The organism is Streptomyces carpinensis, assembly GCF_002154505.1.
Taxonomy (GTDB): domain Bacteria; phylum Actinomycetota; class Actinomycetes; order Streptomycetales; family Streptomycetaceae; genus Streptomyces; species Streptomyces carpinensis.
The window spans coordinates 1-49,476 of sequence record NZ_MUBM01000208.1; the positions used below are offsets into that span (position 1 = coordinate 1).

A 49,476-nucleotide genomic window follows, 5' to 3' on the forward strand; every position below is an offset into this window, starting at 1 on the left:
GGGTCGGCGAGCAGCACCGGGACCAGGGTGTGCAGTGCCCGGACTGCCCGGTCGACGGCGGCGCCGACCGGGGCGCTGAGTCCGGGCATGATGTCCTCGTCGCCGCGCGGGAGGACTTCGGGCTCGCAGGCGAGGACGAGGACGCGCGGGAGCGGTCCGTCGCCGAGGTGGGCCGCCAGGGCCAGCACCTTGGCGGGGTCCATGCCGTGGGCCTCGGGCGGAGCCGCGGCCGGGGTGGTGGCGACGGGCGGGTCGGGCTCGATCAGGGACAGGGTGCCGGGCCGGTGGCCGCGCGGGGCGGCGTCCACCAGGACGGCGGTGTCGTATCCGTCGAGGAGCTCGTAGGCCAGGTCCAGGCCGCGGATGCCGAAGTCCCGCACCCGTACGGGGGCCGGCAGCGGCCGGGACGCGAGCGCCTGCACGACGTGGGGGCCGAAGGCGTCGTCGGCGAGGAAGATGTTGCCGACGCCCGCGACGAGCATCCGGGGGCGGGGCCCGGGCGAGGCCGTCATCGCGGGTGCCCGACGACCGGCCGGCTGTCGGGCAGGGCCAGGGGGTCGGCGGGACCGCTCGGCACCTTGCGGACGAACGCCGAGCGCAGCGCGTGGTAGGGCGCCTGCGGGTCGAAGAAGATGTCGTGCATGCGGGCGAGTTCGGCGCTGCGGTGGTCCGCGAGCGGCCGAACCGTCTCGTCGCGTTCGCGGGCCGCCGCCTTGGCCTCGATGCGCCGGGCGACGTCGGGCGCGCCGGCGAGCTCGGCCGCCATGCGGGCGGTCTCGGCGGTGAACTCCCCCGCGGCGACGGGCAGCAGGCGGTCCACCAGGCCGAGGCCGTGCGCCGTGGCGGCGCTCATGGCCAGCGCCTCGGTGGTCAGCCGTTCGGCGGTGCGCGCACCGACGCGGCGCGGCAGGCTGTAGGTCCAGTACTCCGAGCCGTACAGTCCCATCCGGCGGTAGTGGGGGTTGAGCACGGCGCCGCCGCGGCACCACACCTCGTCCGCGGCGAGCGCGAGCATGACGCCGCCGGCGGCCGCGTTGCCGCCGAGCGCGGCGATCACCAGCCGGTCGGTGGTGTTCAGGACCGCCTCGACGAGGTCGTTCATGGCGCCCAGGTTGGTCCAGGACTCGGCGGCGGGGTCGGGGGCCGCCTCGATGACGTTGAGGTGGATGCCGTTGGAGAAGAAGTCGCGGGCGCCGCCGAGGACGAGGACGGGCGTGGGGCGGGCGAGCGCGTGGCGGTAGGCGGCGAGCAGCCTGCGGCACTGGTCGGTGCTCATGGCTCCGCCGGGGAAGGAGAAGGTCAGGAAGCCGACGTCGCCGCGTCGGCGGTAGCGGATGTCGGTCCAGGTGCGCCGTTCGGGGGGCAGTTCGAGCGGGACGGGCGCCTCCGGGAGCGAGCAGGGGTCGAGGACGGAGGTGGCCGGTCGTTTGAAGGGCGCCGGGTCGCCGGAGTTCTTGCGCGGCCTGAGTTCCGGGATCCACACGGCACCGTCCCGGGTGGCGCGGCACACCGCTCCCGCGCGGGTGGCGAGCGGTTCGCCGGGGCGTCCGCGCAGCCTGTCCTCGGGGTGGCCGCCGTGCAGGAACACCTCCCGGCCGTGGAGTTCGTCGAGCACGCCGGGCTGGGAGTCGGCCCCGCGCAGTTTGCGCAGCACGGTCGCGGTGCTGTCGTTGTCCCAGTCGATGCGGCGCTGTGCCTGGCGCATGACGTCCCGCCACATCACACGGACGGACGGGTCGTTCTGCGGCCGCGGCTTGAACGAGCCTTCCTGGTGGCGTCGCACGGCCTGCAGCACGGCGGCCACGGCGGCGTCGGCGACCTCGTTGCGGTACAGGTCGCTCTTGCCCACGGGGGCCGTCTCGAACGGCATCGCCGCCCAGATGTCACCGGCGTCCATGGCCGCCTCGGCCTGCAGGACCGTCACGCCCCAGCTCGCGGCCTGGTCGGCGATCGCCCAGTCCAGGGAGGACGGGCCGCGGTCCCCGGGGGGTCCCGGGTGCACGATGAGGCAGGTGTGCTCCCGCCACACGTCCTCGGGCAGCGCCGTCCGCAGCATCGGGGCGACGATCAGCTCCGGATGCGTTCGCGCGACGGCCGCGCGGACGGCGTCGGCGCCGTGCGAGGCGAGGACGGCGTCCACCCGGTGCCCGTGGTCCGAGAGTTCGGCGTACACGCGCTGGGCCAGGCTGTTGAACGCGCTCACGACGAGCAGAATGTCCATGACGCGGCATGGTGTCTGTTTCGCCGGGCTCCGGAAAGGACCGTTGCGGCGTTTCACCCACCCCGGTCAGGTCTCTTCCTCCATCCGGATCGAATTCCTCAGCTCCTCGAAGGCGGGGCTGTGGTCGTCCTTGTTCATCTCCAGCAGGGCCCGGGCGAGTGCGTCGAGCTTGCGCTGGATGGCGTGCTCGGCGCGCATCTCGGCGTTCTTCAGCAGGGCGAGCAGCAGCAGCGTCACGGCGGTCATCGCCTCACCGGCCAGCAGCAGCAACTCCAGGTCCAGGTGCGCCGCGTGAGCGGCGGCGAAGAAGCCGACGAGGAGCAGGCAGATCAGGAAGAAGACCGGCGAACTGGTGAAGTTGGAGGAGTACTCCGCGAATTGGTCGAACCGGCCACGCCGGGGGCCGCCGCGGTGCACGGGACTCTTGAACGTCATGAACGAGAGCCTTTCCCCACCGCGCCTTCACCGAGCCGGCCCTGACGGCCTTTCAGCCCGCCGCTCCCGGCACTCGGCGCGTCGCCTCGCTACTTTCCGTTCATATGATGTAACAGTCTGCACATGATGTGTCAGCATGATACCGACAGGGCCTCCGTCCGTCATGACGGGGCATCAGGACAACATCCTCGTCGTCGCGGACTGCGCGGGGCGCTGCTGATCGCGGCGACCGCCGCGGCGCTGGCCGGCGGACCCACGGCGACCGCGCTCCCGTCCCGGAGCCTCGGCCCGGACTGGGACTCCATCGCCCGCTGCGAGTCCAGCGGCAACTGGAGGGCGAACACCGGCAACGGGTACTACGGGGGCCTGCAGTTCGCGCAGTCCAGCTGGGTGGCGGCCGGCGGGAGGAGGTACGCGCCCCGGGCGGACCTGGCCACGCGCCGGGAGCAGATCGTCGTGGCCCGGCGGCTGGCCCGCCTGCAGGGGATGTCGGCCTGGGCCTGCGCCTGAGCCCGTCCCGTCGGCGCGTTCGTTCCTGGACTGCCCCGCCTTCCCGGGCCCCGGACTCCCGCCGCCGGTCAGCACAGCACGGCGAGCGCCCCGGGCAGCACCCGGGCGGTGACGGGCAGGACCGCGTCGACCTCGCCGTCGGCGCCGTAGGGCACCGCGCGGTCGGCCTCGATCCGGACCTCCCGCCCGCGCAGGATCCGCACCTCGGGCCGGGCGACGTGCGCGCCCGACTTCAACTCGTTCATCAGGGCGAAGAAGAGCCGACGGGGTGCGGCGCGGATCATCACCACGTCGAGCAGACCGTCGTCCACCCGGGCGCCGGGGGCGATCATCCGGCCGGAGCCGTAGTACGCCGAGTTGGCGGCCACCACGGTGTAGCCGCGGTGGCCGTGCTCCTCGCCGTCCACGGTGACCCGATAGGTCGCCGCGCGCCAGGTGGCGACCGCCCGCAGTCCCCCGGCGTAGTACGAGGCGGCTCCGCGCAGCAGCCGGGCGTGGTTGGCGTGCCGGTTGGCGAGCGCGTCGACACCCGCGTACACGCTGCCGAGGACGACGGTGCGGGGGTGGGCGGCCGACTCCACCTCGATGGTGTCGACATGGCGCGGGCAGTGGTGCAGCAGCACGCGGGCCAGTGCGGACGGGTCGGTGGGCAGCTCGAGCGCGCGGGCGAAGTCGTTGCCGCGGCCGGCCGGGACGAGACCGAGGAGCGTGCCGGTGCCGCTGAGGGCGCCGCCGATGCCGCCGGCGATGCCGTCGCCGCCCACGGCCAGGACGACCCGGCCCCGCTCGCCCGCCTGCCGGGCGAGCTCCTGGGCGTGGGTGAGGTTGCGGCTGTACTCGGTCTCCAGTTCGGCGCCCGCCTCCCGGAGCAGCCTGGCCACCCGCAGCAGCGCCGCGGCACCCGCGGATCCGCCCGCGGTGGGGTTGACGATGGCGGTGAACTGTCGCATCGGTGGGGCCTCCGGGGCGGGAAGAGGGCGATCGGGAGAGCGGACGGTCGCGGTGCGGCGGCGGTCGGCCGGTGTGAGCCGTCCCGGGCGGACCGCCCGGGACGGTTCGGCGGCGCGTCAGTCGAGGGGGAGCAGGACTCCCGGATTGAGCAGGCCGCCCGGGTCGAGCCGCCGTTTGACGGCTCGCAGGGCCTCGATGCCGAGCGGCCCGGCCTCCCGGACGTATCCGTCGCGGTGGTCGGTGCCCACGCCGTGGTGGTGGCTGATGGTGCCGCCGGCGGCGAGGATCGCCTCGCCCGCGGCGTGCTTGGCGGGCGCCCAGTGCGCCACCGGGTCCTCGCCCTGGGCGCTGACCACGGTGAAGTAGAGCGACGCGCCGTTCTCGTAGACGTGCGAGATGTGGCACATCACGAGCGGCGGGGTGCCGGACTCGGTGAGCGTCGTGGTGAGCGCGGCGCGGACGGCGGCGTACAGCTCGGGCACGCGGGACCAGAACGCGGCGGTCTCCAGGGTCTCGGCGAACGCGCCCACGTCCAGCAGCGCGTCGCGCAGGTACGGCGCCGAGTAGCGGCCGTGGGCCCAGCGTTCGCCCGGTTCCGCGCCGAGATGCGTGCCGCCGCACTCGCGCAGGACGGCACCGGCCCGCGCCCTGCGGTGGGCGACGTCCTCGGCGGTGCCCTCGTAACCGACGATCGCCTGGCACCCTGCGGGCTGCGGCTCTCCGGAGGCGCCGATGGCGTCGGGCTGGGCGAGGCCGATCAGGGTCTCCGTCTCGTCGGACAGGCGCAGCACGGCCGGTCGCGGCCCGTCCTGGGCGAGCCGCCGCAGAGCGGTGGCGCCCTCCTCGAAGGAGGCGAAGCGCCAGCCCTCGTAGAGACGGGTCTGCGGCAGCGGGCGCAGGCGCACGGTCACCGAGGTGATGACGCCGAAGGCGCCCTCGGAGCCGAGGACCAGCTGGCGCAGGTCGGGTCCGGCCGCCGAGCGCGGGGCGCGGCCGGCCTCGAGGGTGCCTTCGGGGGTGGCGAGGGTGAGGCCGAGCACCATCTCGTCGAAGCGGCCGTACCCGGCGGACGCCTGGCCGCTGGAGCGGGCCGCGGCGAAACCGCCGATGGTGGCCCACTCGTACGACTGCGGGAAGTGACCGAGGGTGAAGCCGTGCTCGGCCAGGAGCGCCTCGGCGTGCGGGGCGCGCAGTCCCGGTTGCAGGGTGGCGGTGCGGGAGACGGGATCGAGGGCGAGCAGGCCGTCCATGCGGCGCAGGTCCAGGGCGACGAAGGGGCGCCGACGGGACACCGACTGCTCGGGGGCGAGACCGCCCACGACGGAGGTGCCGCCGCCGAACGGGACGAGGGCCAGGCCGTGGGCGGCGCAGGCGCGCAGGACGGCGAGCACGTCGTCGTGCGTGGCGGGAAGCACCACCGCCGCCGGGGGGTCGGCGACGTCCCCGCACCGGATCCGCAGCAGGTCGGGGGTGGACTTGCCGCGGGTGTGGCGGATCCGGGACTCGGCGTCGGTGCGGACGTACGCCTCGTCGCCGACGGCGTCCCGCAGGGCCCGGTGCGCGGCGGCGGTCAGCGGTGACTCCGGGACGTCGATGTCCTCCAGCTCGACCGGACCGGTGCCGCGCGGCTTGACCCCGAGCAGGTCGCGCAGCAGCGCGGTCACCGTGTCGGGCAGCGGTGTGGCCTTGGCCGGGTCGCCCCAGCCGCTCCACAGCATGTCCATGGGGTTGTTCCTCACCGGTCGGATCGAAGGGGCGTTACACTGTTACACATGACGCCTATTCGTCACAATGGTTCAGGGAGTCCGAACGGCAAGGGCGACCCCGTGGCAGGGCCTGGCACGCCGGACGCGGCCGACTCGCCCGGCACGTACGGTTCACCGGCCTCGGGCGCCTCGGCCCATGACCCCGTGCTCGACGCCGTGCGCGACTGCGTGCTGGCCGTCGGCGTCCGCCGTACGACCCTGACGGACGTGGCCCGGCGGGCGGGCGTGTCCCGGATGACGCTGTACCGGCGCTGGCCCGACGTGCGCTCCCTGGTGGGCGATCTGATGACCCGTGAGTGGATCGACGTGGCCACCCGGGCGATGCCGGAGCGGCGGCCCGGGACGGAGACGCGCACGCTGATCGTCGACGGCCTGGTGTCCGGTGTGGCGGCGTTCCGCGCGCACCCGCTCTTCCGCAAGATCGTCGACGTCGACCCCGAACTGCTGCTCCCCTATGTACTGGACCGTCGCGGGGCCAGCCAGGAAGCACTGCTCGCGCTGCTCACCGACGCCCTGCGCGAGGGCCACGCCGACGGTTCGGTGCGCACCGGCCACCCCGCGCGGCAGGCCAGGTCCCTGCTGCTGGTCGTCCAGTCCTTCACGCTGTCGCTGCGCACGATGACCGACGAGGACGACCCCGATCTGACCGCCGAGGCGTTCCTCGCGGAACTGCGGACCATCCTGGAGAGGACCCTGACGCCATGAGCCCAGCCCACCCGTACGCCGGTCCGGGCGGCACGGCCCCCGGATCGTCGCTGACCGCCGCGCGCCGCGCACCGGAACTGACCCGGACCGTCGGCGGGCCGGCCGTGGACGTCCTGGTCGTCGGGCTGGGCGCGACCGGCGCGGGGGCCGCGCTGGACGCGGCGGCCCGCGGACTGACCGTGGCCGCGATCGACGCCCACGACCTGGCCTTCGGCACCTCCCGCTGGAGCTCCAAGCTCATCCACGGCGGACTGCGCTACCTGGCCTCCGCCCAGCTCGACGTCGCGCACGAGAGCGCGGTCGAACGCGGGGTGCTGATGGAGCGCACCGCACCTCACCTGGTCGGCGCCCAGCCGTTCGTGCTGCCCCTGACCCCGCTGGTCTCCCGCGGTCAGGCCGCCCTCGCCTGGGCGGGCTTGCGCGCGGGCGACGGGCTGCGCCTCGCGGCGCGCACCGCCCGCGCCACCCTGCCGGCGCCCCGCAGGCTGTCCGCCGTCGAGACCCGCCATCTCGCTCCGGCGCTGCGCCGGACGGGGCTGCGCGGTGGCCTGCTGTCCTGGGACGGCCGGCTCGCCGACGACGCCCGCCTGGTCACCGCCGTCGCCCGTACGGCGGCGGCGCGCGACGCGCGGATCCTGACCCGGGTGCGGGCCCTGGAACTCACCGCGCGCGGCGCCCGGGTCCGTGACGAACTCACCGGTGAGGAGGGCGAGATACGGGCCCGTGCCGTCATCAACGCGTCCGGTGTGTGGGCGGGCGGCCTGGTGGACGGCATCCGCATACGCCCCTCCCGCGGCACCCACCTGGTCCTGCGGGCCGACCGCCTCGGTCCGCTGCCCGCCGGGCTGCACATCCCGGTCCCCGGCGAGACCAACCGTTTCGTCCTCGTCCTGCCCCAGGGCGACGGCCGGGTGTACGTCGGGCTCACCGACGAACCCGTCGACGGCGAGATCCCCGACGTTCCCCAGGCCCCCGAGACCGACATCGGATTCCTGCTCGACGTCCTGGGCTCGGCACTGGACGTGCCGGTCCAGCGCGACGACGTGGTGGGCGCCTTCGCGGGACTGCGCCCGCTGCTGGACACGGGTGCCGGCTCCGGCGGGGCGCCCAGGACCGCCGACATCTCCCGCAGGCACGCGGTGCTCACCTCGCCGGAGGGCGTGATCACCGTGGTCGGCGGCAAGCTCACCACCTACCGGCGGATGGCCGAGGACGCCGTGGACGCCGCCGTCGCAGCGCACCGCCTGCCAGCGGGGCCCTCCCCGACGGCCTCACTCCCGCTCGTGGGCGCCGCCTCGCCGCAGGTCCTGTCCGCGCTCCGGGCGCCGCGCCGCCTGATCCGGCGCTACGGCACCGAGGCACCGGCCGTCCACGCCCTGGGCAACCACGACCCGCGGCTGCGTGAACCCGTACTCGAGGGCCATCCCGTCACCCGCGCCGAGCTGGCGTGGGCCGTACGGCACGAGGGCGCGCTCGACGAGGCCGACCTCCTCGACCGGCGCACCCGCATCGGCCTGGTCCCCGCCGACCGCGACGCAGCGCTGCCGGCGGCGCGGGAGGCGGTGGGAGAGGCACTCGGGTCCCGGTGAACCGGGGGGCGGTCCGGGGGATGCCGGCACGTGTCGCTCGTCGGCTTGTGGCGCGCTGCGCCGGGCCGTCGAGCGCCGGATCGGGCCGTGGTACGGCCCGGCGCCGGCCGTACCGGGGCAGGCCGGGCCCTTCCGGTGAGGGTCCCTCTCCGGCGAGGGCCCTTCTCAGGTGACGGTCAGGCCGCCAGGGATCGGCCCGGGTGCAGGCGGTCCAGGAGCTGGGTGCGGTGCAGGGCGGACACCGAGGCGAGGAGGTCGGGGTGGCGCAGCAGCGCGGCCGCCCGGCGGTCCTGCTCGTCCGGGGCGAGCAGCCGGCGGAACTCGATCGGTGCGCCGACCGCGTGGCCGCCTTCGGCGAGCGCGGCCACCGCACGGTCGGCGAGCTCGGGGTCGGTGAGCAGGCAGGCCGCCCAGCTCGCCACGACCTCGTCCACCCAGGTGCGCCAGGCGTACGCGTCAGGGTCGTCGCCCTCGGCGCCGGTGATCCAGTCCAGCCGGGCCGAGCCGCCGGGGCCCGACATCCCGACCAGGGCGGCGTCCATGGGTGTGGGGTAGCGCAGCCAGGCCGCGACCGTGACCGCCTGGCGCGCCTGCATCTCGCACAGGGCGGAGTCCAAGGCGCCGCCGGCCGCCGGGTACGCGCTGGTCAGCCATTGGGCCGTCGCCGCGATGAGAGGGGAGAGATCTTCGAGCACTGCCGGGCCGTTCGAGCTGTTCACGGACGAAGTCCACGGACAAAGAGACTGAGTCCACGGACAAAAGGGACTGCATGAAACGGTAGCCCTCGGACCCCGGGAAAAATATGGCCCAGACCTCCTCCGGGGCGTGGCTTCTGCCACACCGCACGCGCCGGTGACGGCGGTGCCGGCCGGAGGCGGCCCGGGCCCTGTGCTCGCTGTGGTGATGTGCCGGTGATCGATGTTCCTGGTGGTGTGCCGGTCAGTCCTCCGCGGGGAAGCGTTCCCAGACGCGGTGCGCGCCCAGGAGGCGGGCGATCTGCTCCAGTGTGGTGGGCCCGCTGTCGCCGACGATCACGCCGGGTGCGTCGACGGGCACACCGGCCGCCTCGAGCGATGCCTCGGCGCCCTTCCAGGCACCGATCGCCTTGCCGTGCCGGAAGGCCTCGGACAGCAGCAGGTTGACGCGCGGGTCGTGGGTCGCCTGCTCGGGCGAGGGCAGCGGGGACTTGGCGTCGCGCGCGCCGTAGGCGTCGGCGCCCACTCCCGGCGTTCCGGCCAGCAGGACGGCGTCGAACTCGACGGAGCGGGCGGTGGCGTAGGTGCGCTGGACGGCCAGCGCGTCGGCGCCGTTGCCGAGCTTGCCGCCGGACGGTGCGACGACGAGGGGGACCATGCCGCCGGCGAGCACCGCCTCACGTACGGCCCGTACGCCGTCCAGGTCGCCGTCCGGTCCGGCGATGATCCCGATGACCCTGCCGTCCGTCGGCCAGGTGTGCCCGACCTGGGAGAGCGCCGGGCTGGGCTCGACGTCGGCCAGTGGCACGGTGGGCTGCGGTGCGGGCAGCCCCAGTCCGGCGGCGACCTTCGCGCACAGCTCGGGATCGATGTTGGCGAGCACCTTCAGGCCCCGTTCCCTGATGGCCTGCTCGTAGCACTTGCCGAGTTCGAAGGTGTAGGCGCCGATGATGTGCTCGCGTTCCACCGGGCTCATGCTGAGCCAGAACCGGCGGGGCTGGCTGAAGTGGTCCTTGAAGGTCTCCGGCGCGTCCCGGACCTTCTTGGCCTCCGGGACGCGTACGGGCGCCTCGATGTAAGCGCCCGTGTCCGCGCCGGCCGTGAAGGGGCAGCCACCGTCGAGGGAGTTGGGACGGTAGGGGGCGACGCCCTGGTGCACGCCGGTCTGGTGGAAGCTGTCGCGCAGCATGTCGTTGACCGGTGCGTGCGTACGGTTGATCGGGATCTGCCCGAAGTTGGGGCCGCCCAGGCGGGTGATCTGGGTGTCCAGGTAGGAGAACAGGCGTCCGGCGAGCAGCGGGTCGTCGGTGATGTCGATGCCTGGGACGAGATGGCCGGGGTGGAAGGCCACCTGCTCGGTCTCGGCGAAGAAGTTCTCCGGGTTGCGGTTGAGGACGAGCCGCCCGATGGGCTGCACCGGGGCGAGTTCCTCGGGGACGATGTTCGTCGGGTCCAGCAGGTCGATGCCCTCGAAGGTCTGCTCGGGGGTGTCGGGGAAGGTCTGGATGCCCAGTTCCCACTCGGGGTAGGCGCCCGCCTCGATGGCGTCCGCGAGGTCCCGGCGGTGGAAGTCCGGATCGACGCCGTTGATGATCTGCGCCTCCTCCCACACCAGGGAGTGCACGCCCAGTTTGGGCTTCCAGTGCCACTTCACCAGCGTGGTGTTGCCCTCGGCGTTCACCAGGCGGAAGGTGTGGATGCCGAAGCCCTCCATCATCCGGAACGAACGCGCGATGCCCCGGTCGGACATGTTCCACAGGGTGTGGTGGGTGGCCTCGGTGTGCAGGGTGACGAAGTCCCAGAAGGTGTCGTGGGCGCTCTGCGCCTGCGGGATCTCCCGGTCCGGGTGCGGCTTGGCGGCGTGCACGACGTCGGGGAACTTGATGGCGTCCTGGATGAAGAAGACCGGGATGTTGTTCCCGACCAGGTCGAAGACGCCCTCGCCGGTGTAGAACTTGGTCGCGAACCCCCGGGTGTCGCGCACGGTGTCGGCGGAGCCGCGGGACCCCAGCACCGTGGAGAACCGTACGAAGACCGGGGTTTCGACGTCCTTGGCGAGGAACGCGGCCTTGGTCACCGAGGCGGCCGTGCCATAGCTCTTGAAGATGCCGTGCGCCGCCGCGCCGCGGGCGTGGACCACGCGCTCAGGGATGCGCTCGTGGTCGAAGTGCATGACCTTCTCGCGCAGGTGGTGGTCCTGCAGCAGCACCGGTCCGCGGGGGCCGGCCTTGAGCGAGTGGTCGGTGTCGTACAGCCGTGCGCCCTGGGCGGTGGTGAGGTAACTTCCGCCCTGTGCCATGACGGACTGGTCCGCACCCGTCGGCTGCCCCGTGGGCGAGACGGTGTCCGGGCCGGTCTGGTCCGGCTTGGACGGCAGCGGCCCGTGGGGCTCCGTGGGCTCCTCGACGGAGGGCGACCGGGAACCCGGCTTTCCCGGGATGCCCCCCTCCGGTCCCGCGCCGTCGCCCTGGAGTGCGTCGGCGACCTTGTGGGCTGCCTGCTTGATGGGGTTGGCCTCGCTCATCAGTACCGTTCCTCCGCTTCTGGCCGTACCGCAGGGCATGCGCCTCGGCCGTGTGCTGTCCGAACAGGGCGGTCGTCTCCGGTCACGGCGGTCTTCACCGCTGGACCCGAACCAGATGGATGACCCGAATAAAGGGACCAAACGCCCTAAACGGGCATCGGCCCTGTCAATCTCTCACGGTGGGGAGCTCGGCGCATGGGGCACGCAACGAGGGAGTGAACCCCGGCCCGCGTCACCATCCCGTGCCCTCCTCCCGAGCCCCGACACCTCGACGCCCACCCGCGTACCCAGGCGGGGGCACTCAAGCCCTGCGGAACGCGCCTCGGTTACAGTGACGCGCTCGTGGGGAGGGGAGAGACCCGCTCCCACAGGGAGGGGAGAGACCAGGTGAGCTTCGGGGCGGGAACGGCGTGGCGGGGTGCGGTCGCCGTGACAGTGCTGCTGAGCGGGGTACTGACGGGCTGCGCGCAGAAGTCGCAGGGCGACGGGTCCCGTGCCTCGCGTGCGGCGGCGACGGCCGACGCGAGCGCGGGCGCGGACGCGGCGGGAGACGCCGCCCGGCGCGGCGGCAGCGTCGGGGCGCCGGAGTCCGCGTGCCCGCTTCCCGTCGGCTTCGACGTCGCCGCCGACTGGAAGGCCAAGGCCGTCGAAGCGGCGGCGACCGGTGGCTCCGCGGCGGACAAGGACCTCGCGGACGCGTTCCTGCGGCAGGGACCGGTGACCGCCGCGTGCGAGATCGACGCCAAGCCCGCCGGGAACATCGGTTTCCTGCGGGTCTACACCGGCGAGCCGGGTTCGCAGGACGCGCGCTCGGTGCTGCGGGCCTTCGTCGCGGCCGAGGGTGACGTGAGCAAGGAGCGGTACCGCCCGTTCAAGGCGGGCGACCTCGACGGCGTCGAGGTCGAGTACCTGTACACGAGCAAGGTCATGGAGGGGTCGAAGAAGGAAAGCGCCCTCGCCGTCGTCACTCCGAAGGGACCCGTCGTGCTGCACCTGGGCGGGCTGGACACCGAGGAGCACGACCAGATGCTCCCCGCCTACGAACTCGCCAAGCGGACCCTGCGCCTCGCCTGACGGACGGCCGCCCCGCCCCGCCGGTCGCAGCGAACCGGTTACGCCGTGTCGGAACGGGCACGTCGGGTACCCGGCCGGGCACGAGAGGGCGTCCGGGACCGGGCGAGGCGGCCGACCTCCCGGTGTGGAGTCCGGTGGGCCGCCGGCGTCCGGTCCGGTGAATGGAGTGGGGCATGACTCGCAACGGAGGCGACGCGGCTCCCGCCCGAAGGGCAGGACCCCCGGACCTTCGTCTTGCGGCGGGCGAGGCCGAACTGCCCGCCCACCGAGGAGCGCAGTCGCAGGGACAGCATCTGCCGCGTGACCGCAACCAGGCGATTCTGGAGGCGGCCAAGCAGATCGGCGCGCTCCTCAAACGCAAGGGGCACGCGTTCGCGCTGGCGGGCAGCGTGGCCGCCTACGCCCACGGCGGCAGCGGGAACCTCCAGCACGACGCCGACTTCTGCGTACGGCGTGAGGACGCCGAGGCGGTCGCGGACACCCTGCGTGAGGGTGGTCTGCCGGTCTACACGCCGCCGGAGGACTGGCTGATCAAGTCCAAGTGTTTCGACCAGGACGTCGACATCATCTTCGAGCTGGCCCACGAGCCCGTTTCGCTGGAGATGCTCGCCCGGGCCGAGGAGCTGCCGGTGGATTCGGTGCGGATGCCGGTGCTGGCCCCGACCGACCTGCTGTGCGGCCTGGTCGCCGCCTTCTCCGAGCATCACTGCGACTTCGGCGCGGTCCTGCCCATCGCCCGCGCGCTGCGCGAGAAGGTCGACTGGGAGCGCGTCCGGCGTGCCTGCGGGGACGAGCCCATGCCCGCCGCCTTCTTCTTCCTTCTCGAACGCCTGAACGTCATCACCCCGCAGCGGGACGCGCAGAAGGAGCGGAGAGACCCGCAGAAGGAGCAGCCATGAACCACCACGGCGGAGAGCCGGCACCCGGCGTCCCGGCCGCCGGGTACAACCTGGAGTACCGCGTCGCCCATCTGAAGGACCGGATCGCCGGCGGGGCCCTGGGCGAGCTCGGGGTGCGGCTGGAGGTGCGCGGCGAGACGGTGCTGCTGACCGGTACGGTCCCCTCGGCGCACTCCCGCGACGAGATCTGCGACCTCGTCGCGGCGGAGCTGGCCGGACACCAGGTCCACTGCGACATCACCGTCGCCGACGCCTCCTCCCCCGACCACGCGGAGGACCTCGCATGATCCGCACAGCAGCCGTCGGAGACATCCACATGGCGCCCGAGACCCAGGGCACGCTCCGGCCGGCCTTCGAGACCCTGTCCGAGTGCGCCGACCTGCTGCTGCTGGCCGGAGACCTCACCCGGCACGGCACGCCGGAGGAGGCCCGGGTGGTGGCACGGGAGATCCAGGGCCTGGGGGTGCCGGTGGTGGCCGTCCTCGGCAACCACGACCGCCACGACGACCGGCCGGAGGAGGTCACCGCCATCCTGGAGGAGGCCGGCGCGCAGGTCCTGGAGGGGCGGGCGGTCGTCGTCGACTGCGGCGGGGCACGCGTCGGGGTGGCCGGCACCACGGGGTTCGGCGGCGGCTTCGTCGGCCGGTGTGCCGGGGAGTTCGGGGAGCCGCTGATGAAGGAGTTCGTCCGGTACTCCCGCCGCTGTGCCGATGGCCTGCGCATGTCGCTGGAGCAGCTGGGTGAGCAGGGCTGCGACGCACGGATCGCCCTGACCCACTACTCCCCCGTGCCCGACACCCTCGCCGGGGAGCCGCTGGAGATCTACCCCTTCCTCGGCAGCTATCTGCTGGCCGAGGCCATCGACACGGCGGGCGCGGACCTCGCCGTGCACGGCCATGCGCACGCCGGCACGGAGAACGGCATGACCAACGGCGGAGTGCGGGTGCGCAATGTCGCCCAGCCGGTCATCGGACGGGCCTTCCACGTCTACCACGTGCACGCACGGCAACCGGTGGGGGCCGGAACCGTCGGTGAACCGACGTAGTTCACAACACCGCCGCGGCGCGGCGACGCCCCCGGATCGTCCAGGGCAACAGCAGCGCTGTGACACCGAGTTCGACGGCCGTCAGCACTCCTGGGACCGCCTGGAGCGGGAGAGCATCGAGGAGCCCGAACCAGGCCACCGCCTCGGCCGTCGGGGCGGCACCCCAGACGGCGGTCTCGAAGCGCAGGGCGGCCGGCGCCCACGCCATGCCGGCCCCGGCCGCGCGGTGGAGACGGCGGGAGAGGCAGGCGAGGGCCGAGGTGTCCCTGGTACAGGTGGCCAGGAAGAGCAGACCGGCCAGGGCGCTGGTCGCCGGGTCACGGACGAGCAGCATCCGTTCGTCGTGCGCGAGGAGAGCGAGGAGCAGCATCAGGGCGTAGCTGCCGAGCATCAGCATGTTCAGACCGTCGAGCCGCCGGCTGCGGGCCTCGCCCAGGCGAGCCGGGCGCCCGCGGCCGCGGTGGCGGCCAGGAGGGAGGGCGTTCTCGCGACTCCGAGCGCCTGCGCGCCGTAGAAGACGCCGGACGGCAGGCCGAGGTCCAGCAGGAGGCCCACATGGCCGGTCCGGCGCGCCGACCGCACGCCGGCCGTCCTGTCTCGTGCCGTGCCCCTGTCCGAGGTGTCTCTCGCGCGGTGTGCGGTGCCGTGGTTCCGCTCGCTCCCGGCGCGGCAGGCTTGATGGCTGTGAGTCCGTTCGAGTCCATGGTGCGAGGCTATGGATCGGGCCGGGCCCAGTGATCAACCCGTGAGCGGAGACCCAGGTGGATTTCTCCCGCCCGGTTTCTCCACCCGGGGGTGGGCTCCCCGCAGCGGGTCCGGGACCCGACCTCGTAACCTGGGGCCGTGCACATCTGTTTCGTCTGCAGCGGGAACATCTGCCGATCGCCGTCCGCCGCACTGGTGTTCGCCGAGCATCTGCGCCGGGCGGGGCTGGACGATGCGGTGCGGGTCACCAGCGCCGGCATCGGGCCGTGGCATGCCGGGGAGGCCATCGACGAGCGGGCCGGCGACGTGCTGGCCCGGCACGGCTACCCGGTCGAGCACGTCGCCGCGCAGGTCGGTGCCGAGCACCTGGACGCCGATCTGTACCTGGCCATGGACCGCGGCCACGAGAAGGCGCTGCGCCGTCTCGTCGACGACCCCTCCCGGGTGCGGATGCTGCGCTCCTTCGACCCGGACGCGACCGGTGACCTCGACGTCCCCGACCCGTACTACGGGGGCCCGGAGGGCTTCGAGGAGGTGCTGGCCATGATCGAGGCCGCGGTGCCCGGCCTGCTGGCCTGGGTGCGCGAGCGCCTGCCCTCGTGACGTCCCTTCCGCCGGCCGGCGCCGACGCGAACGGTCCGGACGGCCCGTACGATCCGGGTGACCCCGTCCGACCGGAAGGGCCCGGCAGCGCGGACGATCCGGGTGCCGCGGCGGCCCGGCTGACCGGTCGTCCGGTGACTGCGCGGCGCCGGCTGTCCTCGGCACTGACGGAAGTCACGCTCGACGGCGGCCGGGTGGTGATGGTCAAGCGCGGCGACGGGCCGGGCGCGGTGCGCGCCGAGGCCGCGGGGCTGCGCTGGCTGGCCGCCGCCGGCGCCGTGGCGGTTCCCGCGGTGCACGGTCACGACGTGCAGTGGCTCGTGACGGACCGGGTCCTCGCAGGCTCGCCGAGCGCTCGGGCGGCGGTCCGGTTCGGCCGTGACCTCGCGGCGCTGCACTCCGCCGGGGCACCCGCGTTCGGGGCCCCTCCCCCAGGCGGCCCCGAGCAGGCGTACATCGGTCTCGCGCCCCTGCGGAACGCGCCCGGCGACGACTGGCCGCGCTGGTACGCCGAGCACCGGGTGCTTCCGTACCTGCGTCGCGCGGTCGACGACGGCACGCTGCGCCCGGCCGAGGCGACCGTGATCGAAGGTGTCCTGGACCGGCTGCCCGAGCTCGCCGGTCCCGCCGAGCCGCCCGCGCGGCTGCACGGCGACCTGTGGAACGGCAACGTGCTGTGGGGCGCCGACGGACAGGCATGGCTGATCGACCCGGCCGCGCACGGCGGGCACCGGGAGACCGACCTGGCGATGCTGCACCTGTTCGGCTGCCCGCATCTGGACCGGGTGCTGGACGGCTACCAGGAGGTGGCGCCGCTCGCCGACGGCTGGTCCGACCGCATCGGGCTGCACCAGCTCTTCCCGCTGCTGGTGCACACGGTGCTGTTCGGCCGCGGATACGCCCGCCAGGCGGTCGCGGCGGCCCGCGCCGCCGGCCGGTGATCCCTCACCCCTGGGCGCCCTCCACCAGCCGGGCGAGGTTGTCCAGGGCCATCCGGGTACCCAGTTCGTTGTCCTGGCGCGGGACGGCGTCGGGGATGCCCTCGTGCCGGATCACGACCTCCGTCCCGTCCTGCACCTCCGTGAGGGACGTGGTCATCGTCATCGTGCCGCCCAGCGCGTCGTCGTCGCTCTCGAACTCGATCACCTCGACCACGAGTTCGTCCGGCACCAGCCTCGCGAAACGGCCCCGGTAGGTGTCGGTGCGGGCGCCCGACTTCCCCGGGACCCCGGGGTCGTCGTAGGTGAGGGAGACGCGGAACCTGCCGCCCTCACGCGGATCGAACTCGTGGACCCGGCCGGTCATGCCGTCGGGGACCCGCCATCCCGCCACCGCGTCCGGGTCGACGAGCACCCGGTACACGGCGGCGGGCGGCGCCTTCACGCGCCGTGAGACCGTCGTGGCGTACATGGCAGCACCGTACTGCCTCCGGCGCCCGCCGCGGGGCTCACCGGGTGCGGCCGGCGAATGCGGTCTTCCGCCATGTCCTGGGGTTCGCGGCGACCGCCTTTGGTGTCGAGCCCATGCAGTCCGCGCCGGCGGCCGGCAGCCCATGACGTCCGGGCCGATGGTTGCGTCTGCGGCGTGTCGACTCGGCCATGAATGCCCTTTCTCGAACCGGCGACATCCGGGTGCCGTCTCACCGTCGCCCCGCACTGGGCGGCGGATGGTTCTCGCATGAATGGGATGCATGACATACCGTCACATGGACTGAATCACAGCGCAGTTGACTCGGCGATGTCCCGATTTCGTCACCGACTTGCCCTGGCGTCGCACCCGTCCCTCGCCCGGCCCCCACGCATGCTAAGAAATACGGCGTCACAGGCATGCGGGCGTACCACGGGGGTGCGCCGCAGCGCATGCCGTCGCGGCCCGTGAGGGCCACAGGGGGAAAGGGATCACCGCGTGAACCGCACTCGCACGACCGTCGCAGCCCTGGCCGCAGCCGGGGTGGTCACCGCGGCCCAGCTGGGCCTGGCCGGCGCCGCCTCCGCGGCGCCCACCGTCACGACGCAGGGCTCGGGCTGCCCGATCGACATCGTCTACCCGACCCGGTTCTACGTGGACCACAACGGCTGGGTGACCAACGGCGGCCTGTACTTCGGCATCAAGAGCAAGACCAGCAAGAGCTTCAAGAAGGTCACCTTCACGATCACCAACGTCAGGAACCTGCGGTTCGGCTCGGCGACGGCCAAGGGCGGCCGGATCAGCCACAAGACGACACAGACCGTGTCGGTCTACAACTCCACCTTCAAGGGCAAGGCCAGCCTCGGCTTCAAGGTCCGCACCCACCTGCTGAGCACCCGGAGCTACAAGCTGAAGTTCACCCTTCACGGCTCCGGCTGGAACTGCGCGGTCAACCAGGGCACGTGGGGCTCGCGCTGATGCCCTCGCGGTCCTGAACGTTCCGCTTCCGGTGCCCCGGCCCACTCGGCCGGGGCACCGGTGCGCACAGGCGGCGGGCGGCACGGACGGCCGTCCTGATCGACTCGGCACGGTACGACCGCGCACGCGGGGTAGGCTGCGAGTGCCGGAACCCTGCGCGCGACGTCACCCGTGCACCGGTGCGCCGCGGCGGGGAGAAGGGCGAGTGCGGATGGACTGGCGTGAGTTCGCCGAGGAGATGGCCCGGCTGGCCCGGCGCCTGCTGGCCCAGGAGTCACCGCAGACGACGCTCGACGAGATCGTCTCGGCCGCGGTCGAACTGATCGACGGGTGCGAGGCGGCGGGTGTCCTTGCCGTAAGCAAGGGCCGCGCGGTGAGCCTGGCCGTGAGCGAGGACATGGTCAGGGAGTCCGACCGGCTGCAGGGAGAGCTGGGTGAGGGGCCCTGCTTCGACGCCGCCCGCCGGGTGGACGGCGAGCGGGTGTTCCGCATCGCCGACCTGAGCGAGCCGCAGCCCTCCTGGCCGCGGTACGCGCCCGCCGCCCGCGACCTGGGCATCGGCAGCATGATGGGCTTCCTGCTGTACACCGACGACGAGGACTTCGGGGCGCTGGACTGCTACTCCGGTCACCCCGGCGCCTTCACGCCGGAGAGTGAGACGGCCGGCTGGCTGCTCGCCTCGCACGCCGCCGTGGCGCTGGCCGGCGCCCGGACCGTCGACCAGCTCGAACACGCCCTGGAGACCCGCCACGCCATCGGCGAGGCCATGGGCATGCTGCGGGAGCGCCACGGGCTCAGCGAGGACGACGCCTTCGCGGTGCTGCGCCGCATCTCCCAGCACCACAACGTCAAGCTCCGCGACGTCGCCCAGAACATCCGCGACACGGCGCAGCACAAACCCTGACCGGGGCAACTGCACGACCCGGTCGAGACATTCGACCAGGTGGCCGGACGGGCGACAGCCGCCGCTCCTGCGCCGTCACCCGGACGTACCAGGTCTGCGACATGACCCGCGGGGGCAGGGCGACGGCGACACGGCGTCACCTCCGCGGCGGGCCCGCCCCGACAGGCGCTCCAGCAGGTGCGAGAGCGGTCCGTCCGTCGCCCTCCCGAGAGGGTGTGACGAGCCTCGCCTCACGGGGCCCGGCAGTGTAGACATGGCTCATGGTCCGACTCCCGAGTCGAACCGGCACCCGGTCGACCAGTCGTCCCAGCGGTCAGCGCGTCGAGCAGACGCCTGGCCCGGCTCGGCGAGCGCGTGAGCGCGCCGAGCGGAGCCGTGCTGCGGGCGGCCGGTTCGCCAGGGCGCGGGCGGCGCTGCGGGGGCGCAACATCGCCGGACAGGTGTTCGTCCTGCAGGTCGTCATCGTGCTGCTGCTGGTGCTGGCGGCGGTGGTGGCGCTGGTGCTGCAGGTGCAGCGCGACACCACTCAGGAGGCCCGCAACAGGTCGCTCGCGGTCGCCGAGACCTTCGCCAACGCGCCGGGGACCCGCGAGGCGCTCGCCGCCCCCGACCCGACGGCGATCCTGCAACCGCGGGCAGAGGCCGCCCGTCGGGCGGCGCACGTCGACTTCATCGTCGTGATGAACACGAAGGGGGTCCGCTACACCCACCCCGTGCCGGCCCGTATCGGCGAGAAGTTCGTGGGCACCATCGAGCCCGCGCTGCGCGGCGGGACCGTCATCGAGGAGATCCACGGGACCATAGGGCAGTTGGTGCAGGCCGTGGTGCCGGTCAAGGCGCCGAACGGCACGGTGGTGGGGTTGGTGGCGGCCGGCATCACCACCGAGAGCGTGGGCGGCCTCGCGGAGCGGCAGCTGCCCGTCGTGCTGGGCGCCGCGGCGGTCGGCCTGGCCCTGGCCACGGCGGGTACGGCGCTGGTCAGCCGGCGGTTGCTGCGTCAGACCCATGGGCTGGGACCGGGCGAGATGACCCGGATGTACGAGCACCACGACGCGGTGCTGCACTCGGTGCGGGAGGGTGTGATCATCGTCGGCGACGAGGGCGAACTGCTGCTCGCCAACGACGAGGCGCACCGACTGCTCGGCCTGCCGGCGGACGCGGAGCGACGGCGCGTGACGGATCTCGGCCTCGATCCGGACGTCGCCGGCCTGCTGGTCTCCGGGCGGGTCGCCACTGACGAGGTGCATCTGGTCGGCGACCGGCTGCTGGCGATCAACCAGCGGCCCACCGATCTGGAGGGCGGCCCGTCGGGCAGCGTGGCCACCCTGCGCGACTCCACGGAGCTGCGTGCGCTCTCCGGCCGCGCCGAGGTGGCCCGTGAGCGCCTGAGCCTGCTCTACGACGCCGGCGTGGGCGTCGGGACCACCCTGGACGTGACCCGGACCGCCGAGGAACTGGCCCGGGTGGTCGTGCCGCGGTTCGCGGACTTCGTGACCGTGGACCTGTACGACGCCGTGCTGCACGGCGCGGAGCCGGATCCGGGCGCGGCGCTGCGCCGTACGGCGGTCGGCGGGATCCGCGACGACGCCCCCCTGTACCCGGTGGGCAGCCAGATTCGTTTCGTCGCCTCCTCTCCGCAGGCGTCCAGCCTGCACACCCGGCGGCCGGTCCTGGAGCCCCGGCTGGAGGCGGCCCCGGGCTGGCGGGCGCAGGACGCGGAGCGCACCGGGCGGGTGGTGCAGTACGGCATCCACTCACTGATCACGGTGCCGGTGCGGGCCGGGTCCGTGGTGCTGGGCCTGGTCAGCTTCTGGCGGTCCGAGAAGGACGAGCCCTTCGACGCCGAGGAGCTGGCCCTGGCCGAGGAGCTGGTGGCGCGGGCCGCCGTCTCGATCGACAACGCCCGTCGCTACACGCGCGAGCACGGCATGGCGGTCACTCTGCAGCGCAGTCTGCTGCCGCGCAGTCTGCCCGAGCAGGGCGCCCTCGACATCGCCTACCGGTACCTGCCCGCGCAGGCGGGCGTGGGCGGTGACTGGTTCGACGTCCTGCCGCTGTCCGGGGCCCGGGTCGCGCTCGTGGTGGGGGACGTGGTGGGTCACGGGCTGCACGCCGCGGCGACCATGGGCCGGCTGCGGACCGCGGTGCACAACTTCTCCGCGCTGGACCTGCCGCCCGACGAACTGCTCGGGCTGCTGGACGAACTGGTCGGCCGCATCGACCAGGACGAGACGGCGGACGGCGCCAGCGCCCCCGTCATCGGCGCGACCTGTCTGTACGCGATCTACGACCCGGTCTCCCGGCGTTGTGCCATGGCCCGTGCGGGTCATCCGCCGCCCGCCGTGATCCGGCCGGGGGGCGAGGTGGTGTTCGCGGACCTGCCCGCCGGTCCCCCGCTCGGACTGGGCGGGCTGCCGTTCGAGACGGCCGAACTGGAGCTCGCCGAGGGCAGTCGCCTGGTCCTGTACACCGACGGGCTCGTGGAGGACCGGGAGCAGGACATCGACACCGGCCTGGAGGGACTGCGCGGCACGCTCGCCGTGGCCGGCGAGTCGCCCGAGGAGACGTGCCAGGCGGTGCTCGACGCCCGGCAGCCGTTCAGGCCGAGTGACGACATCGCGCTGCTCGTCGCGCGCACCCGGGCCCTGGGCCGGGACCGGGTCGCCGAGTGGGACGTACCGGCGGACCCGGCCGCCGTCGGGGACGTACGCGCCTCGGTGAGCCGGCGGCTGGCCGAGTGGGGGCTGGAGGAGCTGACGTTCACCACGGAGCTGATCCTGAGCGAACTGGTCACCAACGCGATCCGCTACGGCAGCACGCCCATCCGGGTGCGGGTGCTGCGTGAATCCACCCTGATCTGCGAGGTCTTCGACAGCAGCAACACCTCGCCGCATCTGCGGTACGCCACCACCACGGACGAGGGCGGCCGCGGCCTGTTCCTGGTGGCGCAGCTGGCCGAGCGCTGGGGCACCCGGTACACGTCAGGCGGCAAGGTCATCTGGGCGGAGCAGCCGCTGCACTGACGTCTTGCGGCCTCATCTCGTTGAGTTCTACGAACTTCGTGCTCGGCCGATGCCCGTCCGTACGATTTTCTGACAGTAAACCTTCCTTTTAGTCGGTCCTGAGGGTCGACTGCCCGCCTCTCACTTGGAGCCCCCGTGGTGCATCCGAACCCCGGCACGGTCGTGCCGGCCGCTCTCTCCCGCCGTGCCGTCCTGGCTCTGATGGGCGCGTCCGTCGCCGCCGTCCCCCTGCTCGGCGCCCCGCGCGTGGCGGCGGCTTCGGTGGCGGCACCGGGCCTGGACGACCCGGCGAAGAAGGAGATCGCCATGCGGCTCGTGTCGAGCGCGGAGAACTCCTCGCTCGACTGGAAGGCGCAGTACAAGTACATCGAGGACGTCGGCGACGGCCGCGGCTACACCGTCGGGATCATCGGCTTCTGCTCGGGCACCGGCGACATGCTCAACCTGGTCCAGCTCTACGCCGACCGCAAGCCCGGCAATGTCCTGGCCAAGTACCTCCCGGCCCTGCGCCGGGTCGACGGCACCGACTCGCACGACGGGCTCGACCCGAGCCTCCCCGGCGACTGGCGCAAGGCGGCCAGGGACACGGCGTTCCAGCAGGCGCAGAACGACGAGCGGGACCGCGCCTACTTCGGCCCGGCCGTCCGTCAGGGCAAGGCGGACGGACTGCGCGCACTCGGCCAGTTCGCCTACTACGACGCGATCGTGATGCACGGCGACGGCGACGACCCGACCAGCTTCCGGAACATCCGCGGGCGCGCCCTGCGCAGCGCCAAGCCACCGGCGCAGGGCGGCGACGAGGTGACGTACCTGGACGCGTTCCTGGACGCGCGGGTGTGGGCCATGAAGCAGGAGAATGCCCACAGCGAGACGAGCAGGGTCGACACCGGACAGCGGGTCTTCCTGCGCAAGCGCAACCTCGACCTGAACCCGCCGCTGGACTGGAAGGTGTACGGGGCCCCCTACCACATCGGCTGACGCGGCCCTGCGGCCGCGGGCGCACCGGGCCGGCCCGGTGCGCACCTGCCGTCAGCCGCCGCTCAGGCGGGTGCCCAGCAGTTGCTTGCCCAGCTCGGCACCCTTGCGGCTGTCCGCCTGGGCCTTGCGGAACAGTTCCACGACCTCGTTGTCCTTGTCCCGTTCCGCGTCCTGGATGTACTGCTCCAGACGCAGTGCGTTGCTCAGGCACGCCTCGACGTACCAGATGAGGTTGTAGTCCTTGTCCCGCGTACCAGTGATGTCACCGGTCTCGGTACCGCTCGTCATGCGGGTCTCCTCCTCGCACTGAGGTCTGCGACCTTCGTCTTCGGTGCCACGCCGGGTACCCTCGCCCGTCGCGGCACACACCCTGCGTCAGCCGAGGGCGCGGTCGAGGTTATAGGCCGCGCTGATCAGGGACAGGTGGGTGAAGGCCTGCGGGAAGTTGCCCTGCTGTTCGCCGGTGCGGCCGATCTCCTCGGCGTACAGGCCGAGATGGTTGGCGTAGGTGAGCATCTTCTCGAAGGCGAGGCGGGCCTCGTCCAGCCGGCCGGCACGGGTGAGGGCCTCCACATACCAGAACGAGCAGATGGAGAACGTGCCCTCGTCGCCGTTCAGCCCGTCGGGGCTGGACCGCGGGTCGTAGCGGTAGACGAGGGAGTCGGAGACCAGGTCCTCCGTCAACGCGTCCAGGGTGGACAGCCACTTGGGGTCGGTGGGCGCGATGAACTTCGCCAGCGGCATCATCAGCAGGGCGGCGTCCAGTACGTCGCCGTCCTCGTACTGGACGAAGGTCTGTCGCCTGGCCGACCAGCCCCGGTCCATGATGCGGCGGTAGATCGCGTCGCGGGTCTGCCGCCAGCGGGGCAGATCGGCGGGCAGCCCGCGCCGGTTGGCCAGCCGGATGGCGCGTTCCGTGGCCACCCAGCACATCAGCCGCGAGTACAGGAAGTTCTTCCGGCCGCCGCGGGTCTCCCACACGCCTTCGTCGGGCTGGTCCCAGTTCTCGCAGACCCAGTCCACCAGCCCGCACACGTCGTCCCACTGGCCGCTGGAGATCGGCTCCGCCCACTTGTCGTAGAGGTAGATCGAGTCGATCAGCGCGCCGTAGATGTCGAGCTGGAGCTGGGCGGCGGCGGCGTTGCCCACCCGGACCGGGGCCGAGCCCTGGTGCCCCGCCAAGTGGCGCAGTTCGCGCTCGGGCAGCTCCGTGCGGCCGTCGATGCCGTACATGATCTGCAGCGGGCCGTTCGCCTTGCCCTCGACCGGACTGATGTGCCGGGTCAGGAACCGCATGAACGCCTCGGCCTCGCCGGCGAAGCCCAGCCGCAGCAGCGCGTAGACGGCGAACGCCGCGTCCCGGACCCATACGTAGCGGTAGTCCCAGTTGCGCTCGCCTCCGATCCGTTCGGGCAGGCTCGTGGTGGGCGCGGCGACGATGGCGCCGGTCGGGGCGTAGGTGAGCAGCTTCAGGGTGAGCGCGGAGCGGTGGACCATCTCCCGCCAGCGGCCGCGGTAGCGGGACTGCGCCAGCCAGCGCCGCCAGTAGTTCACGGTGGCCGCGAACTCGTCCTCGGCCTCGAGGTGCGGGCACCGACGCGGGGCCACCTCGCCGCCCACCTGGTCGAGCGCGAAGACGGCCGACTCCCCCTCGGCGAGCTTGAACTCCGACCGCACGTCCGTGCCCTCGATCTCCAGGGGCACGGTGGCCGTGAGGGCGAGGGACAGGGTCGCCGACTCGAACAGGACCATGCAGCCCTCGGACCGGAGCGTGTGCGAGTCGGCACCGTAGTTGAAGCGGGGCGCGACCCGCGCGCGGAACGGGAGGGTACCGCGCACGCACAGCACCCGCCGGATGAGCCGGTGCCGGTCGGCCTCCCCGCCGTCTGCCGCGGAACCGGTCACCGGCATGAAGTCCTGCACCTCGCCGACGCCGTCCTCGGTGAAGAACCGGGTGATCAGAACGTTGGTGTCGGGGAAGTAGAACTGCTTGGTACGCACCGCCTCGACCGCGGCGAGTTCGAAGCAGCCGCCACGCTCGGCGTCCAGCACCGCGGCGAAGACACTCGGGGCGTCGAAGGCCGGGCAGCAGTACCAGTCGATCGTGCCGTCGCTGCCGACGAGGGCGACGGTGCGCAGGTCGCCGATCAGCCCGTGCTCGGCGATCGGCACGTAGCCGGACCCACCGGATCGGGACGGCGCGGCGGGCGCGGGGTGCGGGCTCGGGATGTCGGCCATCACGACGGCCTCCCTGTCTGGGCACGCGGACAGCTTCCGGAGCGTGTCGCTGTCCGGCCTTCTCGGGCTCTTCCAGCTTAGGAGGGGACGGCCGGGAGGGATGTTTTCGGGCGCGTCGGGCAGATGCCCAACAATCGGCCGGGGCCGGCCCGGCCGGTAACGGCGGGCCCTTCCGGATGCAGGCTGCGGCGCGGCGGGCAATGGTGGGTAGAGGTCCCGGTCCCGCAGCACGGGCGGCGCAGTCCGGACCCGGGCGGGGACCCGGCCGGACCCGAGGAGGACACATGTCGACGTCACAACCCGATGCATCCCGTTGGTCCGGGGGTTGCACCCCGGACGACGTGCTCCACGCCCGTACCGGCACCGACGTCTCGCCCGAGGACGTCGTGCTGGCCGCGGGCCGGGACATCACGCCGCGCAACCTGGAATGGGCCAGGCACAAGATCGAAACGGAGGGCCCGGCCGCCCTGGACAAGCTGCTGCCTTAGCCGTCGGCGGACCGTGCTCCGCCGACCGCCGGGAGGGACCGGGGCGCTGCCCCGGTCCCTCCGGGCTCTTCCGGAGGGGGGCGTTGTGCTGTCAGACTCCGGGACGTGCCCGACTTCGACATGCTCGTGATCGGATCCGGACCGGGTGGCCAGAAGGCCGCCATCGCCGCGGCCAAGCTGGGCCGCCGGGTCGCCGTCGTCGACAGCCCCGACATGGTCGGCGGGGTCTCCATCCACACCGGCACCATCCCCTCGAAGACCCTGCGCGAGGCGGTGCTGTACCTCACCGGACTCACCCAGCGCGACCTTTACGGGCAGAGCTACCGGCTGAAGGAGGACATCACCGTCGCCGACCTGACCGCGCGCACCCAGCACGTGGTCGGCCGCGAGGTCGACGTCATCCGCAGCCAGCTCTCCCGCAACCACGTCTCCCTGTTCGCCGGGACCGGCCGCTTCGTCGACGACCACACCGTCGCCCTGCGCGAAGTGACCGGCCAGGAGCGACTGCTGACCGCGGAACACGTCGTGATCGCCACCGGCACGCGCCCGGCCCGCCCCGACAGCGTCGAGTTCGACGGGCGAACCATCATGGACTCCGACAACGTGCTCGCGCTGGAGCGGGTGCCGCGCTCGATGGTCATCGTCGGGGCCGGGGTCATCGGCATGGAGTACGCCTCCATGTTCGCCGCCCTCGGCAGCAAGATCACCGTGGTCGAGAAGCGGGCCGGATTGCTCGACATGTGCGACGTCGAGATCGTCGAGTCGCTCCGCTACCACCTGCGGGACCTCGCGGTCACCTTCCGGTTCGGGGAGACGGTGGCCGCCGTCGAGCGGCACCAGAACGGCACGCTGACCATCCTGGAGAGCGGCAAGAAGATACCGGCGGACGCGGTGATGTACTCGGCGGGCCGGCAGGGGCTCACCGACGGCCTGGACCTGCACCAGGCCGGGCTGTCCGCCGACGCGCGCGGCCGGATCGCGGTGGACGAGCACTACCGCACGCAGGTGCCGCACATCTACGCGGTCGGCGACGTGATCGGGTTCCCGGCGCTCGCGGCGACGTCCATGGAGCAGGGCCGGGCGGCGGCCTACCACGCCTGCGGGGAGCCCGTCGGCCGGATGCACCGTCTGCAGCCCATCGGGATCTACACCATCCCGGAGATCAGCTTCGTCGGACGGACCGAGGACCGGCTCACCGAGGACCGCGTGCCGTTCGAGGTCGGCGTGTCCCGCTACCGGGAGCTGGCCCGCGGGCAGATCATCGGCGACTCGCACGGCATGCTGAAGCTGCTCGTCTCGCCCGAGGACCGCACCCTGCTCGGGGTGCACTGCTTCGGCACCGGGGCCACGGAGCTCATCCACATCGGGCAGACGGTGATGGGCTGCGGCGGCACCGTGGACTACCTGGTCGACGCGGTGTTCAACTACCCGACGCTCGCGGAGTCGTACAAGGTCGCCGCCCTGGACGCGACGAACAAGCTGCGGCAGATCGACCGGCTCGGGGACTGAGCCGCCGGCCCCGTCTGCACAGGGCTCCGGGAAGACGCCCGTCCTCGGCGGGAGGCCGGGTGACCCGGCTCGGGGCCGGCTGACCGGGCTCAGGTTCGTGTGACCAGGCTCAGGGCCGGTTTACCGGCTCGGCGCTGGTTGACCGGGCTCAGGTTCGTGTGACCGGGCTCGGAGCCGGTTGACCGGGCTCAGGTTCGTGTCACCGGGCTCGGATCGGGTCTGCGGGTTCAGGGCTCGTCGCCGTCGGGGAGTGTGCTGTCGTCCTCGACGACGTGCACGGCGGCCTCCTCCGCTCCGGCGGCTCCCGCGTCGACGCCCTTGTCGGCGGCGATCTCTTCCTTGGTGGTGTCGGTGTGCGCGCCCTCGTCCGGGGCCACCAGGCGGCCGGCGCGGACCGTGCCCGCCTCCGGGTCGACGGGCTCCCCCTGGCCTCCGGGCAGGTCGCCGACATCGTCGCCCTCCGGCTCCCCCACGTCGGGCCGCTCCTGGGCCAGCCGCTGGTCCAGGCTCTCACCGTCGTGCTGTTCAGAGGCCGTGGTGCCGTACTTCTCGACACCGAGCGGCTTCTCGGGCGGGGAGTACCCCTCGTCCAGGGTGTCGTCGTACGTCCGCTCGTCCACCGCGTCCTGCATGTCCAGCGGCGCGGCGTCCTCCTGCTCCTCGCTGCTCCCGGTGGGCTGGTAGGCGTCGTCGGCCATCGGATCGGTGCTCACGGGTCCTCCTTCGCGGCGACTCGGTGTCGGAGTGTCGCGATCCGCGTTTCCCGCCGCGGCCGGTCCAATCGCCCGGCCTGGATTCCTCGCCCGGCCGTGAGGTAGCGCTTCGGGCCGCCGGCAGGCCCCCGGACGAGCCGGCCGTCAGGCCGCCAGCAGTCCGCGGCCGAGCCAGTCGGAGGAGTTCCGCACCCCGGGCAGCACGAAGAAGTAGCCACCGCCGGTCGGGGAGATGTAGTCGACGAGGGGTTCGTCGATCAGCCGGGTCTGGGTGGCCTCGAACTGGCGGACGACATCCTGCTGGTAGCAGCAGAAGACCAGGCCCATGTCGAGGTTCCCGACGGAGTCGACGCCCCGGTCGTAGTTGTAGCCGCGGCGCAGCAGACGGGAGGCGTCGGTGGCGGCGGTGCGCGGGTTGGCCAGCCGGATGTGGGCGTCCAGCGGGATCGCCGTGCCGTGCGGGTCCTTCGCGTAGTTCGGGGTGTCGCTCTCCTTGGCGCCGTCCAGCGGGGCGCCGGTGTCCTTGCGGCGGCCGAACATCTTCTCCTGCTCGGTCAGCGACACCCGGTCCCAGAACTCCACCAGCATCCGGATGATCCGGATCACCTGGTAGCTGCCGCCGCTCGCCCAGGCCGGCTCGCCCTGGCCGTCGCCCACCCAGATCAGACGGTTCGCCTCGCGGGCCGAGGTGACGTCCGGGTTGGCGATGCCGTCCTTGAAGCCGAGGAGGTTGCGCTGGGCCCCGGTGGGCCGGGGGGTGTTCTGGAAGCCGTCGATGCGCCACTTGATCTGCATGGCGCCGCGGGTGTGACGGGCGATGTCGCGCAGCGCGTGCAGCACCGTGTCCTGCCGGTCCGCGCAGATCTGCAGGGACAGGTCCCCGTGGCACTCGGCGGCCCGGAGGGCGTCGTTGGGGAAGGTGCGCATCGGGGTGAGCCGGCGCGGCCTGGCCTTGGCGAGCCCGTATCGGTCGTCGAAGAGGGAGGCGCCGACGCCGACGGTGACGGTGAGGGCGTCGGCGGGGACCGCGGGACCGAGGATGCCGTTGTCGGAGGGCGGGGCGCCGACGCCCAGGTCGGTGGGGGTGCCGCCGGCGGTGAGGAAGCGGGCCCGCTCGGTGATGGTCCTGAGCAGGTCGGCGAGTTCGTCCCGGCTGTCGGCGATGACGTCGAAGGAGACGAAGGTCGCGGCGGCCTGCGCGGGGGTGACGACCCCCGCCTGGTGGGCGCCGTGGAAGGGGATCTTCGCCGCGTCGGCGGTGTCCGCGGCCTGCGCCTCGGCGGTGCCGCTCTGGCCCAGTGCGAAGCCGCCCCCGGCCAGGACCGCTCCGGCGGCCCCGGCGCCCAGGGCGGTCCTGACGAAGGTGCGGCGGCCGTGACCGGCGGGACAGCCGCCCTGCGGGGCGGACGTTTCGACGGACGGCATGGAGCGGTTCCCTTCGGTACGTGCGGCGGTCTCGAACGCCCTGGACATCCCGGATGTCCCGGCCCGCCCGGGCGTGTGGGGGCGTGGTGCGGTCATCAGGCGGACTTCCGGATCTCCAGCAGGTCCGGCACGGGGGCGAGGTCTTCCAGGAGCTGACCGGTGGCCCCGTCGAGGTGGGCCCGCGTGGTCGTGTCGAGCCGGTCCACTGGGGTCCAGGAGTCACCGTGGTGGGCGGCGTCGAGCAGCTTCTGCAGCCGGGTGATGTCGGTGTCCACGGTCGGCAGCAGGTGCGGGGCGCGACTGGTCAGCAGCGGCCTCAGCACGGTGAGCAGTTCGCGGGTGCCGGCGAGGTCGGCGTCGGTGGTGGCCAGCTCCGTGCCGCTGCCCTGGTCGGCGTCGCCGGTGAGCTCGAACTGCAGCGTGTTCTCGAGGATCTCGTGGGCGCGCAGCGGCAGGTCGCCCGGGTCGAAGGCCTGGGTGGGGAAGGCCTTGCGCAGGCCGGCCGCGTCGGCGGCGAGCTGCCGGGCCGGGGCCTTGAGGCGGTCCGCGCTCTGGCCGTGCCAGAGGCCGTACTCGATGCGGTGGAAGCCGGTGAAGTCCTTGTCGCCGACTCCGCCGGGCAGGCCGTCCGGTCGGCCGTTGATCTTCTTGTCGTAGTCCTCGAAGGTGCCGTAGGCGGCGCCGAGGGAGGCGTAGGTGCGGTGGGCGGTCAGCCAGTCGGTGCGGGCCGTGTCGAGGTGGCCGCCCTGGATGTCGTCGTTCAGCTTGCGGGTCTGGGCGGTGAGGGTGGCCAGGCCCGCGTCGACGTACTTCCTGTACTGCGCGAGCGGGGCGGCGAGGTCCTGCTCGGACACGGGGACGACCGCCGTGGCCGCTCCGCCGCCGCCGACCCGTACGGCCCTGGAGGTGACGGCCGTGCCGCCCGTGGGCACGCAGCGCCAGGCGTAGCTGCCGCCGGCGACGGTGGCGACGAGGTCACGCGTGGTGCCGGGGGCCAGTCCCTCTATCTCGCCGTAGACCGCGCTCGTGGCCGGGTCGATCAGGTACACCTCGGAGGTCTTGGACCCGGTGTTGTGCATCTGGAAGGTCTGCCGTCCCGGCTCGGGAGCGGCAAAGCCCTTGCCGCACTCGGTCTCGGAGACGGCGACGGTCTGCGCCCCGGCGGGCTTGGGCCAGCCCAGGGCGACGACGAGTCCCGCCACCACCGCGGGCACCGCCACGACGGCCACGGGGACGACCCACGCGGGACGACGGCGGGGCGCGGGCGCGGCAGCGGAGGCGCCCGGCGCGGCGGGGGCGGCCGGCTGCTTCGACTCGGCCGAGGGTTCGGGCTCGGCGTGAGCCGCGGCCCCCGCCCCGGCCTGGGGCTCGGGCTGGGGCTCGGGCTCGGCCCGGCGTTCGGTTTCGGCCCGCGGTTCGGGCTGGGTCTGCGGCTTCGGTGCGGAGGCGGTCCGCCGCGCGGTCGCCGTGGCGCGTACGCCGCGGACGAACAGGGTCATCACCACGGCGAGGTAGCCGACGTAGGCGACCACCTGCAGCCAGGTCATCGTCGGGGTCAGGTTGAACACGCCCTGGACGAGGGTGCTGTACCAGGAGCCCGCGTCGACGCCGCCGCTCAGGTCGACGGCGTACGCCGCCCTGCCGGGCAGCGCTCCGCCCTCCTGGAGGTCGCGCAGGCCGTAGCCGAGGACGCCGGCCGCGATCACGATGAGCACGACGCCCGTGGCGGTGAAGAACTTGGTGAGATTGATCCTCAGCACCCGCCGGTAAAGGCCCCAGCACAGCCCGGCCGCGAGGACGAGACCGATGCCGGCGCCCGTCATGGGCCCGGCGGACTCCCCGGCCGCGCGGGCGGTGGTCCACAGGAACAGGGCCGTCTCCAGGCCCTCGCGGCCCACCGCGAGGAAGGAGGTGAGGACCAGCACGCCCGCGCCCATGCCGAGCGCGCCGGTCACCTTCTCCTTGATCTCGCCGGACAGGCTGCGGGCCGAACGGCGCATCCAGAACACCATCGCGGTGACGAACGCGACCGCCACCACGCTGAGGGCGCCGCCGAAGGCCTCCTGCGCGGTGGCGGAGAGCGAGGCGGCGGTGAAGGTGAGCACCGCGCCGAAGCTCAGCGCGAGCGCGACGGCCGCCAGGACACCGGTCCAGACCTGAGGCAGTCTGGCCTTGGCACCGGCCCGGACCAGGGTCGCGACCAGGATGGAGACGATGAGTCCGCCTTCGAGCCCCTCTCGCAGTCCGATCAGGAAGCTCGGAAACGCGTCGTCCCACATGCCGTGCGGCCCTCCCCGGCACGCCGCCCCGGCCACCGTGGGACCGAGTTAGAGAAGGCATGCCTTACTTCGCGACCCATCATGACTACAGCCATGTAGTCGGCCGGTCATGGAGTGGTAATGGCGAGGCAAAAGTCGGCACGCCCGGCGAACGCATGGCGCACGGATGCGTGCAGAGTGGTCGATTCGCCCTTCTGCGCCCGCATTCACCCGGCGGCGCGATCACGGGAACGCCGCGTGGATGATTTTCGTCTACAGTTCCGTAGACGGTCTACAGATGTGTAGTCACTCGGCGGGCGCGGTCCCACGCGTCCGCCGACCCGACGGAAAGGGCCCGCGACGATGATCGCTCCCCTGTACCTGTCGTCGCAGCTCGCGGTCAATGTGCTGGACGCTCAGTCACTACTGGCCGCCTTCGGCGTGCTCGGCGTCGGCGTGGTGATGTTCGCCGAGACCGGGCTGCTCATCGGCTTCTTCCTGCCGGGCGACTCGCTGCTGTTCACCGCGGGCCTGCTGTGCACGGGCTCGGCCGACCGGGGCGTGAAGCTGTCGCTGGCCCCGTTGCTGCTCGCCGCCGTCGTGGGAGCGCTCGCCGGTTCGCAGTGCGGTTATCTGCTGGGCCGCAAGGCGGGCGGCGCCCTGCTCACCCGCAGCCGCTCCCCCCGGCTGCACGAGGGAGCGCGGCGCGCGGAGGAACTCCTGGAGCGGTACGGCTTCGCGAAGGCGATCGTGCTGGCGCGCTTCGTTCCGGTGGTGCGCACGGTGCTCAACCCCATGGCGGGCGCCCTGGGGGTGCCGGTCCGGACGTTCACGGTGTGGCAGGTCGCCGGCGGTCTCGCCTGGAGCGTCGGCCTCACCCTGGCGGGGTACGCGCTCGGCTCGTCGGTCCCGAACATCGACAAGTATCTGCTGCCCGTGATCGCGCTGATCGTCGTCGTGTCGCTGATCCCGCTCGCCGCCGAGGTCCTGCGTTCCCGCCGCGCGAAGGCGAAGGAGGCACGCGGATGACACTCGCCCTGCCGGGTATGACGCCGCTTGCCATCTCGGGTCCGTCGGTCGACGGCTCCCTCTACGCGGACGTGGTGGGCCTGGCCGGCCGCTCCCCCGGATGGTTCGACGACACGGTCGAGATATGGTCCGCGTACGGCCTCGCCGTCTTCGCCGTGCTCATGCTGGTGGGCTGGTGGCGGGCGCGCCGGGTGGGCGCCGAGGCGGCGGTGACCGCTCTGGCCGTGCCCGTCGTGGTGGTCGTCGCCTACGCCGTCAACGCGCTGGTGAAGTCCGCCGTGCACGAGGTGCGGCCCTGCCGCGCGCTGCACGCGATCACGCTGGAGGCCTGTCCGGCGCGCACCGACTGGTCCTTCCCGAGCAACCACGCCGCGATCGCCGCGGCGGCCGCGGTCGCCCTGTTCTTCGTCTCCCGCCGGCTCGGCGTGATCGGCTCCCTGGTCGCCGCCGCGATGGCGGCCTCCCGGGTGTGGGTCGGCGTGCACTATCCGCACGACGTGGCGGCCGGGATCGTGGTCGGCGGTCTGGTGGCCTTCGTCCTGATGAGGGTGCTGCTGCGCAGGCCCGAGGGGCTGGCCCGCCGCATCACGGCCACCCGGCTGCGGCCGCTGCTGACGTCATGAGCCGGCAGATGGGACACATGCGGCAGATGCGGCACGTACGGCCGACGGACGCCGCGGAGCTGGCCGGCAGCACCGGGCTCGGCGCGTGGGCGGCGTTCGCCGTGATCAGCTTCGTCGTCGGCGGCCGGGGCACACCGTTGTCGGTCGACGAGAACCTGCTGTCCTGGTCCGTCGGCCACCGCCCGGATGTGGCGGTGGCCGTGGCGCGCGGGCTGACCTCGACCGGCACGGGTGTCGTGCCGTACGTGCTGGTCGTGCTGGCTGGGATCGTCGTCGGCCGCACGGCACGGCAGCGTACGGTCGCGGCGGCCCTCGGCGTCGCCTGCCTGGCCCTGGGCCAGGCCGTGCGGTACGGCGTCATGGAGCTGGTGGCCCGACCGCGACCGCCCCAGCAGGACTGGGCGACGTACGCCTCGGGCTGGGCGTTCCCCTCCGGGCACACCACCACATCGGCGCTGACCGCCGGGCTGCTGATCCTCGCGGTGGCCGTGCGCGCCCCGCGCGGCCGGACGGCGCTCTGTCTCGTCGCCGGATGCTGGGGCGCGCTGGTAGGCCTGACCCGGGTGTATCTCGGGGTGCACTGGTTCACCGACGTGCTCGGCGGCTGGCTCTTCGCCGCCGGCTGGCTCGGCATGTGGCTGTGCGCGGCAGCCCGATGGCTGCCCGGGCACGTCGTGGCCGGCTTGAGGACGCGGCCCGGAGGACCCGCGGACGATTCCGTGCCCGGAGAACCTCCTGGGGATCCGAGGGAATCAGACTCTGCGTGACGTGGTCACGCTCTGCGTGTCGTGTCGTGTCGTGACGCGGCACGGCCGTCAGGGGGTGGCGCCCGACGCGAGAGGGGCGCGGCGCGTCGCAGCACAGCCCGGCGCGGTCGCGTACGGCACGTCCCGCCCGCACGGCCGGACGCAGCACCGCGCAACCCCACCGCCGCCTCTCACACCGCCCGTCGGCGGATCAGGGCGCTCAGCACCAGGAGGCCGGGGACGAGCGGCAGCCAGACGGTCAGGAGGCGGTAGCCGAGGACGGCGGACGCGGCACCGGTGGCCGGGGCGCCACCCGTGGTCAGGGCGAAGGCCAGTGCGGCGTCCAGGGAGCCGAGGCCGCCGGGGGTGGGCAGCAGGGCGGCGGCGCTGCTCGCCGCGAGGTAGAGCAGGGCGACCCGGGCCGCAGACAGTGGCAGCTCGACGGCCTGGGCGACGGCGGCCACCACCAGCGAGTGCGCCGCGGCGAAGGCGAGCGAGCCGCCCCACAGGGCGACGGCCCGGTGCGGCCGGGAGTGCACGGCCCTGATGTCGGCGAGCACCGCCGCCACGGCCGGCCCGCACCGGGACCACAGCGGCCCGCGCAGCAGCACCGTCAGCAGCACGACGGCGGCCAGGACAGCGGCCACGGCCATGGCCGGGACGTGCGGGATCCGCAGGACGCCGGGGCAGGCCGCGGCCAGGACGGCGATCAGTACGACGCGGGCGAGGACACCGGCGGTGGCCTTGACCGCCAGCGCACTCGCCGAACGGCCGGCGGTCAGTCCGCAGCGCATCAGGAAGCGCAGGTTGACCGCGCCGGCCCCGATGCCGGCGGGCAGGACGTGGTTGGCGGCGGAGGCCGCGAACTGCGCGGCGACGAGCCGGCCGCCGGGCAGCGGCTCGGCCACCGCGCCCTGCTGGGCGAGGGCCGAACACGCCCAGGTGGCGACTGCGGCCGTCGCGGCCACCAGCAGCCACCCCTGGTCCGCGTCGGCGAGCCTGCCGGCGCCGGTCTCGAGCACGGGCCAGTGGCGCCGACCGAGGTACGCCGCGCACAGCAGGACGGCGAGCGTGGCCCCGGTGTGCAACCAGGCACGGCCACGCAGGACGGACGTGGCGGTGAGGAGCGGGGAGGTCATGTGCCGGTGCCCTTCTGCGCCGTCGGCGCGACGTACAGGCGCAGGTCGCCGAACCGATGGACGGGCCAGGTGCGGGCGTACGCGGGTGGGGAGCCGTTCGCGGTGGTGAGGGTGGCGACCGGAATCCGCCGGGCGGTCTCCTCGATGATCGCCCGGGTCGAGTTGGCGTTGTGGCCGTCGACCGCGGCGGAGTCGCAGCCGGTGTAGAAGGCGATCGGGATGGCCTCCTCGCCGGTGAGCAGGCACGGTGGGCGTACCCCGAGGCGGTGCAGCAGGGCGGCGGTGCGGTCCCAGTCGACGCGGTCGGCCGTGGTCCGGCCGACGGTGTGGGTGAGGACGGCGAGTTGGACCGCCAGGTGGAGCGCCAGTCCGAGGACGACCAGGGTCAGGGCGACCGGCCGCCGGCTGCCGCCCGGCCCGCGCACGAGGTGGGCGAGGGCGTCGGCGACCGGGATCGCGACCAGGGCGTAGGCGGGCAGCAGGAAGCGGGGCGCCGCGTACCCGATCATGAAGAGGTACGGGAAGGCAGCCGTGGCGCCACAGGCCAGCGCGACCAGTGTGGGCAGGGTGCGCCGGGCCCGGCGGGCCAGGAGGAGGCCCAGCAGGGCGAGCAGTGGCAGGACGTACCACCAGGCGGTGACCAACGGGTTCGGAACTTCGCCCGTGCAGGGGCGGCACAGGGCCCGCCCGCCCAGGCTGCGCAACTGGTCGACCACGGCGAGGTGCCAGCCGAGGCCGCCCTGTATGGCGGAGCCGTCGGAGAGGCGTTGCATCAGGCCGCCGTAGCTGACGTAGGCCTCGATCACCCACTCGGCGGAGCCTGCGACCAGTCCGGCGATCAGGGCGGCGAGCGGTCTCCACCGGCGTCGCAGCAGGGCGAGGGCCAGCAGCGGGAGCACCGCCCAGACGGCGTCCATCGGCCGCATCCACGCCATGAGGGTGGATCCGCCGACCAGGCCCCACAGCGCCGCGCGGTCGTCTCGGTCCGCGTAGGCGCGCACGAAGCAGCCGGCACAGGCGAGGGCGCCGACGGCGACCCAGTAGTTGGGCATGGCCTGCGGGCCGTAGAACAGCGTCACCCACAGGGAGGCGAACAGGGCGCCGGCCAGGGCGAGGACACGGGCGGGGAACAGGTTCCGCCAGACGCGCAGAGCGAGGTACAGGGCGAGGCCGGACAGGAGGGCGAGGTACACGCGCAGCAGGGCGGTGGACGACGACCAGGAGGCGATCGGGGCCACCAGCAGCGGCACGCCGCGGGCGCGGGGGGCGCTGAAGAAGGCCGCCGGCGCGTGCGAGCTGACCTGACTGACGTAGACGGTCTCGTCCCAGCCCAGGCCCATGCCGGGGCGGACGAGGAGGAGTTGGGCCAGGGTGAAGGCGGCAGCCACCGCTGCCAGGGGGACGTCCGGGCGGGAACGCAGGGCGCGGCCCAAGCCGGGCGCTGGTCCGGGTCGCCGGGTACCGGCGAGTATGGCGTGCGTGCTGTCGGCCATCTCCACCCCTCACCCCTACGCGCTGTAGGGTTCTGGCTCCCCAGTCTGCGGTATCGATGCAGGAGTCGGGTAAGACGTCGGGGAATCGTCGGGAAAGCGTCGAGAAAAAGTCAGGGGACATCGAAGGACTCGGGAAGACCAGGAAGAGCAAGAAAACAGATCACAAAGGAGAAACAAGGGACAAACTAACCCGCGTCGGGGCGCTCCGCCGGGCGGGACACCGCCGGACGCCTGACATCACTACGCGCTGTAAGGTTGAGGGCATGGCTGGGAGAGGGCCTCATGGCAGGACGGAACGGCGCAGCTCGGGCGAGTTGGAGAGTGAGGTCCTCGCGACGTTGTGGTCGACGGAACGGCCGCTGACACCGGCCGAGATCCAGCTGGAGATCGGCGGTGACCTGGCCTACAACACCGTGCACACCATCCTCAAACGGCTGTACGACAAGGGCTTGGTGCTGCGCGAGGTCGACGGGCGGCGGGGCGCGTACCGGCCTGCGAAGAACGCCGCGGAGCTGACCGCCCAGGCCATGCACGAGGCCCTGGACCGGGGGCCCGATCCGATCGCCGCCCTGCAGCAGTTCGTGACCGGGCTGAGCCCTGAGGAGGAGCGGGCCCTGCGCGAACTGCTCACCGGGGGCCCAGTATGACGATCGACGTCTACATCCCCCTGGCGCTGTCGCTGCTGCTCGCCGCGATCAGCCCGGCGGTCGGCCGACGGGTGGCTCCCGCGCTCGCCGCGCGGGCCCTGACGGCCGCCGCGGTGGTGACGGCGGCGGCCACGGTCTGGTCACTCGTCCTGCTGACCGTCACCCTGGTCGACGACACCCCGCCGGTCGTCGCCGAGGCCCGGGCCGACGGCCGGTCGCTCGTGGTGCCGGTGCCCGAGGCGATCGGGGTCGTCGCCTGTCTGGCCCTCGCCGCCGTCGCCCACCGGCTGTGGCGCGCCGTCCGGGCCGAGCACGGCACGCGCCGGGCGCTGCGACGGCTGAGCGAGGGGCACCCCCGGGACACCGAGCTGATCGTCGCCGCGTCGCCCGTGCCGCAGGCGTTCGCGATCCCCGGCTCCCCCGGCCGGATCCTGGTCACCGCAGGGATGCTCGGCGCGCTGCGGCCGGTGGAGCGCCGGGTGCTGCTCGCCCACGAACGCGCCCATCTGACGCACCGCCACGCGCTGCTGGTGACCGCGGCGACGCTGGCCGCGGCGGCCAATCCGCTACTCTCCCCGGTGCGGGCCACAGTCGTCTTCCTCGTCGAGCGCTGGGCGGACGAGCGGGCCGCGGCAGCGGTCGGTGACCGCGCCACCACCGCCCGCGCACTGGCCCGGGCGGCGCTCACCGCGGGGCGGGCGAAGCCGTCCTGCGCGCTGCACTTCACCGACCGCGCCGTCACCCGCCGGGTCGCCGCGCTCCAGTCCGCCCCGCCCCCGCACCTGCGGTCCGTCGCCGTGGCCGTCCTCGCCCTGGGCGCCCTGCCGGCGCTGGGCGCCGCCGACGCCACCGGCGACCTGCTGCGGCTGCTGAGCCACGTCCTGCCCCACTGACAGTCCTGCCTCACTGACAGTCCTGCCTCACCGGCAGACCCTCGCCAAGGACTCCGGCGGACGTCCGGCCGCCGGGCCGCGAGCCGTGGGCTGTGGGCCGGTCCGTCACCGGATGTTCGGCACTTTCATCCGCCACTGCGGCAGCCGGGGCCACCGCCGGAGGCACACCGACCGCTACGACAGCCGAGCCCACCGCCAGAGGCACCCCGACCGCCACCGCAGCCGGGGCCACCGTCAGAGGCCCCCGACCGCCCCGACCGCCGAACCCTCCGACTAAGGGATCCGGACCGCCCGGCAGCCGAGCCCGCCGGCAGAGGTACGGCGGCCTGCGCGGCGGCCGCGCCGATCGGCGCGTGTGTGAGCCGATCGGCGCGTGCGCGAGCCGACGCCGGTACCGCACGGCCCCCTGCCGGCGCGCAAGCCGGCCCCGTCAGCGGACGTTCGGCTTGCGGTGCGGGGGCTGTTCCGGGGCCGGACGGTGCTTCGGCGGCGGAACCGGGCGGCACGTGGTCGCGTTCGGTTCGAGCCTGAGCTCCTCGCCGTGGTGGCGGACCGTCAGCGGCGGTCCGGACAGCAGCGCGTAGGTGGCGCTCTGCTGGGTGAACTCCACGCGCAGCCGACGGCCGCGGAAGAGCATGGAGAAGGCGAGGCGGCTGAACTTCTCCGGCAGGCGCGGCGCGAACTCCAGCGATTCGCCGAACCGGCGGGTGCCGCCGAAGCCCATCACGAGCGCCAACCAGGTGCCGGCCAGCGACGCGATGTGCAGTCCGTCGCGCGTGTTGTGCTCCAGGTCCTCCAGGTCCATCAGGGCGGCCTCGGCCGCGTAGTCGTAGGCGAGCCGCAGGTGGCCCGTCTGCGCGGCGATGACCGCCTGCACGGACGCCGACAGCGACGAGTCCCGGACGGTCAGCGGCTCGTAGTAGGCGAAGTTTCGAGCGATGTGCTCCTCGTCGAACTCGGCGCTGCAGGCGTACATCGCCAGCACCAGGTCGGCCTGCTTGATCACCTGCTTGCGGTAGATGTCGAAGTAGGGGAAGTGCAGCATCAGCGGGTACTGGTCGGCGCGGGTGTTGGCGAAGTCCCAGTGCTGGTAGCGGGTGAAGCCCGCGTGCTGCTCGTGCACCCGCAGTTCGGCGTTGTAGGGGATGTGCATGGCCTCGGCGGCGTCCCGCCAGGCGGCGCTCTCCTCGTCGTCGGCGCCGAGCCGCTCCGCCTCCTTCGGGTACCGCTCGACGACGTCGGCGGCGTCGAGCAGGTTCGCCCGGGCCATCAGGTTGGTGTAGATGTTGTCGTCGGCGATCGCGCTGTACTCGTCGGGGCCGGTGACGCCGTCGATGTGGAAGGTGCCCCGGTGGTCGTGGTGGCCGAGCGAGCGCCACAGCCGCGCGGTCTCCACCAGCAGTTCGATCCCGGTCTCGCGCTCGAAGTCCTCGTCGCCCGTCGCCGCCACGTAGCGCACCACGGCGTGCGCGATGTCGGCGTTCACGTGGAAGGCGGCCGTGCCGGCCGGCCAGTACGCCGACCCCTCCTCGCCCCCGATGGTCCGCCAGGGGAACGCCGCGCCGCGCAGCCCCAGCTGGGCGGCGCGCTCCCGGGCGGCGGGCAGGGTGTTCTGCCGCCAGCGCAGTGCCTCGGCCACGGCGTCCGGGGAGGTGTACGTCAGCAGCGGCAGCACGAACATCTCGGTGTCCCAGAAGGCGTGCCCGTCGTAGCCCGAGCCGGTCAGCCCCTTCGCCGGGATCGCCCGCTCCTCGGCGCGGGCACCGGCCTGCAGCACGTGGAAGAGGGCGAAGCGGACGGCCTGCTGGATCTCCTCGTCGCCGTCGACCTCGACGTCCGCGCTCGCCCAGAAGTCGTCGAGGTACGCCCGCTGGTCCTCGACCAGGCCCGCCCAGCCGTCGTGCGCGGCGGCCGCCAGGGCCGCGTCCACCTGGTCGCTCATCGCCGGCAGGGAGCGCGTGCCGGACCAGCCGTGGGCGACGAGCTTGTCCACGCGCAGCTTCTGCCCCGGGCCCAGGACGGCGGCGACCGTCAACCGGGCCAGGTCCGGGCGGCTCTCGCTGCTGGTCGTAGTGCGCTCGGGACCGGAGACGACGTGGTCCGCGGCCACGGCCACACGCAGTCCGCTGTTACGGGTGCAGTGGACCAGGCGCAGCCGGTTGTCGCGGGCGAAGTCCTCCTCCGGCTGCAGCGGTGCCTCGAGGGCCATCGCCGCGCGCGGGTCGCCCTTGGTCTGCGGCAACTGCTCGTTGGCGACGAGTTCGGACTGGATGACCACACGCGTCTGGCAGTCGACCGCCTCCACCTCGTAGGAGACCGCGCCGATGGACCGCTGGGTGAGGGAGATCATCCGGGTGGAGCGCACCCGGATCCGGGTGCCGGCGGGCGAGCACCAGTCGCAGGTCCGCTCCAGGACCCCCCGGCGCAGGTCGAGCACGCGCTCGTGCGAGACGAGCCGGCCGTAGCGAAGGTCGAACGGCTCGTCGTCGACGAGCAGCCGCAAGACCTTGCCGTTGGTGATGTTGATGACGGTCTGACCCGACTCCGGGTAGCCGTAGCCCGCCTCGGCGTACGGCAGCGGGTGGACCTCGTGGACGCCGTTGAGGTAGGAGCCGGGCAGGCCGTGCGGTTCGCCCTCGTCGAGGTTGCCGCGCCAGCCGACGTGGCCGTTGGACAGCGCGAAGACGGACTCGCTCTGGGCCAGCACGTCCAGGCTGAGGTCCGTCTCGCGCACGGTCCAGGGCTCCACCGCGTACGAACCGTGGGTGATCACGCGGCACCTCCCTTTCCGGCGAGGAGCTCGGCCAGGTCCTTGACCACCACGTCGGCGCCGTGCGCGTACAGCGCGTCGGTCTGGCCCACGCGGTCGACGCCGACCACGTATCCGAAGTGGCCCGAGCGGCCCGCGTCCATGCCGGCCAGCGCGTCCTCGAAGACGGTGGCCTGCTTGGCGTCGACACCGAGGTCCTGGGCGGCGGCGAGGAAGGTGTCCGGGTGCGGTTTGCCGGGCAGCCTGCGCTCGCGCGCGACCACTCCGTCGATCCTGACGTCGAAGAGCCGTTCGGCGTCGATCGAGCGCAGCACGTCCAGGGTGTTGGCGCTGGAGGAGACGATCGCCGTCTTCAGGCCCTCGGCCCGGACCGCCTCGATGTAGCGCAGGGTTCCCTCGTAGGCTTCCACACCTTCTGTACGGATTTTCTGCAGAACGAGTTCATTCTTCCGGTTGCCGACCCCGTTGACCGTCTGCGCGTCGGGCGGGTCGTCGGGACTGCCCTCGGGCAGTTCGATGCCCCGCGATGCGAGGAAGGTGCGCACCCCGTCGGCGCGGGGGCGCCCGTCGACGTACTCGTCGTAGTCCGCGACCGCGTCGAAGGGCCGGAAGTCCGCGCCCTCCCGCTCGCGCAGGAACGCGTCGAACGTCTCCTTCCAGGCGGCCGCGTGCACCACGGCCGTCTTGGTGACGACCCCGTCGAGGTCGAAGAGGCAGGCCAGGATTGTCTGGGGCAGACCGAGCTCTGTCATACAGGCACCCTTCCCCACATCGCGGGCTCGAGAGGGTGTCACGTGCCACATCGGACGTACTTTCCGACAACTATCCGACCATCAGATGCCCTCCGCGCGAGGGGATGCGGGCCGACCGGGTGACACACTGTGGCCTGTGCCGCCGACCTTCCACGAACTCCTCGTCCGGGCCCGGTCCCTCACCCGCGACGGGCACCGCGCCATCCTCGGCATCGCGGGCAGCCCCGGCGCGGGCAAGTCGACGCTCGCCGAGCATCTGGTGCGGGCGCTGAACGGCGCGGGCGAACCATGGGTCGCGCACGTCCCGATGGACGGCTTCCACCTCGCCGACGCCGAACTCGACCGCCTCGGCCGCCGGGACCGCAAGGGCGCGCCGGACACGTTCGACGCGGCGGGGTACGCGGCGCTGCTGCGCCGGCTGCGGGAGGAGTACGAGCACGCGGCGGCGGACGGCGGCGAGACGGTGTACGCGCCGGGCTTCGAGCGGGTCCTGGAGCAGCCGGTCGCGGGCGCGATCCCGGTGGCGCCGTCCGTCCGGCTGGTCGTGACGGAGGGCAACTACCTGCTGCTGGACACCGGCGCCTGGGCGCGGGTGCGGCCGCAGCTGGACGAGGTGTGGTTCTGTGAGCTCGACGAGCGGGAGCGGGTCCGCCGTCTCGTCGCCCGCCACGAGGAGTTCGGCAAGGACCACGAGCAGGCGGTCGCCTGGGTTCTGGGCACCGACCAGCGCAACGCGGACCTGGTGGCGGCGACCCGCGAACGCGCGGACCTGGTCGTGCCCGAAACGGCCCTGCCGGACCCGGGTGGGACGCGAGCACCGGGCTCCGGTGCGCTGCCTCTTCGCGGGACGGGGTGAACTCCCGCCGGGCGAGGCCCGTACCGATGTGTACGGCGGAGGGTCTGCCGGTGCGAGTCCTGGAGCGGTGACACGGCGGATGACGGCGGGCGAGCAGCACATGGCCCTGGCTCCCGGGCCCCTCGGCGGTGACGCGCCCCCGGAGGCGTCCGCCGGGCCGCCGAGCGCGCCCGGGGGCGCGGCGGCGCGTGCGTACGGCCGGCTGCGGCCGCACCGTCGGTGGCTGGTGCCGCTCGCCGTCGTGCTGCTGCTGGCGCAGATGGCCGTCGCGATGGTCACGGCGGCGGCCGAGCAGACCCCCACCATCGACGAGCCCGTGTACGTCGGCACGGCCGCCGTCTACCTCCACGAGCACAGCCTGGCTTACAACCCCGAACACCCGCCGCTCGGCAAGTTGCTGATCGCGGTGGGGGTCGCCGCCGCCGGCCCGCACCTCGACGCCTCGTTCACCGGCGACCAGGGGCGGCTCGGGCGGCATCTGCTCTACGAGTCGGGCAACGACCCGTGGCGGCTGATGCTGTGGGCCCGGCTGCCGGTGATCGTCGTGACACTGCTGTTCGGGCTGGTGGTGTTCGCGTTCGCCAGGGAGCTCGCCGGCGCCATGGGCGCGCTGGTGGCCCTCACCCTCTACGCGTTCTCACCCGATCTGATCGCGCACGGCTCGCTGGCCACGCTGGACGTGCCCGCGGCGGGCTTCGTGCTGACCTCGGCGTGGCTGCTGTGGCGGGCACGGCGGCGGCCCGGACCGTACGTGCCCCTGGCGGGCGCGGCGCTCGGGGCGGCCGTGGCGACCAAGATGAACTCGCTGCCGGCGGTGCCGGTGCTGCTGGCGCTCGCCGTCGCCTCGGCGTGGACGAGCCGCCGTCCCGCCGTCGGTGGTGCCGGCCGGACCCGCGCCGCCCGGGTCCTGGCCGTCGGGGCCACACGCGCCGCCGTCGCCGGAGCGGTCGCCATCGCCGTCGTATGGGCCTCCTACCTGGTCGTCGACCCTCAGCTGCGCCGGGCGTACCGGCAGCCGGTGCCGGCGGTGCACGGGCTGCGCGGGGCACTGGTCGATCTTCTGCCGTTCCCGCAGGCGTACCGCGACGGGATGCGGATCCAGTTCGGGTTCGAGACCCAGCCCTGGCAGGGGTTTCTGTTCGGGCACGTGTACACCGGTGCACGCTGGTACTACCTGCCGGTCGCGCTGCTGGTGAAGACGCCGCTCGGCCTGCTGGCCCTGTGGACCGCCGGGGCGGTCGCCCTGGTGGCCGTGCGGCGGCTGCGGCACGCGGCGCCGTACGTCCTCGCTCCGCCCGCGGTGCTGCTGGCCGCGGCGATGCACTCCTCGCGCGACTTCGGCACCCGGTACGCGCTGTTCCTGCCGATGTTCCTGGCCGTCGCCGCGGCCGGTGTGCTCGCCGCGCGCCGCACGCCGCGGTCGCTCGCCGGGGTGGGGGCGCTGGTGGTGTTCGTCACGGTCAGTTCGCTGGGGACGTTCCCGTACTACCTGCCCTACTCCAACGAGGCGTTCGGCGGGCCGGCGAGGACACATCTGCGGCTGCACGACTCCAACGTGGACTGGGGCCAGGACCTGGGCCGGCTCGCCGACCGGCTGCGCGCACGGTACCCGCGCGAACGGATCTGGCTGGTCTACAAGGGCAGCGGGGTTCCGTCCTTCTACGGCATCCACTCGGCCGACCCGCGCGCGGTGCCCGAGGAGCGGGTGCACGGGTTGCTGGTGGTGTCGGACTCCGCCGCCGCCAAGGCGAAGGGGCGGCTGGCCGCGCTGATCGGGACCAGCCGCCCGGTCGACGAGGTCGGTCACTCGATCACGATCTACCGGCGTTGAACACGCATCCGCGGGTGCGCGGCCTTCCGGCGGTGAGCGAAATGCCGGGTGCGTGGCCGGTTGTGGCCGCTCAGGCCCTGGTCATGACAGTGAGTGAGCTATGTTGAACCCCTGTGGGAGACAATGAAGGCGCCTCGGCGCCATCGCCGCAGCAGGCCCGGGCACAGGCGTCCGCGATCACCTCGGGAAAGACGGTGCCCCAGGCGGAGGCCGCGCCGACGTCCCAGCTCAGAGAGCTCTTCGACGGGCCCCAGCTGTCTCCCGGGCAGCGTCGCATCGCCCAGTACCTGATCGAGAACATCGCCGAGGCGGCCTTTCTGTCGATCACCGAGCTCGCGGACCGGGTCGGGGTCAGTCAGCCGTCCGTGACGCGCTTCGCCGGCGCGGTCGGGTTCAGCGGTTACCCCGCGCTGCGCGAGAGGCTCCAGTCCATCGCGCTCCGGACGCTCGCGGGCGGGCCGGGTACTGCGGAGGAGAACCGGGGCAACGAGCTCCAGGCGGCGGTCGACGCCGAGATCGAGAACCTGGAGAACCTGCGCCGGGACTTCGCCGACCCCGACCGCGTGATCGCCGTGGGCCGCGAGCTGTCGCGGTCGGCCCCGCTGACCGTGCTCGGGCTGCGCATCTCGGTCTCGCTCGCCGAGTACTTCGCCTACGCCGCCCGGCGGATCCATCCCGACGTGCGGCTGGTCACCCTCGGCGGGAGCGTCGCCTACGACGCGCTGCTGCAGTCCCGCGAGGCGGGCGGCACCTGGGTGCTGGCCTTCTCCATGCCCCGGCACGCGCACGAGACCCTCACCGCCGTCCGGGTCGCCCGCAGCGCCGGGCTCAAGGTGGCCCTGATCACCGATCTGGCGCTGGGACCGGTGGCCGACGAGGCGGACGTCACCTTCGCCACCGGGACCGGTTCCCGCCTGGTCTTCGACTCCTACGCCGCGGCCGGTGTCATGTGCGCGGCCCTGCTCCAGGCCATGACCGACGCCGACCCGGAGCGGACCCAGGCGCGGCTGGAGGAGTACGAGCAGCTCGCGGACCAGCACCAGTTCTTCCTCAAGGACTGAGCGGGACCCGCACCCGCGGAGGGAGTGTGCCGCCCCGCCGGGCCGCGCAGCCGGTCCGAAGATCCGTACAGCCGCGGAGCCGGTCGGGAAGTCCGCCGGGCGGGCATCGGTCGGGAAGTCCGCCCGAGCACCGGGTGAGAAATCCGCCGGAACACGAGTCGGCGGACTGGTCGGAACGTATGGGGAGCTTGCCGCCCAAAGCAGGCATGAATGTTTTCATACGTCTTGCAAAGCGGATGGCATATATAAATACTGCTCACGGATCGCGGTCGGCCCACTCCGGGCGCGTTCCACGGGGCGTCCGGCCGGGCACCGCCCGCGCGAGCGCCCGTGGCGGCCCCGGTCATCCCCTAGGCCGGGGTCGCCTCGCCCTCGTCGGAGCACCCTTCACGACGCCGCAGACCGGAAGCGATGATCATGCCTGTGACGACCATGCGCACCAGCCCGGACTGGCCCTGCCAGGTCAAGGCCCCCGGCAGCTACGACTGGGAGCGCTCGGCGACCAGGTGGCTGCGCGAGCTGGTGCCCGCCCGCTACGGCAGCTACCCCGCGCTGGTGCGCCACCCCGTGCTGCTCGCCCGCCACGCGCAGATCCAGGTCCAGCAGGAGATCCGGGTGGCCCGCACCGCCCTGCAGACCGCGCGCGCCGACCTGCCCCGGCTCGGCATGCCCGAGTCAGTCATCGAACACACGATCAAGCTGTACGCCGCGGAGCTGACGCAGCTCCAGCACATCGCGCGCAGTGTCCGTGCGGTGTCGCAGGCGCTGGTGGAGCGCGGCGGCGCCCGCTGAAGAACAGTCTTGATCGATTTCTCGTACGAATCCGGACCGAGAAGTCTGTGATCGGACCGCTCATCATGTGCGATGCTCGTCGCGTGACCAGCGAATCTGGGTTCTCCGTGGAGGCCGGCACCGCCCCCGACATGGCGGCGCTGGCAAAGGTCGTGGCCAGGCAGCGGGCCGAGATGGACCGGCTGCAGGAGCAGGCCGCGACCTCTGCCGTGGTCGAGCGGGCCAAGGGAGCCCTGATGGCGCTGACCGGCTGCTCCCCGGAGGCGGCGCACGACGATCTGCTCCAGCGGGCCAAGGCCGCGGGCCGGACGCTGGTGGAGGAGTGCTGGATCACGCTCGGCACCCTGGTGACCCCGCCGGGCCACCACGTCGGCGGCACGGCTGAGGTCTCCCCCGCGGTCCCTCCCGCCGACCCGGCCGACGAGGGCGTGCGGGGCCTGGTGCGGCCGCCGGCCGCCAGTCCCGAGCACCCGGCGGCGCCGCAGAGCAGCGACTCCGCGGTCCTCGCGGCCCTCGGCCGGGCCCTCGTCCGTGCCGGCACTCCGCACGACCTCGCCCACTGCCTGCGGGAGCACCTCGCCGAGCCCGTCGGGACGGACGCGGTGATGCTCTACCGGCGGCTCCCCGCCGGGGGCCTGGAGCTGATGGGACACGCCGGTGTCGACGACACGCTGGCGGACCAGTGGCGGCACGTGCCGCCGCTCAGCGGGGTCGCCGCGCTGGACGCATTGGACACCGGTGAGCCGCGCTGGCTGGAGAACCTCGCGGAGGACAGCGAGCGGTACCTGCTGATCGGCGACCCGGTCGAGCGGTGGCCGTCGCGTGCCTGGCTGCCGGTGGTCGGTGGAAGCCAGGCCCATGTGGCGATAGGCGTGTTCCGCTCCCGCGGCGGGCCGTTCACCGCGCACACCCGGGAACTGCTGCGCGGCGCCGCCCGGCTGTGCGCGGGCCGGCTGCGCGCCTTCGACGCCCGGCCCGAGCACCTCGCGCAGGGCGCCCCCGACGCGGTCCACAATCTGTTCGAGGCGCTGCCCGGCACCACCGTGCTGCTCACCCCGTTGCGGTCGGCCTCGGGCGACGTCGAGGACTACCGCATCGACGCAGCCACCCCGCAGACCGTCGACGTGAGCGGGCGCGGCGGACGGGAGCTCACCGGGCTCAGGATCCTCGAGTGCTGGCCGGCCGTGGCCGAGGAGCCGCTGTGGCAGGGCTGGCTCGGCGCTCTGGAGACCGGTGAGCCCTACGAGAGCGAGCCGTACGTGCAGCAGGAACTCGTGGCCGGTGCCCAGGAGTTGTCCACGTACTCGGTGCGGGCCGCCCGCGTGGGCGACGGTCTGCTGGTCACCTGGCTGCGCCAGGACTCCTCCGACCGGCAGGAGCAGCGCCTGGCGGACCTCCAGCGCCTCGGCCGTCTCGGCTGGGCCACCTGGAACCTGGTCACCCGTGAGGCCGTCTGGTCGTCCCAGGCATACGCGCTGTGCGACCGCGACCCCGTCCACGGCCCGCTGCGGCTGGAGGAGCTGCGGGAGCTGGCCCTGCCGGACGACGAAGCCGTGATCGCCACCGCCGTGCGGGAACTGCTCACCGAGGGCAAGCCGTTCGACGTGCCGTTCCGGATCAGGACGACGTCCGGCGTGCGGCATCTGCGGGCCGTCGCCGAGGCCGTACCGGACCATGAGGGCACACCGGTCCAGGTCCACGGCTTCGTGCAGGACCTCACCGCGCAGCGCAGCGCGGAACTCGCCCTGGTGGACAGCGAACGGGCCATGCTGGCGCAGCACGGGATCCTGCAGGCCGAGCGGATGCTGGCCGGCCGGCTCCAGCACGCGCTGCTGCCGCTGCCACGCCGGCCCGTGCGCCTCGCCGGGCTGCGCGTCGACCTCGCCTACCTGCCCGCCGAGTCCGGGGTCCACGTCGGCGGCGACTGGTTCAGCGCGATCGAACTCCCGGACGAGGATGCGCTGTTCGTGGTCGGTGACGTCGCCGGGCACGGCATCGACGCGGTGGCCACCATGGCCCAGCTGCGGTTCACCGCCAAGGGCATGATCTTCACGGGCTCCTCGCTGACCGGCGCGCTCGCCCGGCTGAACACGCTGCTGCTGCACTCCCGCGACGCCCACGGCACCGCGACCATGGTGCTGGCGCGATACCAGCCGGAGGAGCACAGGCTCGTATGGGCCCAGGCGGGCCATCTGCCACCGCTGCTGCTGCGCGGGGGCGAGGCCCGATATCTGGAACGTCCGCGGGGGATGCTGCTGGGGGCGGCCGAGTCCCCGGTGTTCGAGGAGGCCGAGTGCCGGCTGGAGCCGGGAGACCGGCTGCTGCTCTACACCGACGGGCTGGTGGAGCGGCCCGGCGAGGGCATACAGCTGGGCCTGGAGCGGCTCGCCGAGGCCGCCACCGCCCACCGCACGGACGCGCCTGGTTCCCTCGGCCCGCTGATGGCGACGATGCTGGAGGGCGAACGGCGGGACGACGTCTGCATCCTGGACATCCGCGTGCCGACCGAACCGGCGTAGCCGGAGCCGGCTTCGGGTCGGCGGGGTGAGGCGGTTCAGTCCACCGGATGGCCCGGTGTGATGGCGACCGCGTCCGTCAGGCGCAGCAACGGGCCGCGCCCTCCGCCCTGTTCGCCGTCCCCGGCCCGTCCCCCGGACTCCACGGGATCGAGCACGAAGCCGACATGGTCCCCGCCGTCGGCCCGCAGCACGATCCGGCCGATGAACCAGGCGGGCGCGTCGTCGAGCACGACGGCCCCGTCCTGCCGCCGGGTGCAGGGCACGTGCGCGAACTTGTCCACCCCGTCGTCGCCGGTGCTGCCGCCGAAGAGGACGGCGAGAGCGTGCTGGTCCCGGGTCAGCAGGTGCACCGCGAGCCGGTCCGCCCGCTCGGCCACCCGGAAGGTGCGGTTCACCTTGGACAGCCACACCACGAAGCGCAGCGGGCTGATGGAGCACTGCGAGGCGAACCCGACCAGGCAGCCCGCCCGCTCCCCGCCCGCCGCGGCCGTCACCACGTACATCTCGGGGTCGAGCCGTTCCAGGAACGCGTCCACGCCCGTCATACCGTAGCCCTCCGTCCGCCGCTGGGTGCCGCCGTGCGGTCGGTCCCTCCGGTCCGCGTACCCGCCTGAGGCATCGGCTCAGCACATCACGGCCACAGCCGCCCGTTCGGCCCCGCCCCTGTCCCCTATACACATCT

General features: G+C 73.1%; 45 protein-coding genes. 25 read left to right on the forward strand and 20 right to left on the reverse strand.

The features are described 5' to 3' along the window. From BZY54_RS26845 to BZY54_RS26855, 3 genes are all read right to left on the reverse strand, one after another. The coding region (locus tag BZY54_RS26845) for a hydrogenase maturation protease (protein WP_086727938.1) at positions 1-512 on the reverse strand (512 nt) is incomplete at its 3' end. After that, positions 509-2,221 carry an enoyl-CoA hydratase-related protein gene (locus BZY54_RS26850; RefSeq protein WP_086727903.1) on the reverse strand — a complete coding sequence of 571 codons (1,713 nt, stop codon included), beginning with the start codon at positions 2,219-2,221 and terminating at the stop codon, positions 509-511. The genes BZY54_RS26845 and BZY54_RS26850, both read right to left, overlap by 4 nt. A 66-nt stretch (positions 2,222-2,287) precedes the next feature. Next, positions 2,288-2,656: a hypothetical protein gene (locus tag BZY54_RS26855; protein ID WP_086727904.1), complete on the reverse strand. Its 369-nt coding sequence runs from the start codon at positions 2,654-2,656 to the stop codon at positions 2,288-2,290. A 126-nt stretch (positions 2,657-2,782) separates the two neighbouring features. On the opposite strand from BZY54_RS26855, the gene BZY54_RS26860 reads away from it, so the two are divergent. After that, positions 2,783-3,166: a transglycosylase family protein gene (locus tag BZY54_RS26860; protein WP_425276318.1), complete on the forward strand. Its 384-nt coding sequence runs from the start codon at positions 2,783-2,785 to the stop codon at positions 3,164-3,166. Positions 3,167-3,234: 68 nt separating this feature from the next. On the opposite strand, the gene BZY54_RS26865 is transcribed toward BZY54_RS26860, so the two are convergent. Both BZY54_RS26865 and BZY54_RS26870 read right to left on the reverse strand, forming a co-directional pair. Further along, complete coding sequence (locus BZY54_RS26865; protein ID WP_086727906.1) at positions 3,235-4,116, reverse strand: diacylglycerol kinase family protein; 882 nt, start codon at positions 4,114-4,116, stop codon at positions 3,235-3,237. Between the two features lie 117 nt (positions 4,117-4,233). Then, positions 4,234-5,841, reverse strand: a complete 1,608-nt coding sequence (locus tag BZY54_RS26870) for an FAD-binding oxidoreductase (protein WP_086727907.1) — start codon at positions 5,839-5,841, stop codon at positions 4,234-4,236. 48 nt (positions 5,842-5,889) lie between these two features. Here BZY54_RS26870 and BZY54_RS26875 point away from each other — a divergent pair, with 48 nt between their 5' ends. Then, positions 5,890-6,588 (forward strand): TetR/AcrR family transcriptional regulator, encoded by a 699-nt coding sequence (locus BZY54_RS26875; protein WP_425276317.1) that lies wholly within the window; start codon positions 5,890-5,892, stop codon positions 6,586-6,588. Beyond that, positions 6,585-8,177: a glycerol-3-phosphate dehydrogenase/oxidase gene (locus BZY54_RS26880; RefSeq protein WP_086727908.1), complete on the forward strand. Its 1,593-nt coding sequence runs from the start codon at positions 6,585-6,587 to the stop codon at positions 8,175-8,177. Before BZY54_RS26875 ends, BZY54_RS26880 begins: the two co-directional genes overlap by 4 nt. Before the next feature lie 176 nt (positions 8,178-8,353). Here BZY54_RS26880 and BZY54_RS26885 read toward each other — a convergent pair whose 3' ends face one another. Together BZY54_RS26885 and BZY54_RS26890 are read right to left on the reverse strand one after the other, a co-directional pair. Further along, the gene (locus BZY54_RS26885) at positions 8,354-8,872 is read right to left on the reverse strand and encodes a hypothetical protein (RefSeq protein ID WP_086727940.1); all 519 of its coding nucleotides are present in this window, start codon (positions 8,870-8,872) and stop codon (positions 8,354-8,356) included. A 244-nt stretch (positions 8,873-9,116) separates the two neighbouring features. Further along, a complete protein-coding gene (locus tag BZY54_RS26890; protein WP_086727909.1) occupies positions 9,117-11,396 on the reverse strand; it encodes a catalase in 2,280 nt (759 codons plus the stop codon). A 387-nt stretch (positions 11,397-11,783) separates the two neighbouring features. On the opposite strand from BZY54_RS26890, the gene BZY54_RS26895 reads away from it, so the two are divergent. The 4 genes from BZY54_RS26895 to BZY54_RS26910 all read left to right on the forward strand — a co-directional run bounded on the left by BZY54_RS26895 (position 11,784) and on the right by BZY54_RS26910 (position 14,414). After that, complete coding sequence (locus BZY54_RS26895; RefSeq protein WP_086727910.1) at positions 11,784-12,470, forward strand: lipoprotein; 687 nt, start codon at positions 11,784-11,786, stop codon at positions 12,468-12,470. A gap of 173 nt (positions 12,471-12,643) precedes the next feature. After that, positions 12,644-13,369 carry a nucleotidyltransferase family protein gene (locus tag BZY54_RS26900; RefSeq protein ID WP_086727911.1) on the forward strand — a complete coding sequence of 242 codons (726 nt, stop codon included), beginning with the start codon at positions 12,644-12,646 and terminating at the stop codon, positions 13,367-13,369. Then, complete coding sequence (locus BZY54_RS26905) at positions 13,366-13,656, forward strand: BON domain-containing protein (protein WP_086727912.1); 291 nt, start codon at positions 13,366-13,368, stop codon at positions 13,654-13,656. Before BZY54_RS26900 ends, BZY54_RS26905 begins: the two co-directional genes overlap by 4 nt. Then, on the forward strand, positions 13,653-14,414 hold the full coding sequence (locus BZY54_RS26910; RefSeq protein WP_086727913.1) for a metallophosphoesterase family protein: 762 nt from the start codon (positions 13,653-13,655) through the stop codon (positions 14,412-14,414). Before BZY54_RS26905 ends, BZY54_RS26910 begins: the two co-directional genes overlap by 4 nt. Position 14,415: 1 nt before the next feature. Here the strand turns inward: BZY54_RS26910 and BZY54_RS26915 are convergent, their stop codons facing one another. Both BZY54_RS26915 and BZY54_RS26920 read right to left on the reverse strand, forming a co-directional pair. Continuing rightward, positions 14,416-14,811, reverse strand: a complete 396-nt coding sequence (locus BZY54_RS26915) for a DUF3159 domain-containing protein (protein WP_086727914.1) — start codon at positions 14,809-14,811, stop codon at positions 14,416-14,418. Between the two features lie 2 nt (positions 14,812-14,813). Next, a complete protein-coding gene (locus BZY54_RS26920) occupies positions 14,814-14,996 on the reverse strand; it encodes a hypothetical protein (RefSeq protein ID WP_086727915.1) in 183 nt (60 codons plus the stop codon). Positions 14,997-15,257: 261 nt separating this feature from the next. Between BZY54_RS26920 and BZY54_RS26925 the strand changes: the two genes are divergently transcribed. Together BZY54_RS26925 and BZY54_RS26930 are read left to right on the forward strand one after the other, a co-directional pair. Beyond that, positions 15,258-15,722 (forward strand): low molecular weight protein-tyrosine-phosphatase, encoded by a 465-nt coding sequence (locus BZY54_RS26925; protein ID WP_086727916.1) that lies wholly within the window; start codon positions 15,258-15,260, stop codon positions 15,720-15,722. Between the two features lie 119 nt (positions 15,723-15,841). After that, positions 15,842-16,663 (forward strand): fructosamine kinase family protein, encoded by an 822-nt coding sequence (locus BZY54_RS26930; RefSeq protein WP_086727941.1) that lies wholly within the window; start codon positions 15,842-15,844, stop codon positions 16,661-16,663. Positions 16,664-16,667: 4 nt separating this feature from the next. Here the strand turns inward: BZY54_RS26930 and BZY54_RS26935 are convergent, their stop codons facing one another. Beyond that, positions 16,668-17,132 carry an SRPBCC family protein gene (locus BZY54_RS26935; RefSeq protein WP_086727917.1) on the reverse strand — a complete coding sequence of 155 codons (465 nt, stop codon included), beginning with the start codon at positions 17,130-17,132 and terminating at the stop codon, positions 16,668-16,670. A gap of 495 nt (positions 17,133-17,627) precedes the next feature. Here BZY54_RS26935 and BZY54_RS26940 point away from each other — a divergent pair, with 495 nt between their 5' ends. The 4 genes from BZY54_RS26940 (at position 17,628) to BZY54_RS26955 (ending at position 23,012) form a co-directional block, all read left to right on the forward strand. Further along, positions 17,628-18,107: a hypothetical protein gene (locus BZY54_RS26940; protein WP_086727918.1), complete on the forward strand. Its 480-nt coding sequence runs from the start codon at positions 17,628-17,630 to the stop codon at positions 18,105-18,107. 211 nt (positions 18,108-18,318) lie between these two features. Continuing rightward, the gene (locus tag BZY54_RS26945) at positions 18,319-19,011 is read left to right on the forward strand and encodes a GAF and ANTAR domain-containing protein (protein ID WP_086727919.1); all 693 of its coding nucleotides are present in this window, start codon (positions 18,319-18,321) and stop codon (positions 19,009-19,011) included. Between the two features lie 260 nt (positions 19,012-19,271). Beyond that, complete coding sequence (locus BZY54_RS26950; RefSeq protein WP_086727920.1) at positions 19,272-22,034, forward strand: SpoIIE family protein phosphatase; 2,763 nt, start codon at positions 19,272-19,274, stop codon at positions 22,032-22,034. Between the two features lie 201 nt (positions 22,035-22,235). Continuing rightward, positions 22,236-23,012 carry a chitosanase gene (locus tag BZY54_RS26955; RefSeq protein ID WP_086727942.1) on the forward strand — a complete coding sequence of 259 codons (777 nt, stop codon included), beginning with the start codon at positions 22,236-22,238 and terminating at the stop codon, positions 23,010-23,012. A gap of 51 nt (positions 23,013-23,063) precedes the next feature. Here BZY54_RS26955 and BZY54_RS26960 read toward each other — a convergent pair whose 3' ends face one another. Together BZY54_RS26960 and BZY54_RS26965 are read right to left on the reverse strand one after the other, a co-directional pair. Continuing rightward, a complete protein-coding gene (locus tag BZY54_RS26960) occupies positions 23,064-23,300 on the reverse strand; it encodes a hypothetical protein (RefSeq protein WP_086727921.1) in 237 nt (78 codons plus the stop codon). Positions 23,301-23,387: 87 nt separating this feature from the next. Next, positions 23,388-25,250 (reverse strand): glycoside hydrolase family 15 protein, encoded by a 1,863-nt coding sequence (locus BZY54_RS26965; RefSeq protein WP_086727922.1) that lies wholly within the window; start codon positions 25,248-25,250, stop codon positions 23,388-23,390. A 284-nt stretch (positions 25,251-25,534) separates the two neighbouring features. Here BZY54_RS26965 and BZY54_RS26970 point away from each other — a divergent pair, with 284 nt between their 5' ends. Together BZY54_RS26970 and sthA are read left to right on the forward strand one after the other, a co-directional pair. Beyond that, positions 25,535-25,738, forward strand: coding sequence for a hypothetical protein (locus BZY54_RS26970; RefSeq protein ID WP_086727923.1), 204 nt, complete (start codon positions 25,535-25,537; stop codon positions 25,736-25,738). 105 nt (positions 25,739-25,843) lie between these two features. Continuing rightward, on the forward strand, positions 25,844-27,247 hold the full coding sequence (gene sthA, locus BZY54_RS26975) for a Si-specific NAD(P)(+) transhydrogenase (protein WP_086727924.1): 1,404 nt from the start codon (positions 25,844-25,846) through the stop codon (positions 27,245-27,247). Between the two features lie 227 nt (positions 27,248-27,474). Here sthA and BZY54_RS26980 read toward each other — a convergent pair whose 3' ends face one another. The 3 genes from BZY54_RS26980 to efeU form a co-directional block, all read right to left on the reverse strand. Further along, positions 27,475-27,960 (reverse strand): DUF5709 domain-containing protein, encoded by a 486-nt coding sequence (locus BZY54_RS26980; protein ID WP_086727925.1) that lies wholly within the window; start codon positions 27,958-27,960, stop codon positions 27,475-27,477. A gap of 144 nt (positions 27,961-28,104) precedes the next feature. Then, entirely contained in the window at positions 28,105-29,385 is a 1,281-nt protein-coding gene (gene efeB, locus BZY54_RS26985; RefSeq protein ID WP_086727943.1) for an iron uptake transporter deferrochelatase/peroxidase subunit, read from the reverse strand. A 95-nt stretch (positions 29,386-29,480) separates the two neighbouring features. Further along, entirely contained in the window at positions 29,481-31,664 is a 2,184-nt protein-coding gene (gene efeU / locus BZY54_RS26990) for an iron uptake transporter permease EfeU (protein WP_086727926.1), read from the reverse strand. Between the two features lie 342 nt (positions 31,665-32,006). Between efeU and BZY54_RS26995 the strand changes: the two genes are divergently transcribed. The 3 genes from BZY54_RS26995 to BZY54_RS27005 are packed head-to-tail and all read left to right on the forward strand — an operon-like array spanning position 32,007 to position 34,062. Then, positions 32,007-32,672, forward strand: coding sequence for a DedA family protein (locus tag BZY54_RS26995; protein ID WP_086727927.1), 666 nt, complete (start codon positions 32,007-32,009; stop codon positions 32,670-32,672). Further along, the gene (locus BZY54_RS27000; protein ID WP_244217350.1) at positions 32,669-33,295 is read left to right on the forward strand and encodes a phosphatase PAP2 family protein; all 627 of its coding nucleotides are present in this window, start codon (positions 32,669-32,671) and stop codon (positions 33,293-33,295) included. The genes BZY54_RS26995 and BZY54_RS27000 overlap by 4 nt, the downstream gene beginning before the upstream one ends. Beyond that, positions 33,292-34,062 carry a phosphatase PAP2 family protein gene (locus BZY54_RS27005; protein ID WP_244217351.1) on the forward strand — a complete coding sequence of 257 codons (771 nt, stop codon included), beginning with the start codon at positions 33,292-33,294 and terminating at the stop codon, positions 34,060-34,062. The genes BZY54_RS27000 and BZY54_RS27005 overlap by 4 nt, the downstream gene beginning before the upstream one ends. A gap of 170 nt (positions 34,063-34,232) precedes the next feature. On the opposite strand, the gene BZY54_RS27010 is transcribed toward BZY54_RS27005, so the two are convergent. Together BZY54_RS27010 and BZY54_RS27015 are read right to left on the reverse strand one after the other, a co-directional pair. Then, positions 34,233-35,180, reverse strand: coding sequence for a lysylphosphatidylglycerol synthase domain-containing protein (locus BZY54_RS27010; RefSeq protein ID WP_086727928.1), 948 nt, complete (start codon positions 35,178-35,180; stop codon positions 34,233-34,235). Beyond that, positions 35,177-36,673: a hypothetical protein gene (locus BZY54_RS27015; RefSeq protein WP_086727946.1), complete on the reverse strand. Its 1,497-nt coding sequence runs from the start codon at positions 36,671-36,673 to the stop codon at positions 35,177-35,179. The genes BZY54_RS27010 and BZY54_RS27015 overlap by 4 nt, the downstream gene beginning before the upstream one ends. Positions 36,674-36,936: 263 nt before the next feature. On the opposite strand from BZY54_RS27015, the gene BZY54_RS27020 reads away from it, so the two are divergent. After that, complete coding sequence (locus BZY54_RS27020) at positions 36,937-37,320, forward strand: BlaI/MecI/CopY family transcriptional regulator (protein ID WP_086727929.1); 384 nt, start codon at positions 36,937-36,939, stop codon at positions 37,318-37,320. Next, positions 37,317-38,213, forward strand: a complete 897-nt coding sequence (locus BZY54_RS27025) for a M48 family metalloprotease (protein ID WP_086727930.1) — start codon at positions 37,317-37,319, stop codon at positions 38,211-38,213. The genes BZY54_RS27020 and BZY54_RS27025 overlap by 4 nt, the downstream gene beginning before the upstream one ends. 430 nt (positions 38,214-38,643) lie before the next feature. Here BZY54_RS27025 and BZY54_RS27030 read toward each other — a convergent pair whose 3' ends face one another. Further along, positions 38,644-40,986, reverse strand: coding sequence for a glycoside hydrolase family 65 protein (locus BZY54_RS27030; RefSeq protein ID WP_086727931.1), 2,343 nt, complete (start codon positions 40,984-40,986; stop codon positions 38,644-38,646). Further along, positions 40,983-41,735, reverse strand: a complete 753-nt coding sequence (locus BZY54_RS27035; protein WP_086727932.1) for a beta-phosphoglucomutase family hydrolase — start codon at positions 41,733-41,735, stop codon at positions 40,983-40,985. Before BZY54_RS27035 ends, BZY54_RS27030 begins: the two co-directional genes overlap by 4 nt. A gap of 136 nt (positions 41,736-41,871) precedes the next feature. On the opposite strand from BZY54_RS27035, the gene BZY54_RS27040 reads away from it, so the two are divergent. The 5 genes from BZY54_RS27040 to BZY54_RS27060 all read left to right on the forward strand — a co-directional run bounded on the left by BZY54_RS27040 (position 41,872) and on the right by BZY54_RS27060 (position 48,794). Beyond that, complete coding sequence (locus tag BZY54_RS27040) at positions 41,872-42,591, forward strand: nucleoside/nucleotide kinase family protein (RefSeq protein WP_086727933.1); 720 nt, start codon at positions 41,872-41,874, stop codon at positions 42,589-42,591. 79 nt (positions 42,592-42,670) lie between these two features. After that, the gene (locus tag BZY54_RS27045; RefSeq protein ID WP_086727934.1) at positions 42,671-44,422 is read left to right on the forward strand and encodes an ArnT family glycosyltransferase; all 1,752 of its coding nucleotides are present in this window, start codon (positions 42,671-42,673) and stop codon (positions 44,420-44,422) included. Positions 44,423-44,535: 113 nt separating this feature from the next. Continuing rightward, positions 44,536-45,483 (forward strand): MurR/RpiR family transcriptional regulator, encoded by a 948-nt coding sequence (locus BZY54_RS27050; RefSeq protein WP_086727935.1) that lies wholly within the window; start codon positions 44,536-44,538, stop codon positions 45,481-45,483. Positions 45,484-45,894: 411 nt separating this feature from the next. Next, positions 45,895-46,275 carry a hypothetical protein gene (locus BZY54_RS27055; protein WP_208640777.1) on the forward strand — a complete coding sequence of 127 codons (381 nt, stop codon included), beginning with the start codon at positions 45,895-45,897 and terminating at the stop codon, positions 46,273-46,275. Between the two features lie 131 nt (positions 46,276-46,406). Next, complete coding sequence (locus tag BZY54_RS27060) at positions 46,407-48,794, forward strand: SpoIIE family protein phosphatase (RefSeq protein ID WP_208640778.1); 2,388 nt, start codon at positions 46,407-46,409, stop codon at positions 48,792-48,794. 35 nt (positions 48,795-48,829) lie between these two features. On the opposite strand, the gene BZY54_RS27065 is transcribed toward BZY54_RS27060, so the two are convergent. Beyond that, complete coding sequence (locus BZY54_RS27065; RefSeq protein WP_086727937.1) at positions 48,830-49,339, reverse strand: flavin reductase family protein; 510 nt, start codon at positions 49,337-49,339, stop codon at positions 48,830-48,832. Positions 49,340-49,476: the final 137 nt, after the last annotated feature.

Bases quoted from the DNA above. Each gene is read 5' to 3' on its own strand.
- BZY54_RS27000 (WP_244217350.1), top strand. From the start codon at position 32,669: ATGACACTCGCCCTGCCGGGTATGACGCCGCTTGCCATCTCGGGTCCG.
- BZY54_RS27025 (WP_086727930.1), top strand. From the start codon at position 37,317: ATGACGATCGACGTCTACATCCCCCTGGCGCTGTCGCTGCTGCTCGCC.
- BZY54_RS27020 (WP_086727929.1), top strand. From the start codon at position 36,937: ATGGCTGGGAGAGGGCCTCATGGCAGGACGGAACGGCGCAGCTCGGGC.
- BZY54_RS27055 (WP_208640777.1), top strand. From the start codon at position 45,895: ATGATCATGCCTGTGACGACCATGCGCACCAGCCCGGACTGGCCCTGC.
- BZY54_RS27015 (WP_086727946.1), bottom strand. From the start codon at position 36,673: ATGGCCGACAGCACGCACGCCATACTCGCCGGTACCCGGCGACCCGGA.
- BZY54_RS26890 (WP_086727909.1), bottom strand. From the start codon at position 11,396: ATGAGCGAGGCCAACCCCATCAAGCAGGCAGCCCACAAGGTCGCCGAC.
- BZY54_RS26855 (WP_086727904.1), bottom strand. From the start codon at position 2,656: ATGACGTTCAAGAGTCCCGTGCACCGCGGCGGCCCCCGGCGTGGCCGG.
- efeU (WP_086727926.1), bottom strand. From the start codon at position 31,664: ATGTGGGACGACGCGTTTCCGAGCTTCCTGATCGGACTGCGAGAGGGG.
- BZY54_RS26850 (WP_086727903.1), bottom strand. From the start codon at position 2,221: ATGGACATTCTGCTCGTCGTGAGCGCGTTCAACAGCCTGGCCCAGCGC.
- BZY54_RS26905 (WP_086727912.1), top strand. From the start codon at position 13,366: ATGAACCACCACGGCGGAGAGCCGGCACCCGGCGTCCCGGCCGCCGGG.
- BZY54_RS26875 (WP_425276317.1), top strand. From the start codon at position 5,890: ATGACGCCTATTCGTCACAATGGTTCAGGGAGTCCGAACGGCAAGGGC.
- BZY54_RS26865 (WP_086727906.1), bottom strand. From the start codon at position 4,116: ATGCGACAGTTCACCGCCATCGTCAACCCCACCGCGGGCGGATCCGCG.
- efeB (WP_086727943.1), bottom strand. From the start codon at position 29,385: ATGCCGTCCGTCGAAACGTCCGCCCCGCAGGGCGGCTGTCCCGCCGGT.
- BZY54_RS27010 (WP_086727928.1), bottom strand. From the start codon at position 35,180: ATGACCTCCCCGCTCCTCACCGCCACGTCCGTCCTGCGTGGCCGTGCC.
- BZY54_RS27005 (WP_244217351.1), top strand. From the start codon at position 33,292: ATGAGCCGGCAGATGGGACACATGCGGCAGATGCGGCACGTACGGCCG.
- BZY54_RS26860 (WP_425276318.1), top strand. From the start codon at position 2,783: ATGTGTCAGCATGATACCGACAGGGCCTCCGTCCGTCATGACGGGGCA.
- BZY54_RS26910 (WP_086727913.1), top strand. From the start codon at position 13,653: ATGATCCGCACAGCAGCCGTCGGAGACATCCACATGGCGCCCGAGACC.
- BZY54_RS27065 (WP_086727937.1), bottom strand. From the start codon at position 49,339: ATGACGGGCGTGGACGCGTTCCTGGAACGGCTCGACCCCGAGATGTAC.
- BZY54_RS27060 (WP_208640778.1), top strand. From the start codon at position 46,407: ATGGCGGCGCTGGCAAAGGTCGTGGCCAGGCAGCGGGCCGAGATGGAC.
- BZY54_RS26965 (WP_086727922.1), bottom strand. From the start codon at position 25,250: ATGGCCGACATCCCGAGCCCGCACCCCGCGCCCGCCGCGCCGTCCCGA.
- BZY54_RS26955 (WP_086727942.1), top strand. From the start codon at position 22,236: ATGGGCGCGTCCGTCGCCGCCGTCCCCCTGCTCGGCGCCCCGCGCGTG.
- BZY54_RS26900 (WP_086727911.1), top strand. From the start codon at position 12,644: ATGACTCGCAACGGAGGCGACGCGGCTCCCGCCCGAAGGGCAGGACCC.
- BZY54_RS26995 (WP_086727927.1), top strand. From the start codon at position 32,007: ATGATCGCTCCCCTGTACCTGTCGTCGCAGCTCGCGGTCAATGTGCTG.
- BZY54_RS27045 (WP_086727934.1), top strand. From the start codon at position 42,671: ATGACGGCGGGCGAGCAGCACATGGCCCTGGCTCCCGGGCCCCTCGGC.
- BZY54_RS26960 (WP_086727921.1), bottom strand. From the start codon at position 23,300: ATGACGAGCGGTACCGAGACCGGTGACATCACTGGTACGCGGGACAAG.
- BZY54_RS27035 (WP_086727932.1), bottom strand. From the start codon at position 41,735: ATGACAGAGCTCGGTCTGCCCCAGACAATCCTGGCCTGCCTCTTCGAC.
- BZY54_RS26880 (WP_086727908.1), top strand. From the start codon at position 6,585: ATGAGCCCAGCCCACCCGTACGCCGGTCCGGGCGGCACGGCCCCCGGA.
- BZY54_RS26915 (WP_086727914.1), bottom strand. From the start codon at position 14,811: ATGCTGATGCTCGGCAGCTACGCCCTGATGCTGCTCCTCGCTCTCCTC.
- BZY54_RS26950 (WP_086727920.1), top strand. From the start codon at position 19,272: ATGGTCCGACTCCCGAGTCGAACCGGCACCCGGTCGACCAGTCGTCCC.
- BZY54_RS26945 (WP_086727919.1), top strand. From the start codon at position 18,319: ATGGACTGGCGTGAGTTCGCCGAGGAGATGGCCCGGCTGGCCCGGCGC.
- BZY54_RS26935 (WP_086727917.1), bottom strand. From the start codon at position 17,132: ATGTACGCCACGACGGTCTCACGGCGCGTGAAGGCGCCGCCCGCCGCC.
- BZY54_RS26970 (WP_086727923.1), top strand. From the start codon at position 25,535: ATGTCGACGTCACAACCCGATGCATCCCGTTGGTCCGGGGGTTGCACC.
- BZY54_RS26870 (WP_086727907.1), bottom strand. From the start codon at position 5,841: ATGGACATGCTGTGGAGCGGCTGGGGCGACCCGGCCAAGGCCACACCG.